This is a genomic window from Mycobacterium sp. PTI7 (genome assembly GCF_056679845.1).
Genome location: NZ_CM155252.1, coordinates 342,107 through 399,334, shown reverse-complemented (window position 1 = coordinate 399,334; position 57,228 = coordinate 342,107). Strand labels below are relative to the sequence as shown.

General features: G+C 66.5%; 54 protein-coding genes (1 of these 54 running past the window's edge). 26 read left to right on the top strand and 28 right to left on the bottom strand.

The features are described 5' to 3' along the window. Positions 1–59: 59 nt before the first annotated feature. The 10 genes from AC1MEY_RS01900 to AC1MEY_RS01855 form a co-directional block, all read right to left on the bottom strand. Positions 60–794: a Crp/Fnr family transcriptional regulator gene (locus AC1MEY_RS01900; RefSeq protein ID WP_480229062.1), complete on the bottom strand. Its 735-nt coding sequence runs from the start codon at positions 792–794 to the stop codon at positions 60–62. A 145-nt stretch (positions 795–939) separates the two neighbouring features. Beyond that, entirely contained in the window at positions 940–1,800 is an 861-nt protein-coding gene (locus AC1MEY_RS01895; protein WP_480229061.1) for a MaoC/PaaZ C-terminal domain-containing protein, read from the bottom strand. A gap of 62 nt (positions 1,801–1,862) precedes the next feature. After that, positions 1,863–2,924, bottom strand: a complete 1,062-nt coding sequence (dmpG, locus tag AC1MEY_RS01890) for a 4-hydroxy-2-oxovalerate aldolase (protein WP_480229060.1) — start codon at positions 2,922–2,924, stop codon at positions 1,863–1,865. Beyond that, the gene (locus AC1MEY_RS01885) at positions 2,921–3,838 is read right to left on the bottom strand and encodes an acetaldehyde dehydrogenase (acetylating) (RefSeq protein ID WP_480229059.1); all 918 of its coding nucleotides are present in this window, start codon (positions 3,836–3,838) and stop codon (positions 2,921–2,923) included. The genes dmpG and AC1MEY_RS01885 overlap by 4 nt, the downstream gene beginning before the upstream one ends. A 21-nt stretch (positions 3,839–3,859) precedes the next feature. Next, the gene (locus tag AC1MEY_RS01880; protein WP_480229058.1) at positions 3,860–4,645 is read right to left on the bottom strand and encodes a 2-keto-4-pentenoate hydratase; all 786 of its coding nucleotides are present in this window, start codon (positions 4,643–4,645) and stop codon (positions 3,860–3,862) included. A gap of 55 nt (positions 4,646–4,700) precedes the next feature. Then, on the bottom strand, positions 4,701–5,492 hold the full coding sequence (locus tag AC1MEY_RS01875) for an enoyl-CoA hydratase (RefSeq protein ID WP_480231256.1): 792 nt from the start codon (positions 5,490–5,492) through the stop codon (positions 4,701–4,703). A gap of 197 nt (positions 5,493–5,689) precedes the next feature. Then, complete coding sequence (locus AC1MEY_RS01870; protein WP_480229057.1) at positions 5,690–6,337, bottom strand: twin-arginine translocation pathway signal; 648 nt, start codon at positions 6,335–6,337, stop codon at positions 5,690–5,692. Continuing rightward, positions 6,334–7,104: a hypothetical protein gene (locus tag AC1MEY_RS01865; protein WP_480229056.1), complete on the bottom strand. Its 771-nt coding sequence runs from the start codon at positions 7,102–7,104 to the stop codon at positions 6,334–6,336. The genes AC1MEY_RS01870 and AC1MEY_RS01865 overlap by 4 nt, the downstream gene beginning before the upstream one ends. Positions 7,105–7,240: 136 nt before the next feature. Further along, positions 7,241–7,630, bottom strand: coding sequence for a hypothetical protein (locus AC1MEY_RS01860; protein WP_480229055.1), 390 nt, complete (start codon positions 7,628–7,630; stop codon positions 7,241–7,243). Positions 7,631–7,688: 58 nt separating this feature from the next. Beyond that, on the bottom strand, positions 7,689–8,066 hold the full coding sequence (locus AC1MEY_RS01855) for a hypothetical protein (protein WP_480229054.1): 378 nt from the start codon (positions 8,064–8,066) through the stop codon (positions 7,689–7,691). A 162-nt stretch (positions 8,067–8,228) separates the two neighbouring features. Between AC1MEY_RS01855 and AC1MEY_RS01850 the strand changes: the two genes are divergently transcribed. Beyond that, positions 8,229–8,741 (top strand): Rv2253/PknI dimerization domain-containing protein, encoded by a 513-nt coding sequence (locus AC1MEY_RS01850; protein ID WP_480229053.1) that lies wholly within the window; start codon positions 8,229–8,231, stop codon positions 8,739–8,741. Between the two features lie 80 nt (positions 8,742–8,821). Here the strand turns inward: AC1MEY_RS01850 and AC1MEY_RS01845 are convergent, their stop codons facing one another. From AC1MEY_RS01845 to AC1MEY_RS01810, 8 genes are read right to left on the bottom strand one after another with little or no spacing between them, the layout of a single operon-like run. After that, positions 8,822–10,429 carry an MCE family protein gene (locus tag AC1MEY_RS01845; protein ID WP_480229052.1) on the bottom strand — a complete coding sequence of 536 codons (1,608 nt, stop codon included), beginning with the start codon at positions 10,427–10,429 and terminating at the stop codon, positions 8,822–8,824. Next, positions 10,430–11,791, bottom strand: coding sequence for an MCE family protein (locus tag AC1MEY_RS01840; protein WP_480229051.1), 1,362 nt, complete (start codon positions 11,789–11,791; stop codon positions 10,430–10,432). It abuts the gene before it with no gap. Then, positions 11,788–13,290: an MCE family protein gene (locus AC1MEY_RS01835; protein ID WP_480229050.1), complete on the bottom strand. Its 1,503-nt coding sequence runs from the start codon at positions 13,288–13,290 to the stop codon at positions 11,788–11,790. Before AC1MEY_RS01835 ends, AC1MEY_RS01840 begins: the two co-directional genes overlap by 4 nt. Beyond that, positions 13,287–14,369, bottom strand: coding sequence for an MCE family protein (locus AC1MEY_RS01830; RefSeq protein WP_480231255.1), 1,083 nt, complete (start codon positions 14,367–14,369; stop codon positions 13,287–13,289). Before AC1MEY_RS01830 ends, AC1MEY_RS01835 begins: the two co-directional genes overlap by 4 nt. After that, the gene (locus tag AC1MEY_RS01825) at positions 14,369–15,400 is read right to left on the bottom strand and encodes an MCE family protein (protein ID WP_480229049.1); all 1,032 of its coding nucleotides are present in this window, start codon (positions 15,398–15,400) and stop codon (positions 14,369–14,371) included. The genes AC1MEY_RS01830 and AC1MEY_RS01825 overlap by 1 nt, the downstream gene beginning before the upstream one ends. Beyond that, positions 15,397–16,584, bottom strand: a complete 1,188-nt coding sequence (locus AC1MEY_RS01820) for an MCE family protein (protein ID WP_480229048.1) — start codon at positions 16,582–16,584, stop codon at positions 15,397–15,399. Before AC1MEY_RS01820 ends, AC1MEY_RS01825 begins: the two co-directional genes overlap by 4 nt. Before the next feature lie 13 nt (positions 16,585–16,597). Beyond that, entirely contained in the window at positions 16,598–17,455 is an 858-nt protein-coding gene (locus AC1MEY_RS01815) for an MlaE family ABC transporter permease (RefSeq protein WP_480229047.1), read from the bottom strand. Further along, positions 17,452–18,195, bottom strand: coding sequence for an MlaE family ABC transporter permease (locus AC1MEY_RS01810; protein ID WP_480229046.1), 744 nt, complete (start codon positions 18,193–18,195; stop codon positions 17,452–17,454). Before AC1MEY_RS01810 ends, AC1MEY_RS01815 begins: the two co-directional genes overlap by 4 nt. Before the next feature lie 255 nt (positions 18,196–18,450). Here AC1MEY_RS01810 and AC1MEY_RS01805 point away from each other — a divergent pair, with 255 nt between their 5' ends. Next, complete coding sequence (locus AC1MEY_RS01805) at positions 18,451–19,326, top strand: alpha/beta fold hydrolase (RefSeq protein WP_480229045.1); 876 nt, start codon at positions 18,451–18,453, stop codon at positions 19,324–19,326. Here the strand turns inward: AC1MEY_RS01805 and AC1MEY_RS01800 are convergent. Further along, entirely contained in the window at positions 19,323–20,177 is an 855-nt protein-coding gene (locus AC1MEY_RS01800; protein ID WP_480229044.1) for an SDR family oxidoreductase, read from the bottom strand. The genes AC1MEY_RS01805 and AC1MEY_RS01800 overlap by 4 nt on opposite strands. A gap of 2 nt (positions 20,178–20,179) precedes the next feature. Further along, on the bottom strand, positions 20,180–21,793 hold the full coding sequence (locus AC1MEY_RS01795) for a flavin-containing monooxygenase (protein ID WP_480229043.1): 1,614 nt from the start codon (positions 21,791–21,793) through the stop codon (positions 20,180–20,182). A 131-nt stretch (positions 21,794–21,924) separates the two neighbouring features. Here AC1MEY_RS01795 and AC1MEY_RS01790 point away from each other — a divergent pair, with 131 nt between their 5' ends. From AC1MEY_RS01790 to AC1MEY_RS01765, 6 genes are all read left to right on the top strand, one after another. Further along, a complete protein-coding gene (locus AC1MEY_RS01790; protein WP_480229042.1) occupies positions 21,925–23,007 on the top strand; it encodes a 2Fe-2S iron-sulfur cluster-binding protein in 1,083 nt (360 codons plus the stop codon). A gap of 106 nt (positions 23,008–23,113) precedes the next feature. Further along, complete coding sequence (locus AC1MEY_RS01785) at positions 23,114–24,295, top strand: acyl-CoA dehydrogenase family protein (protein ID WP_480229041.1); 1,182 nt, start codon at positions 23,114–23,116, stop codon at positions 24,293–24,295. Between the two features lie 11 nt (positions 24,296–24,306). Beyond that, a complete protein-coding gene (gene bphC, locus AC1MEY_RS01780; protein ID WP_480229040.1) occupies positions 24,307–25,215 on the top strand; it encodes a biphenyl-2,3-diol 1,2-dioxygenase in 909 nt (302 codons plus the stop codon). Further along, positions 25,212–26,678, top strand: coding sequence for an FAD-dependent oxidoreductase (locus AC1MEY_RS01775; protein WP_480229039.1), 1,467 nt, complete (start codon positions 25,212–25,214; stop codon positions 26,676–26,678). The genes bphC and AC1MEY_RS01775 overlap by 4 nt, the downstream gene beginning before the upstream one ends. Positions 26,679–26,829: 151 nt before the next feature. Then, on the top strand, positions 26,830–27,651 hold the full coding sequence (locus AC1MEY_RS01770) for an IclR family transcriptional regulator (RefSeq protein WP_480229038.1): 822 nt from the start codon (positions 26,830–26,832) through the stop codon (positions 27,649–27,651). Beyond that, complete coding sequence (locus tag AC1MEY_RS01765) at positions 27,648–28,586, top strand: alpha/beta hydrolase (protein ID WP_480229037.1); 939 nt, start codon at positions 27,648–27,650, stop codon at positions 28,584–28,586. The genes AC1MEY_RS01770 and AC1MEY_RS01765 overlap by 4 nt, the downstream gene beginning before the upstream one ends. On the opposite strand, the gene AC1MEY_RS01760 is transcribed toward AC1MEY_RS01765, so the two are convergent. Next, positions 28,540–29,781: an NADH:flavin oxidoreductase gene (locus tag AC1MEY_RS01760; protein WP_480229036.1), complete on the bottom strand. Its 1,242-nt coding sequence runs from the start codon at positions 29,779–29,781 to the stop codon at positions 28,540–28,542. The genes AC1MEY_RS01765 and AC1MEY_RS01760 overlap by 47 nt on opposite strands. A 99-nt stretch (positions 29,782–29,880) precedes the next feature. On the opposite strand from AC1MEY_RS01760, the gene AC1MEY_RS01755 reads away from it, so the two are divergent. Together AC1MEY_RS01755 and AC1MEY_RS01750 are read left to right on the top strand one after the other, a co-directional pair. Then, positions 29,881–30,225 (top strand): hypothetical protein, encoded by a 345-nt coding sequence (locus AC1MEY_RS01755; protein ID WP_480229035.1) that lies wholly within the window; start codon positions 29,881–29,883, stop codon positions 30,223–30,225. Further along, the gene (locus AC1MEY_RS01750; protein WP_480229034.1) at positions 30,218–30,817 is read left to right on the top strand and encodes a Dabb family protein; all 600 of its coding nucleotides are present in this window, start codon (positions 30,218–30,220) and stop codon (positions 30,815–30,817) included. Before AC1MEY_RS01755 ends, AC1MEY_RS01750 begins: the two co-directional genes overlap by 8 nt. A 75-nt stretch (positions 30,818–30,892) precedes the next feature. Here the strand turns inward: AC1MEY_RS01750 and AC1MEY_RS01745 are convergent, their stop codons facing one another. Both AC1MEY_RS01745 and AC1MEY_RS01740 read right to left on the bottom strand, forming a co-directional pair. Further along, positions 30,893–31,780, bottom strand: a complete 888-nt coding sequence (locus tag AC1MEY_RS01745) for an SDR family NAD(P)-dependent oxidoreductase (protein ID WP_480229033.1) — start codon at positions 31,778–31,780, stop codon at positions 30,893–30,895. Further along, entirely contained in the window at positions 31,777–33,699 is a 1,923-nt protein-coding gene (locus AC1MEY_RS01740) for a flavin-containing monooxygenase (protein WP_480229032.1), read from the bottom strand. The genes AC1MEY_RS01745 and AC1MEY_RS01740 overlap by 4 nt, the downstream gene beginning before the upstream one ends. Positions 33,700–33,799: 100 nt before the next feature. Between AC1MEY_RS01740 and AC1MEY_RS01735 the strand changes: the two genes are divergently transcribed. From AC1MEY_RS01735 to AC1MEY_RS01695, 9 genes are all read left to right on the top strand, one after another. Next, positions 33,800–34,972: an acyl-CoA dehydrogenase family protein gene (locus AC1MEY_RS01735; protein WP_480229031.1), complete on the top strand. Its 1,173-nt coding sequence runs from the start codon at positions 33,800–33,802 to the stop codon at positions 34,970–34,972. A 14-nt stretch (positions 34,973–34,986) separates the two neighbouring features. Next, positions 34,987–36,540, top strand: a complete 1,554-nt coding sequence (locus AC1MEY_RS01730; protein ID WP_480231254.1) for a fatty acyl-CoA synthetase — start codon at positions 34,987–34,989, stop codon at positions 36,538–36,540. A gap of 95 nt (positions 36,541–36,635) precedes the next feature. Next, positions 36,636–37,121: a nuclear transport factor 2 family protein gene (locus AC1MEY_RS01725; RefSeq protein ID WP_480229030.1), complete on the top strand. Its 486-nt coding sequence runs from the start codon at positions 36,636–36,638 to the stop codon at positions 37,119–37,121. Between the two features lie 2 nt (positions 37,122–37,123). After that, complete coding sequence (locus AC1MEY_RS01720) at positions 37,124–37,990, top strand: SDR family oxidoreductase (RefSeq protein ID WP_480229029.1); 867 nt, start codon at positions 37,124–37,126, stop codon at positions 37,988–37,990. Positions 37,991–37,992: 2 nt separating this feature from the next. Next, positions 37,993–38,946, top strand: a complete 954-nt coding sequence (locus AC1MEY_RS01715; RefSeq protein ID WP_480229028.1) for an alpha/beta hydrolase — start codon at positions 37,993–37,995, stop codon at positions 38,944–38,946. A gap of 96 nt (positions 38,947–39,042) precedes the next feature. Beyond that, positions 39,043–40,119, top strand: a complete 1,077-nt coding sequence (locus AC1MEY_RS01710) for a hypothetical protein (protein ID WP_480229027.1) — start codon at positions 39,043–39,045, stop codon at positions 40,117–40,119. A 17-nt stretch (positions 40,120–40,136) separates the two neighbouring features. Continuing rightward, entirely contained in the window at positions 40,137–40,919 is a 783-nt protein-coding gene (locus AC1MEY_RS01705) for an SDR family NAD(P)-dependent oxidoreductase (RefSeq protein ID WP_480229026.1), read from the top strand. Between the two features lie 114 nt (positions 40,920–41,033). Beyond that, positions 41,034–41,825 carry an SDR family NAD(P)-dependent oxidoreductase gene (locus tag AC1MEY_RS01700; RefSeq protein ID WP_480229025.1) on the top strand — a complete coding sequence of 264 codons (792 nt, stop codon included), beginning with the start codon at positions 41,034–41,036 and terminating at the stop codon, positions 41,823–41,825. 56 nt (positions 41,826–41,881) lie between these two features. Further along, a complete protein-coding gene (locus AC1MEY_RS01695) occupies positions 41,882–43,507 on the top strand; it encodes an FAD-binding protein (RefSeq protein WP_480229024.1) in 1,626 nt (541 codons plus the stop codon). A gap of 413 nt (positions 43,508–43,920) precedes the next feature. Here the strand turns inward: AC1MEY_RS01695 and AC1MEY_RS01690 are convergent, their stop codons facing one another. After that, entirely contained in the window at positions 43,921–44,691 is a 771-nt protein-coding gene (locus tag AC1MEY_RS01690; protein ID WP_480229023.1) for a hypothetical protein, read from the bottom strand. Between AC1MEY_RS01690 and AC1MEY_RS01685 the strand changes: the two genes are divergently transcribed. Next, positions 44,657–45,583 carry an Ig-like domain-containing protein gene (locus tag AC1MEY_RS01685; protein WP_480229022.1) on the top strand — a complete coding sequence of 309 codons (927 nt, stop codon included), beginning with the start codon at positions 44,657–44,659 and terminating at the stop codon, positions 45,581–45,583. The two genes, AC1MEY_RS01690 and AC1MEY_RS01685, sit on opposite strands and share 35 nt — an antisense overlap. Before the next feature lie 147 nt (positions 45,584–45,730). On the opposite strand, the gene AC1MEY_RS01680 is transcribed toward AC1MEY_RS01685, so the two are convergent. Together AC1MEY_RS01680 and AC1MEY_RS01675 are read right to left on the bottom strand one after the other, a co-directional pair. Beyond that, a complete protein-coding gene (locus tag AC1MEY_RS01680) occupies positions 45,731–46,339 on the bottom strand; it encodes a PaaI family thioesterase (protein WP_480229021.1) in 609 nt (202 codons plus the stop codon). Next, positions 46,332–46,793, bottom strand: a complete 462-nt coding sequence (locus tag AC1MEY_RS01675) for a flavin reductase family protein (protein WP_480229020.1) — start codon at positions 46,791–46,793, stop codon at positions 46,332–46,334. The genes AC1MEY_RS01680 and AC1MEY_RS01675 overlap by 8 nt, the downstream gene beginning before the upstream one ends. A gap of 187 nt (positions 46,794–46,980) precedes the next feature. Between AC1MEY_RS01675 and AC1MEY_RS01670 the strand changes: the two genes are divergently transcribed. Continuing rightward, entirely contained in the window at positions 46,981–47,646 is a 666-nt protein-coding gene (locus AC1MEY_RS01670; protein WP_480229019.1) for a PadR family transcriptional regulator, read from the top strand. Here AC1MEY_RS01670 and AC1MEY_RS01665 read toward each other — a convergent pair. Then, positions 47,643–49,295: a 3-ketosteroid-delta-1-dehydrogenase gene (locus AC1MEY_RS01665; RefSeq protein ID WP_480229018.1), complete on the bottom strand. Its 1,653-nt coding sequence runs from the start codon at positions 49,293–49,295 to the stop codon at positions 47,643–47,645. The two genes, AC1MEY_RS01670 and AC1MEY_RS01665, sit on opposite strands and share 4 nt — an antisense overlap. A 187-nt stretch (positions 49,296–49,482) precedes the next feature. Between AC1MEY_RS01665 and AC1MEY_RS01660 the strand changes: the two genes are divergently transcribed. Further along, positions 49,483–50,628, top strand: coding sequence for a 3-ketosteroid-9-alpha-monooxygenase, oxygenase component (locus AC1MEY_RS01660; protein WP_480229017.1), 1,146 nt, complete (start codon positions 49,483–49,485; stop codon positions 50,626–50,628). A gap of 8 nt (positions 50,629–50,636) precedes the next feature. On the opposite strand, the gene AC1MEY_RS01655 is transcribed toward AC1MEY_RS01660, so the two are convergent. Beyond that, complete coding sequence (locus AC1MEY_RS01655; protein WP_480229016.1) at positions 50,637–50,870, bottom strand: hypothetical protein; 234 nt, start codon at positions 50,868–50,870, stop codon at positions 50,637–50,639. 139 nt (positions 50,871–51,009) lie between these two features. Between AC1MEY_RS01655 and AC1MEY_RS01650 the strand changes: the two genes are divergently transcribed. From AC1MEY_RS01650 to AC1MEY_RS01635, 4 genes are all read left to right on the top strand, one after another. Further along, complete coding sequence (locus tag AC1MEY_RS01650; protein ID WP_480229015.1) at positions 51,010–51,663, top strand: TetR/AcrR family transcriptional regulator; 654 nt, start codon at positions 51,010–51,012, stop codon at positions 51,661–51,663. A 48-nt stretch (positions 51,664–51,711) separates the two neighbouring features. After that, the gene (locus tag AC1MEY_RS01645; RefSeq protein ID WP_480229014.1) at positions 51,712–56,226 is read left to right on the top strand and encodes an ATP-dependent helicase; all 4,515 of its coding nucleotides are present in this window, start codon (positions 51,712–51,714) and stop codon (positions 56,224–56,226) included. An 85-nt stretch (positions 56,227–56,311) separates the two neighbouring features. Then, a complete protein-coding gene (locus AC1MEY_RS01640; RefSeq protein ID WP_480229013.1) occupies positions 56,312–56,803 on the top strand; it encodes a DUF2834 domain-containing protein in 492 nt (163 codons plus the stop codon). 22 nt (positions 56,804–56,825) lie between these two features. Then, positions 56,826–57,228, top strand: the beginning of a protein-coding gene (locus AC1MEY_RS01635) for an NAD(P)H-dependent flavin oxidoreductase (protein WP_480229012.1). 560 nt of this gene lie beyond the right edge of the window; only the first 403 of its 963 coding nucleotides appear in the window; it begins with the start codon at positions 56,826–56,828; its stop codon lies beyond the right edge, outside the window.

Below are 57,228 nucleotides of genomic sequence, written 5' to 3'. Positions count from 1 at the left end.
TGCCTCCAAAGCGTCTGACTGTGAAATGACGGCGCGCATCCTTCAATCACCACGGGAGTTCAGCGACGAGCGCGCTGCGCGAGCCGTTCGGGATCCAAGATGATGACGGCTTTGCCATCGAGGCGAATCCATCGACGACTGACGAAGTCGGACAACGCTTTGTTGACGGTTTCGCGAGATGCCCCGACGAGTTGCGCGATCTCCTCCTGAGTCAGATCGTGGGTGAGGTGGAGAACGTCGTCTTCCTGGGTACCGAACCGTCGCGCGAGATGCATGAGTTGCTTGGCGACACGGCCGGGAACATCGGTGAAGATGAGGTCGGCGAGGTCGTTGTTCGTCCTTCTCAATCGATGCGCTAGGACGCGCAGCAGCTGCTCGGTGATCTGCGGTCGCTCGGCGACCCATCCTTTGAGGGCCCTGCGATCCATGGACGCGACGCGAACATCCGTAATGGTCGTGGCGCTCGATGTTCGCGGGCCCGGATCGAATATCGACAACTCACCGAACATGTCTGAAGGGCCCATGATCGTGAGCAGATTCTCGCGGCCGTCCGGGGAACGACGGCCAATCTTCACCTTGCCTTCGACGATGATGTACAACCGGTCGCCGGGCGCACCCTCGGCAAAGATTTCGTGTCCGCGGGGAAATTCGATGGGTTGCAGTTCCGCCATCAACGCCGTGACTGCGCTGCGGTCGACGCCTTGGAAGATGCCCGAGTTGGCCACGATGGCGTCCCGGGGATCGAGCAGACTGGCGGGCGTCAGAGGCTCACCTTCGACAGCGACGATCGACATTGCACGAGCGTATTGCGGCGACGACTAGCTGGGGCTTGGTCTCCCACTAGCCGGGCAGGGTGAAGCAAGCAGCACACGAGTCCGGCGGTGCGTCCTGCCGAGCCCAGTGTTGCGTGCGGCCACAGCCTGTCTTCCGAAGCAGACTTCAGGTGGTGCACAGCTGCACGTTGGCGAGGACGTTCCCGTGATCGCGCTGCGGGGCGACGACACTCGCGATTACTCGTCCTGGCGCGCGCCACATATTCACCTGGAGCGTCTCACCGGGATACACGACACCGGCGAATTGAGCACCAAAGGAGTCGACGGCGGCACAATTTCCATCGAGCAGTGCGTCGGTGATCGCCTTGCACGTCATCCCATAGGTACACAGCCCGTGCAGGATGGGCTTCGAAAAGCCTGCAGCGGAGGCGAAGTCAGGATCTGAATGCAGGGGGTTGCGATCCCCGCACATTCTGTAGAGCAAGGCCTGTTGCGGCATCACCGAGATGTTCGCCTGGACGTCGGGCTCGCGATCGGGAGTGAGGCGGTTGCTCGACGGGCCTCGGTCACCACCGAACCCACCCTCGCCGCGGGCGAAGATAGAGCGCTTCTGGGTCCACAACGGCCGACCCGCGGGTGTGGTGACCGTGGTCTCCGACCAGATGACGGCTGCGCTGCCCTTGTCCCAGAGGTCGGTGAATCGGGTGACGGCGACGCCCGAGCCGGACGCAGGAATCGGCCCAGCCACCGAGATGGCCTCGCTGGCGTGCAGCACCTTAGACAGCTCGATGTCGATCCCAGGAAAACGAACTCTTGGTGAGTCGGTGTCGTGGAAGGTCTGTGCCACGTTCCCGAAGGTGGGCAACACCTGCGGATGCCGGTCGCGCAGATACCGTAGTTCGCGCGGGTCCAGGGGATCTCGGCCGGCACCGAGTGCCAGGTGGTACAGCTGGACATCGTTGCCCGTCCACGAGAATTCGATGGGCGGCAGCTCAGCACCAAGCGCGGTGTCGAGGTCTATCGGCACGGCGTGTCTCCGGGTTGTCGATCGTGGCTGTGCGGGCGTTGGTGGACCGCTATGGGTGCCCGTCAGCCGGTGGTTGCCGAGGCGTCCTGTTCGCGCTTGATTTCGAGGGCGATGTCGATGAGTTGATCTTCCTGGCCGCCGATCAACTTGCGCTGTCCGGCCCGGTGGAGCAGCTGGTGGGCGGGCACGCCGTAGCGTTCGGACTGGTGGATGGCATGCTTGAGGAAGCTGGAGTACACCCCGGAGTAGCCCATGACCAGGGCATTTCGATCCAGGAGGCATTCGGCGGGCATCGCGGGGCGCACGACGTCCTCGGCGGCGTCGGCGATCTCGAAGAAGTCGATGCCGGTCTTGACGCCGATCTTGTCGAACACCCCGATCATCGCCTCGACCGGCGCGTTGCCCGCACCCGCGCCGAAGCGCCGGGTGCTGCCGTCGATCTGTTTGGCGCCCGCACGGACCGCCTCCACCGAGTTCGCCACACCCAGGCCAAGGTTCTCGTGACCGTGGAACCCGACCTGGGCATCGTCGCCCAACTCCGCGACCAGCGCCGCGACCCGATCGGCGACGCCCTCGAGCACCAACGCCCCCGCCGAATCCACGACGTAGACGCACTGACAACCTGCGTCGGCCATGATGCGGGCCTGGGCGGCGAGCTTCTCCGGCGGGATCGTGTGGGCCATCATCAGGAACCCGACGGTCTCCAGGCCGCGGTCGCGGGCGAACCCGAAGTGCTGGACCGACACGTCGGCCTCGGTGCAGTGCGTGGCGACCCGGCAGATCGACCCGCCGTTCTGCTGCGCCTCGGCGATGTCGTCCTTCGTGCCCAGACCCGGCAGCATCAGGAACGCGATCTTCGATTCGGTGGCCGTCTCGGCCGCGAGCTTGATCAGCTCCTGCTCCGGGGTCTTGGAGAAGCCGTAGTTGAAGCTCGACCCGCCCAACCCATCGCCGTGGGTGACCTCGATGACCGGCACCCCCGCAGCGTCGAGGGCCGCGACGATCGACCGCACCTCGTCGGCGGTGAACTGATGACGCTTGTGATGGGACCCGTCGCGCAGCGACGTGTCGGTCATCCGCACGTCCCAGCTGGCGTCGAAGTAGATGTCCTCGCTGATGCTCATGCGTGTCCCCCCGTGGTCGCAGCCAGAACTTCCTTGGCGATCTCCTCGCCCACCTTGGTGGCCGCGGCGGTCATGATGTCGAGGTTCCCCGCATACGGCGGCAGGTAATCACCGGCACCCTCCACCTCCACGAAGACCGTCACCAACGCCTGTCCACCCGAGTGCATCGAGGGCGGGTCGAACTGCGGCTCGTTGAGCAACCGGTACCCCGGCACGTAGGTCTGCACCTGCGCCGCGACGTCGGTGATCGACGCCGTGATCGCATCCTGATCGGCGTCCTCGGGGATCGCGCAGAAGATGGTGTCGCGCATGATCATCGGCGGCTCGGCCGGATTGAGGATGATGATCGCCTTGCCCCGGGTGGCGCCGCCGATGACCTCGATGCCCCGGCTGGTGGTCTTGGTGAACTCGTCGATGTTGGCCCGCGTCCCCGGCCCCGCCGACGCCGAGGACACCGACGCCACGATCTCCGCGTAGGGCACGTCCACGACACGGGACACCGCGTAGACCATCGGGATGGTGGCCTGCCCACCGCAGGTGACCATGTTGACGTTCGGACTGTCGAGGTGCTCGCGCAGGTTCGCCGGCGGAATCACCCCGGGCCCCACCGCCGCCGGGGTCAGGTCGATCGCCCGGATGCCCGCCTCTGCGTAGCGCGGAGCGGCGTCGCGGTGCACGTAGGCACTGGTCGCCTCGAACACCAGATCGGGGCGCTCGTCGCGCGCGAGAAGCCAGTCCACACCCTCGTGGCTGGTCTCCAACCCGAGCTTGCGCGCACGCGCCAGGCCTTCGCTGTCGGGGTCGATGCCGATCATCCACCGCGGCTCCAGCCAGTCCGAACCCAGCAGCTTGTAGAGCAGGTCGGTACTGATGTTGCCGGACCCGACGATCGCGACGGTTGCCTTGTCAGGCATGACTTCTCCTCATTGACACGGTCATTCGAAAGAGAGACGAACCGAACCTAGTCCGTCGAACGTGGCTACGAAATCGTCACCGGGACGAGCATCTATCGCACGCGTGCACGACCCCGGCAGGACGACGTCGCCGGCCTTCAATCGCACGCCGAACTGATCGACCTTGCGCGCCAGCCACGCCACCGCGGTCACCGGATTGCCCAGCACCGCATCACTGCGCCCCTGCGCCACGACCTCGCCGTTGCAGGTCAACACCGCGTCGATGTTCTTGACGTCGACGTCCTTGGGCGACACCCGCTCACTGCCGAGCACCCACCCCGCCGACGACGCGTTGTCCGCGATCGTGTCGCACAACGTGATCTTCCAGTCGGTGATCCGGGTGTCGATCAACTCGATCGACGGCGCGAACGCCGCCGTCGCGGCCAGCACGTCGTCCTCGGTGCACCCCTCACCGGGCAGGTCGTCGGCCAGGATGAATCCCACCTCGACCTCCACCCGCGGATAGAGGAACGTGCCCGCCGGGACCGCGACGTCCTCGAACACCTCCATCTCGGCCAGCAGGTGCCCGTAGTCGGGCTCGTCGACGCCCATCATCTTCTGCATGGCCTCCGACGACAGCCCCACCTTGTGCCCGATCACCCGAGACCCCGACGCCACCCGCGAACGGATGTTGATCAGCTGGATCTCGTAGGCATCGACCACGTCGATGCCCGGATTCGCGTCGGTCAGCGGCCGGATCGGCACCCGGTCACGCTCGGCTCGGGCCAGATCGGCCGCCAACTGCTCACGCACAGTTGGGCTCAGCATGACGGTGCCGTCGTCCGGCGGCGTGCACGGTGTGCCGAGTGATCGCCGACCGACGTCATGCGCGGCTCTTCATGGCGTCAAGGTCGATTCCACCGAGTGATCCCGTACCCATCTCGGCGTTGTGCGCGTGGGCGAAGTGGTGCAGCCCGAACGCCGCGTCCATTCCGTTGCGCAGGCCCATCTGGTCCTCGCACTGGTTGACGGCCTTCTTGGCCAATGCGAGGCCGAACATGGGCATGCCAACCATCCGGGCCGCCAACGCCATCGTGTGATCCTCGAGTTGCTCGCGCGGGACCACATGGTTCACCATGCCCAGCTCGTAGGCCCGCTGCGCGGTGAACCGGCCCCCGGTGTAGAGCATCTCCTTGGCGAATCGGGTGCCGACGACCCACGGGTGCGCGAAGTACTCGACTCCTGGAATGCCCATCAGCAACACGGGGTCTGCAAAGAATGCGTCGTCGGCCGCCACGATCAGATCGCACACCCAGGCGAGCATCAGACCTCCTGCGATGCAGGCGCCCTGCACCATGGCGATGACGGGTTTCGGTATCTCGCGCCACCGACGGCACATGCCCAGATAGACCTCTGATTCACGGGCGAAGCGGTGGTCTCCCGCGTGCTTGCCGAGGTGGTCCCACCACAGCACGGCGCGATTGTCATAGTGAGTGTCGTGGTCGCGTTCGGGGGTGCCGATGTCGTGGCCCGCGCTGAAGTGCTCGCCGTTACCGGACAAGACGATGACGTGTACGTCGTCGTCATCGACGGCGCGGGCGAACGCGGCGTCCAGGGCGTAGGTCATGGCCGAGTTCTGCGCATTGCGATATCTGGGTCGATTCATGGTGACCATGGCGATGCCATCGATCACGCGGTAGGTCACCACGTCGTTGCTGCTCGGCACTCGACTAACCCTTCGGTCCGGCGGTGTTCAGGTGTGCCGATATCGTGGCCCGCCGCCGGGTCGACGTGGTGCAGGTTGCCCACTGACCGGACGTCGCCTACCTCACACTCGGTCGCACGTTCCGCAGTGACTTTCGTGAACGCGCTTCACAGTGGGTCGAACGACGAAATGAGCCACTTGCCAGCGACTTCGGCCATTCCCACCATCACACTACTCGCGGTTTGAGCGGGCTCGGGATTGTCCTTGCTGGTGGTGGACTGGTTGAGGAAGATCAGCACCTTCGCGTGGGTACCGTCGACGTCGGCGGTGGCGGCGCGTACGACTGTGGCGGTGGCGTGTACGGCTTTGTCCTTGGCCGCCGGCGCCACGATCTGCTCGGCGAAGTCGCTGTAGTAGGTAAGGAATTCTCCGGTGAGGTGGGACTGCGCGGCAGTCAAGTCAGGTTCCAGCGTGTCGGGAGCGTAGGTCAGCAGCGCGACGGCACCCTCGGATGCCGCAGCCGCGACCGTGGTCTGGGCTGCGGCCTCGGTCTGGTCGCTTCGGTGCGGACCGAGGTAGAGGCCGGCCGCCAGTGCAGCAGAACCGATGAGCGCGGCACCCGCGCCGATCTGCCGCCAGTACCGTAGTGCGCGCCGCAGCCGGTCACGCTTCGGCCGTGAGTTATCCGCCTCGGGACCGGCGTCGGCATCACCGTCGTGATGGTTCTCCCGTGTCAGGGTCCTGTCGTCGAACTCGTCGACCTCGTCGACGATGGGTGCGTCGACACCGACAATGTGCTCGGAAGTCGTTGTCACGGTACGAAGTCCACCTTCGACATCTTGATGTGGCCTGCGTCGTCAATGACGTTGACGCTCAGGCGCCACGTTCGGGGTTGCTCGTTGGCCCCTGCGGAATTGGTGATGGTCGTTGCTGCCGTTACCAGGACCACTGCCGAGTCCTTGGTCATGGTGTCCACCGCGGTGCCGACGACCGTCGCCTTGGTGACCGCCTTTGATTCCTGGGCGACTTCGACGAACTCCTTCGCGCTCTGTTGGAAGTCATCGCGGAACGCGCCGGTGGAGTTGTCGATGATCCGTTGAACGTCGTCCTGGGCGGTACTGCTGTTGATGGACATCAAGGTGACGACGGCTTGTCCAGCGGCGGCGGCGAACTCCGCGCGACGCTGTTGTTCTCGTTCGGCGTTCTGGTGCTGCCAGTAGAGATACCCGCTGACGGCGAGAAGTGTGCAGACGACGAGGAGCGTCACGCCGGTGAGGAGCGTCGACGCACGTGGGCGGTGCCAACGTCGACGACGCGAGGGGTCATTCGGGCCTGCTGCATCGTCGGCGGCAACGATGTCGTCGTCAGCTAGCTCTGACTCGTCAGTGATCTTCGCCGCACGTAGTTCGACGAGGCGTGTGCGCGCTGCGGCAGCGATCGCCTCGGCCTCGACCGCTTCGGCTTCGGCTTGTTCGACCGCGCTGTCGATGTCGTCGATCGGTGCGGCGTCGGCAACGGATGGATCTCCCGCGTCGGGCCTTCCTGGGTCGCGTTGTGTCCGTGATTGGCTGCTTGTCGGCACCCGCAACCTCCTCGTCTCTCTGCGCCGTGTGGTTGGGGTGCGCACCGGCGACTTTGCAGGACGTTAGCCGGGTCCTTCGGCCGCTTCGCTGGGGTGTCCCGCCCACCGGTCTCCGGGGAGGGTGCACAGGCAGAGATCACCAGTTACGCAGGGAACACACGGCTCCGGCGTTCCCTTCGGCGGCAGCGACGGTTTCGCCGTCGACGGCAAGTGTGCATCTGATGGAGCCGCTGCGACTCGTCGAGGTGCGGCTGATCGCGACCATTGCCCACCGGTCGGGATCGATGAGGGTGACCTCGCGCACCCAGGGCTGCCCCGGCGCCAGGCTGGCTTCGGCTTTGGGGCTGAACTGGTAGGGGTTGTGGCTGTACTCCGCCCAGGTGGGTGGGTCGACCTCGCGGTAATACACGTCGACGTCCAGCTGACCGTCGGATGTGACGGTATAGGTGACGCGATGAGCTGGGATGGGCTCATCGGCGTGTACGGGTGCCGCCTGCAGCACGGCCGCCGTTGCCCCCAGGAGCATGGCGATGGCCGCGCGGAGCCCCCCACCGGATGCGCTTCTCGATGAGTCGTGGCGGGCGTTACGCGTCACCGCGCACCCATCGGGTAGCGCCGTCGGAGGCTGCGCAACTCAGGAAGAGCCCGTCGGGGGCCTGAGCGACGTCGTTGAGATGACCGCCGCACTCGCTGTTTTCGTCCTTGATGCCGGCCATCGGCGGCGACCGGAAGTATCGGGGTGCGTAGCGCCGTGGGGAGCCGCAGAACACCAGCCGGCCCCAGGAGGTGGTGCCGAAGACGAAGTAGGCGGTGTCCGGGCACGAAGCTCCCAAACTCACTCCCCCGGTGATGCCGGGAACGCACGCCGGCTCGTCGCAGGCCGCAGGCTGCGCGGCGGCGGTGGCCGGCGGGAACGTAGCGGCGAGCACGAGAGCGGCGAGGACCGCCGGCAGTAAGCGCACTTCGCCACTGTGGCATGGCGAAGACGTTGCGCCATCTAGGCGTCCACCAGGTGGGAGGTTCGGGAACGAACGCGGAGAGACGCCGGACAGTAGGGGTCGGGGCGGACCCCGTCGCCAGGCTGGTCACGTCCGCGATCCAACGGACGACGAAGGAGTATGTGCATGCGTGGGATGACCAGACTGATGCTGAGCGCCGCGCTTGCGGGGGCGGGTATGGCGGGGATCGCCGCACCGGCAGTCGGGGTCCCCGGCAACTGGGGGCTCGACGGCACCTATACCGCCACGTCCAACGGCGAGTGGTCGAAGCGAAACGACGTCTTCCACGACGAACCGAGTGTGCGCAGCGTGTGGACGGTCACGTCCACGTGCAGCTACCCCGGCGAGTGCACGGGCACCGTGCGCAGCGACTGGGGGTGGACCGCGCCGATCTATCAGAAGAGTGGCGTGTGGTTCGTCAAGAGGACCGTCGACAACTGGCAGCCCTGTCCCGACGGCTCTGCGGCCCCGGGGCTGCAGGTGTACCGGTTCTTTTCCGCAACCCCCGATGGCAGCGCCGCAGACCCGTCGTCGACGACGCTGATGGGCGACGACCAGACCACCGGGATCAGCGGCTCCTGCGGTAGCAGCAAAGTGCTGTTCATCAGTATGCCGTTCAAGCTGGTCAAGACCGGCTGACGCCATCGGTCCCCCTGACGATCGGCTCGTAGCCGTGGCGGCGATCCGCTCGGGCCCGTGCCGCGGCGTGACCACTGAGGTCAGGCGGGAAACAGGTCCTTCCAGGACCTCGGGCCGGGATGCGTGGCGAGGTCGGCCTGCCGGAACACCTGCCCGTCGGGAGTGGCGTACTGACCCGTCGTCGGATCGTAGGTGGCGACCGCCACGGACGGTCCCTCAGACCCGTTCTGTTCGAACGCACTTGGCGCGACGGCGGTTCCGCCCTGAGCGGGTGTCGGCTCGCCGGCCGGCGGCGGACCCTGGGGTGCCACCGGCGATGTGGCCGGCGGCGGCGGCGGCAGACCGGGTTGCGCGCCTTCGGGCGCCGGTGCAGGCGACGGTGGCGGTGTGCCGTCGAGGGGACCATAGATGTTCGAGTCGGGACCGGCCCGATCGTCGGGCGGGACTCCCTGGGCGATCAGGTTGGGGTCGATCGGGTAGGGACCGAGGACGTGTTGGCGCATCGCCAGCGGCTCGAAGGGCTTGTCGCTGTTGCAGATCTCAACCGTCGGCGCGCGTTTGCCGGGTTGACCCATGCAGGGATAGTTGCGCGCGCCGCGCACGGCGATCGGGGAGTCCTGGGGCAGCTTGCAGTACAGCCCGTCCGGTGTGTCGATGTCGGTGGTGTCCTCCGGTGACCGCCACATGTTCGGCGGGAGGAACCCGACGGTGCAGGCAGGCGGGTCACCGACGGTGAGGGTGAAGTCGCCCAGTGACATGCCCACCGGGTTGTTCTTCGGTGCGCCATAGGACTGCGTGGAAGCGATCGTCGGGGGCAGCAAGACCAGTAGTTGCTCCAACGACGGCTGATAGGTGACGCCGACCTGGCCCAAGGTGGTGAGATTCGCGAGCAGAACGGGCAGGGTGGGTTTGATCTGGTTGAGCAGTCGCGACGCCTCGTCGGCGGCCCCGGGGCCGCGCGCCAGCAAGGTGCGCACCTGCGGGTCGTTGGTGACGAGCTGATCGGTGATTCCATTGAGGCTTTGCGCCCAGGTTCGGATGGCATCGACGGACTGGGCTTGCCCGTCGAGGAGCGGGCCGCTGTCGTCGATCAAGGCTCGGGACTGGTCGGCGACGGCGTTGACGTCGCCGATCAGCTTCGACGACGAATCCATCAGCGAGCCGAAGTCGTAGCCGGCGTCCTTGAATCCGCGGTAGGTCTCGTCGAGCAGGGGACGGATCCTGTCCTTCGGCACGCTGCCGATGAGTGCGCTGACCTGATCGAGCATGGGGCCCACGGCTTGCGGGATGGAGGTGTTGGCCGCGGGGATGATCGATCCGTCGTGAAGGTAGGGTCCGGCATCGTCGTCGGGTTGAAGGTCGACGTATTGCTCGCCGACTGCCGAGACGCTGAGGACGGCGGCGTGGAGGTCGGCGGGAATCCTCGGTGAGGTGTCCAACGACAGCGTCGCCACCGCTCCCTCGCGGGTGGGCCGCACCTCGGTGACCTTGCCGATCTGCACTCCGCGGTAGGTGACGTTGGAGAACTGGTAAAGCCCCCCGGTGGCCGGTAGTTGCAGCGTGACCGTCATGCGGCCGATGCCCAGGAGGGTCGGCGCTTGCAGGTACACGCCGATCATCACCGCCATGCCGATCACCGAGATGACCGTGAAGATGATCAATTGTGTTCTGACGAATCGTGTGAGCACTTAGGTGCCACCTCCGGTGGGGGGTGTTGGTCCCGCGGGTGACGCCGCAGGAGCAGGCGATTGCGCGGGGCCTGGACCGGGCTCGGCGCCCGCGATGTGGGTCTCGGGCGCTGGTTCTTCCGCACCGACCGGTGGTGCCGGTGCGGCGTCGGCCGGTTGAGACGCCTGATCAACGGCGGCCTCGTTGGATGCCGTCGCGGCGTCTTGGGGCGGATCGACCAGGGGCGGCATGGTGGCGACTGCGGCAGGTGGTGCCGTGATGGGGGTGTTGAGCGGGTCCTTGGTGTAGTTGGCGTAGAACGGATCCCCCGGTGCCGGGACGAGTGGGGCGCCTTCTTGCCCGAATCGAGTGCCAAGAAATAGGCCGCGCTTGAGTCGGGGAATGGTGAAGTCGAAGGTGATGAACTCGTTGAGGTAGTCGCCGCGGATGGCGCGGTCGATGAAGTTCTGCGGATAGGGATAGGTCGGAACGTAGGCCAAGACGGTGCCCAGGGGCGGTCCGACGTCGGCCAGTGCGCGGATCGTGGGTTCGAGATTCTTCAGGTTCGCGACGAGGTCGGCTTGGCTGGCGTTGATGAGATTGGTCGCGGTGTTGCTGAAGATGCGGAACTTCTCGAGGGCGGTGGTGATGCGTGGCCGTTCGCGGTTGAGCACGTCCAGGGCCGGCGGTATGCGTTGTAGCGCTTGGGTGATCACGTCGCTCTGGCCGGCCAGTGTCCCGGCGAGTCGGTTCAGCGCGGCGATGGAGGCGTTGATGTCGTCGCGTTGCCGGTCGAGTACGCCCACGAAGTCGTCGAGGCGGGTGAGGAGGTCGCGGATGCGGTCTTCGCGGCCGCTGAGCGCAGCGTTGAACTCCGTCACGATGTCACCGATCTTGCCCAGCCCGCCACCATTGATCACGACTGACAACGACGAGAGGGTTTGTTCGGTGGAGGGGTAGGTCGAGGAGCGGTCGAGACCGATGGTGGTGCCGGAGGGCAGGTCGCCGGAGGGCGACTGGCCCAACGGTGGGTTGAGTGCGAGGTGCATCGAGCCCAACAGACTGGTTTGACCGACGGTGGCGGTCACGTTCGCGGGAACGTCGACGTCGGGTTTGATGGAGATCTCGACGTCGGCGTGCCAGTTGCGGACCGTCATCTTGCTGACGCTTCCCACGACGACGTCACTGATCAGCACCGGGGAGTTGGGTTCCAGCGTGCCGATGTTGGTCAGTTCGACGTGGTAGGTCTTCGCGTCGGCGCCGCGGCCCACCGTTCCTGGGAGCGGCAGTGAATTGAGGCCGTTGAACGTGCATCCGGTGGCGGCGAGGACGATGCATGACGTGATCGTCGCGACCGCACGCGTGGAACGCCGCCTCGTCATGGTGTTCCTTCCGCCGCCGGTAGCGGTGCTGTGGCGGGTGCCGCTTCCGCGGGTAGCAGCATGTCCTGCAGGTTGGTTGGCCCAGGAGCCGGTGGCGGCGGTGCGGGCGGGTCGGGCACGCCAGGTGGGATCGGGGCACCCGGGAACAGGGCCGGTGAGGGATTGGCCGGCAATCCGTTGGGCGCGAACGCTCCTGGCGAGCGGGGCGGCGCGTTGTAGCCCGGTGGTGGTGCGACGTCACCGGCCCCCGTGTACGCCGACACCGCGGGCGGGTTCACCGGCATGTCTGGAGTTCCGCCGGTGCCACCGGGGGAGAGATTCGGGTCGGTGTAGACCAGGTTGTCCGGGCTCGGCGCCTTCCGCAGGTAGGCGTTGAACGGTACGGGCAGGTAGTTGAAGTTGATGAGCCGCAGGGCCGGGCCGAGGTACTGGGCGCAGAGTTTCGAGGTTTCGGCTGCGGTGGCATTCTTCACCGCGGCGATCGCCGAGCACACCACCGACACGGGGTCGGCGAAGTTGGACAGTGCGAAGGCGCCCACCGCGGTACCGCTGTCGGGGTTGTAGATGTTGTAGCCGTTGGCGATCGCGTTGGGGGCGACGTGGAGAACATTCTCCAGAGCGGTGCGATTGTCGACGAGGTTTTGGGTGACATTGGTCAGCCGCTGCAATTGTTCGGCGGTTTGGTCGCGGCTGCCGGCGATGAATCGTTGCACGTCGGTAACGGCGGATCCTAGGTTGGTCAGGGCGGCGTCGAGGTCGGAGCGGCCTCCGTCGATCACACTGGTGACGCTCGCGAGGCGGTCCTGGAATGCCACGATCTGAGCGTTGCTGTCCCGCAGAGCGGTGACGAAGGTCTGCAGGCTGGTGATGATCTGCGCGATGTCGCCGCTGCCGCCGGCGAGGATGCGGGCCGCGCCCGAGAGTTGGCTGAGCGCTTGGCGCAGCTTGTCCCCGTTGCCGTTCATGGCGTTGGCGGCACTGTCGATGAAACGGCTCAGCGACGTTCCCGAGGCGTCGGCTACTGGTCCCAGGTCGGTCGCCAGCCGGGTTAGTTGATCTTTGACCTGGTCCCATTCGACGGGGACGGCGGTGCGGTCGACACCGATCTGCGCACCGTCGGTCATGACGGGTCCGGAGTCCTCGAAGGCCGGGGCGAGCTGCACGTAGCGTGCCGCTACCAAGTTCTGCGCCATGATGATTGCCTTGGCGTCAGCCGGAATCGGGACGCCGTGATCGACGGACATGGTCAGCTTGGCTTGTGCGCCCTGCGGTTCGATGGCAGTGATCGTTCCGACCTTGACCCCCGAGACCCGCACTTCGTCGCCGGGATAGATCGAGGTCGCGGAGGTGAAATAGGCCGTGATCGTGGTGGGACGGTTGACGGTGCGGATGGCGACGAGCGCGGTGCCGGCGACCAGCAGACCGATCAACGTGATCAGCAGCGGCTTGGCCAACGTCCTGCTCACTGTGCCGGACGGCGTCTTGCGGTGGATGGTCATCGACTCCCCCCGGGAATGCCGTTTCGCGGAAATGGGAACTCGGCACGGGGGCCGGCGTTGTCAGGAGGTTGCCCCGCGTTGACACCGCGGCGGAATCCGAAGGCGTAGTCCAAGAAGGGTTGCAGGGTCTGCGATGGGATGAGGTTCCCCACGAAGGCGTTGTAGTAGAAGCCGTTGCTGACCGACTCGCCCTGGGTGACCTGGTACTTGGCGAGACCCTTGAGGGCTTGGGCGATGTTGTCGCGGTTCTTCTCCAGCATGGCGGTCACCGAATTCAACTTCTCCAGGGTCGGCGCCAGCTCTTCCTCGTTGTCGGCAACCAACCCGGACAGCTGTTGAGACAGCGCCGAGGTGTTGGCCAGCAGAGTGACGATGGCATAACGCCGTTGATCCAGGACTCCCAGCAGATCGTTGGCGTTGAGCAACAGCGCGTTCACCTGGGCGCTGCGCTCCGACAGGATGCCGGTGACGTCGGCGGCGCTCTTGAGCAGACCGGCGAGTGATTCGTTGCGGCCGTTGAGGGTTTGCGATACACGGGTCAGTCCGTCGAACGTCGGCCCGAGCTGGGGGGCCATGCGGTCGATGGTGTCCGACAGGGTGTCCAAGGACTGGGTCAGGGTGGCGGTGTCGGTTCCCGCGGTGTTGGTCGTGAAGTCGGTGACGGCGTTGGTCAGCGAGTAGGGCGACGAAGTCTGTGACAGGGGGATCGTGTCGGACGTCCGCATCGGTTGCCCGCCAGCGGGTTCCAGGGTGAGCATGCGGGCGCCCAGTACGGTTCCGGTCCTGATGTGTGCGGTGGTGTCGGTACCCAGCCGCACGGAGCTGTTCAGACTGAAGTCGACCAGAGCCTTGCCGCGATCGAGTCTCACTCCGGTGACCGTGCCCATCGTGACGCCGGAGACCTTGACGTCGTTACCGGGGGTCAGTCCGCCGGCTTCGGCGAACAGTGCCTGGTGGTGCCGCGACGTCGCCCAGGAGATGAGCTGCTGCGGCTGCAGACCGACTGCGATGATCAGGGCGATCAGCACGACGCCGATGAATCCGGAGCGAGCCAGCCGGGGGCCCGCGTACTTGAGCATCAGGGTTCCCCGCATCGGCCGGTGTTTTGCATGATCCATGGGAAGTACGCGGTGCGGCCCTGCAGGTCGGTGACGCGCACGTTCATCCCGCACAGGTACTGATTGATGAACGCCCCGTAGGAGCCCAGCCGCACCAGCTTGCGGTAGTTGCCGGGGGCCTTCTGCAAGGCGAGGTCCAGCCGCGCCTTGTCGTCGTCGTTGGCCAGCAGCGGAGCCATCCGGGTGAGCTGGTCTACCGTGCCCGCCAGCGGTGGCCGTGCCTGGGTGAGCAGGTCGGCAATCGACGCCGTGCCGGTGTCCAGGGCGGTGATCGCTTCCCCGATCGGATCGCGCTCGCGGGAAAGGCCGGTGATGAGCTGTTCGAGGCGGTCGACGGCGCCGGCGAACTGGTCGCCGTCCTTGGCGACGGTGGCCATGACCTGCTGCAGGTTGTCGATCATCTGCTGCACCGTTTGTCCGTTGTCTGCCAGCGCGTTGGTGAACGACGAGGTCTGCGTCAGAAGTGATTCGACGGTTCCGCCCTGGCCCTGCAGGATCTGAATCAGCGAATTGGTCAGCGCGTTGACGTTCTGCGGGTTGAGTCCCTGTAGGACCGGCTTGAGGCCGCCCAGCAGCAGGTCCAGGTCGAGGGCGGGTTCGGTGCGTTCGATGGGAATCCACGATCCGGCTGGCTGCAGGCGGGTCGAGCCGGGCGCGTCGAGAAGATCGAGGTACCGGTTGCCGACGAGGTCGAGATAGCGAACGGCGACCTTGGTGGAGGTGGTCAACACGACGTCGCGGTCGGCGTCGAACGCCACCTCCACCGAGTTGTCCGGTTGCAGCGCCACGTCCTGCACGGTGCCGACGCGGATGCCCGCGATACGCACGGAATCGCCGGATTTCAGGCTCGAGGCGTCGGTGAATACGGCGGTGTAGGTATTGGTCGATCCGGTCCGGTACTGGCCGAGGATGACGAACAGCATCGCCGTCAGCAGAACCATGATGATGCCGAACACCGCGAACTTCAGGGCAGTGACCCGTGATGACGTCATCCGGGCTGACCGATCTGCGGGGTGTTGCGCGCCGGACCGTCCAACGGTCCGAACAGAGCTTCCTTGAGGGCGTTCGAGTTGAGCAGGATGCCCTGATTGCCGTACTGCGCCGGGTTGGCATCGATGTCGGTCACGACGAACGGGGGCCGCTGGCCGAATCCCACGTTCGGCATGTCCATGCACTGGGGGCCGCCCTTGGCGGCAACCTTGGGCAGGTTTCCGGGGTAGCGGTAGCGTTCGGTGCCCAGCAGGAATGAGTCCAGGAGCATGACCCCGGGTAGCGGTTGGGGTGGGCCGGTGGCCAACGGCTCGAGGCCGGCCAGCGCGCAGTTCAGGGCCGGACTGTATTGGTTGGTCAGCGCCGTCGAGGGCAGCAAGAGGTGCAGGGCGTCGGTGAGGGGTGCACTGTTGGTCGACAGCACGTCGTTGCCGACGTCGGCAAGCCCGATCGCGCTGACCAGCAGCCGGTCCAGGTCGTCCCCGCGTTCTGCGACGGTGTCACTGACCCGGGTTGCGTTCGCGGCCAGACCCATCAGGTCAGGCGCCGCGTCGGCGTAGGCGTCGATCACCGTCGGTGCGACGGCGATGTCGTGGCTGAGGTTGGGCAGACTGGGATCGAGCTTCGCCAGGAGCGCGTCCAGGTCGACCAGGGTCTGCCCGAACTTCTGCCCGCGCCCGTCCAGTGATTGGCTCAGTGCGCCAAGGGTTTCGTTGAGCTTGTCGGGTTCGATCTGCGACAGCACCGACACCAATTGCTGAAACAGTGTGTTGACCTCGACGGTGACGTTCTTGGCGTCGAGTACCTGTCCTGGGTGCATCGGCTGCGGCGAGGGGTTCTCAGGTGGCACGAGTTGCACGAACTTGGACCCGAAAACCGTCGTGGAGGCAATGTCGACCAGCGCGTTGGCCGGGATGAGCGACAGAGCCGAGGGGTCCATCGCCAGATGAATGGCGGCCTGCCCGTCGGGGAGCCAGTCGATGCGGTCGACCTTCCCCACCTGGGCACCGTGCAGTTTGACCTTCGCATCGGCCCCCATGACCAGACCCGCACGTGACGAAAGCACGGTCAGAGGGACGGTTTTCGTCGCGTCACCCCGGAACAGAACGACGGCGCCCGCGACGATCGCAAGGATCACCACGACGGTGGTCAAGCCCACCAGGGGGCGTACGGCGTCACGCGGCATCGTAGGTACTCCCCTAGCCCGACAGGTTGAAGTTGCCGTTGGCGCCGTACACGGCCAGCGAGATCAGCAGCGTCACCGACACCACGACGATCAGTGACGTGCGCACCGCGGTGCCGACGGCCACGCCCACGCCCGACGGGCCGCCAGTGGCGAAGTATCCGTAGTAGGTGTGAATGAACAGGATCGCCAACGCCATCAAGACGGCCTGCAGGAATGACCACAGCAGGTCGATGGGGTTGAGGAAGGTGGAGAAGTAGTGGTTGTACAACCCTCCGGATTGCCCCAGCAGCACCACCGTCGTGAATCGACTGGCCAGAAACGACAGGATCACCGCTATCGAGTACAACGGGGTGATCGCAATCATCCCCGCCACGATGCGAGTGCTCACCAGGTACTCGATCGGGTGGATGCCCATCGACTCCAGGGCATCGATCTCCTCGTTGATCCGCATCGCACCCAGTTGCGCGGTGACGCCGGCGCCGAAGGTCGCCGCCAAGCCGATGCCGGCGACGATCGGCGCCGAGATCCGGACGTTGATGAAGGCGGCGAGGAATCCGGTCAACGCCTCGATGCCTATGTCACCCAGCGAGCTATACCCCTGCACGGCCAACACGCCGCCGGTGGCCAGGGTCAGGAAACCGACGATCACCACGGTGCCGCCGATCATCGCCAACGTGCCTGCGCCCATCGATATCTCGGCGATGAGGCGGACGACCTCGCGGCGGTAACGGCGAGCGGCGAACGGAGTGGCTGCCAGTGACCGGCCATAGAACACGATGTGATCGCCCAAGGAGCCCAGCGCCGACACGGGCCGCCGGGCTGCCCTCGCCAATCGGGGGTACGTCGATCGCAACGTCGTCGTCGCGGTCATTTGGACGTCATCTGAATGCCGATGGCTGTGACGACGACGTTGACGACGAACAGTGCCATGAACGCGAAGACCACGGTCTCGTTGACGGCGTTGCCGACGGCCTTGGCGCCGCCTCCGGTGATCGTCAGGCCGCGGTAGCAGGCGACCAGCCCGGCGATCAGCCCGAACAATGTGGCCTTGACACAGGAGATGATCAGTTCGGGCACCCCGGTGAGCAGCGTGATCCCGGCGGCGAACGCGCCGGGATTCACGTCTTGAACCAGCACCGAGAAGAAGAATCCGCCCATGATGCCGATGATGCAGACGAGACCGTTCAGCAGAAAGGCGACCAGGCCCGAGGCAAGCATTCGTGGCGTCACCAGGCGCTGAATCGGGTTGATCCCCAAGACCTCCATCGCATCGATCTCCTCGCGGATGGTGCGCGAACCGAGGTCGGCGCACATCGCCGTCGCGCCGGCGCCGGCCACGATGAGCACCGTCACCAGCGGACCGACCTGGGTGACCGCGCCGAATGCCGCGCCGGCACCGGAGAGATCGGCCGCACCGAGTTCGCGGAGCAAGATGTTGAGGGTGAAGCTGACCAGGACGGTGAAGGGGATCGCCACCAAGAGGGTGGGTGCCAGCGACACCCGTGCCACGAACCAGGACTGGTCCAGCAGTTCGCGCCATTGAAATGGTCGCACGACGACGAACTTCGCGGCGTCCACCGACATCGCGAAGAGTCCACCGACTGCCCTCATCGGAGCGTCGACGGCCCTGCGAATGATCACCACGTTCCTTCCCGGCCGGCCTGCAGTGCACGCTCGGCGCGTGTCTCGGACGGAACACTGACATCGCAGTGAGCTAGGGCACAGGCGTCGTCCCGCTTACCGGGAGACTGTGCGGTGGGCGGCAGGATCACACCGTTCGTGGGTCCGCTCATCGGGACCCGACGTGGCGGCCGAGCGCGGGTAGGGCAACCTGAGACCGCCCGCGTCCCCGTTCACGGAGGTTCCATGTCCTACGCTTCCCAGCAGCCAATTCCCGGCACCGTCGACGCGGATCTTCGTGAGATCGACACGGCCGCCGGGGTATTGCGGTACTACGACGTTGGCGACGGGCCGCCGGTGCTGTTCCTGCACGGGTCGGGGCCTGGTGTCACGGGATGGCGGAATTTTCGCGGCATCCTTCCCGCGTTCGCCGGGCGTTTCCGATGCGTGATCCTCGAGTTCCCCGGCTTCGGTGTCAGCGACGACGTCGGAGGGCACCCGATGGTGACTGCGCAAGGCGTCGTGGCGCCCTTCTTGGACGCCCTTGGCATCGAGCGGGTCGACATCGTCGGCAACTCGATGGGCGGGGGGGTCGGCATCAACACCGCTATCCATCACCGTCACCGGGTAGGTCGGCTCGTCACGATCGGTGGCATCGGCACCAACGTGTTCAGCCCCGGGCCCAGCGAGGGCATCCGGCTGTTACAGGAGTTCACCGAGGACCCCACCCGTCAGCGGCTCGTCGACTGGCTTCGCTCGATGGTCTTCGACGAGGCACTGGTCACCCCCGAACTCATCGAGGAGCGGTGGGAGCTGGCGACCGATCCAGACACGTTGGCGGCTGCTCGCCGGATGTACGGCAAGGCGGCGTTCGCGGCGATGATGGACATGATGAAGGCCGCGGACATGCCGATGCCGTGGGCTCAGATGCACCGGGTGCATGCACCGACCCTGCTGACCTGGGGTCGCGACGACCGGGTCAGCCCGTTGGACATGGCACTGATTCCCATGCGCACCATCGCCAATGCCGAGTTGCACGTCTTTCCCAATTGCGGACACTGGGCGATGATCGAAGCCAAGGACGCCTTCGAGCGAACGGTGATGGCGTTCTTGAACCGCTAATCGACTGTTCGGAATCGTCTGTTGCGCAGCAGGTAACGTGGCAAACCCACGATCGTCAGCGGTGACGGCCAGTGGTCGGCGCGGAAGTAGGCGTCGGACCCTCCGTCGAGGAACACCACGCTGCCGCACATGAAGTCTGCGGCGTCCGACAGCATGAACACCATCCAGTCGGCCACTTGTCCGGAATCACCGAATCCCCCGATCGGGACCGGGAATCGGCGGATCGCCTCGGCCTCATCGGGGGTGGACAGCTGGCGCTGGAGCAGCGGGGTCATGATCGCGCCCGGTGCGAGCGCATTGAGTCGGATGCCGCACCCGGCCCACTGCTCGGTGACTGCATGGCGGCGCACCCACTGGGTGAGGGCCAGTTTCGATGCGGCGTACGCCATCGCCGGTGCCGCACCGCGAAAGGTCCTCGTCGCCCGGAGCGCCCGCTCGAGGTCACCTGCCAGTACTGCCCGCACCGCCCGGCGAGGCACCATCGGGATTGTCGTGGTCGAGTTACTCGACACGACGACCACTTTGGCGTCATCGGCAGCGGCGAGGGCGGGCTGCCAAGCGGTCAGGAGGTCTACGACGCCGCGGTAGTTGGTTTCCAGGATGAGCCGGGGGCGGTCGGGGCCCGGCGTGGGTCCGACACCGGCGGCGAATACCGCTCCGTCGAGGCGGTTGCGCGCGGCGGCCAACACCGCCGTCGAAGCAGCAGAACGGCCGCGGTCGGTCGACAGGTCAGCGATGACGTCGGCGCCGCGCAGATCGACTCCGATCACGGTGTGCCCGGCACTGCGCAACCGTTCGGCGACCGCCAGGCCCATTCCCGAGGCCGAACCGGTGACGGCGTACGTGCCCATCCCTATGGCACCTCGTGCAGGTCGAATCCCTTGTACCCGGCGGCGGCCACGTCGCGGCAGATGTCGAGATACACCCCGAAGCCGCCGATGAACAGCATGAACGTCCGGGGCTTGCCCGGGACGTTGGCTCCCATGTACCAGGAGTTCGCCTTGGTGAACAACGTCGCGTCGGCGCGTTGAGCGCATTCGGCGATCCATGCGTCCACCGCGTCGGGAGTCGGCTCCATCGCCTCGTACCCCTGGTGGTCGAGGTACCCGATGGCCTCGGCGATCCAGTTCACGTGCGCTTCGGCGTGTAGCACCATGTTGGCCAGCACCGCTGGTGCTCCCGGTCCGGAGACCAGGAAGAGGTTGGGGAAGCCGTCGGTGCACAGGCCCAAGTAGGTGCGTGGTCCGTCGGCCCAGTCGTCGACGAGCCGCTCCCCACCGCGGCCCACGATGTCGATCTTGGCCAATGTGCCCGTCATCGCGTCGAAGCCGGTGGCCAGGACCAGCGCGTCGACGTCGTAGTGAGCATCAGAGGTGGTGATGCCGGTTTCGTCGATCGATTCGATGGGCGTTCTGCGGACGCTGACCAGCGTGACGTTGGGCCGGTTGAATGTCTCGAAGTAGTTGGTGTCGGTGCAGATTCGCTTGGTGCCGATGGGATGATCGTCGGGAATCAGCAGGTCGGCGACGTCTGGGTCGTGTATGACCGCGCGAATCTTCTGCTCGTAGAATCGGCGAGCTTCGTCGTTGGCTGGCATCGAGATCATCTGATCGCGGAAGGTCTTGGAGAAGAGGACTCCACCCAGTTCCCATCGCTTCTGGAATGCCGCTCGACGCTCGTCGGGGGAGGCCTCCAAGGTCAGCTTGGGGTGAGCGACGTGCGGGGACCCACCGCCACTGCGCCAGGACATGTGACGCCGCTGCGGGTAGGTGGCCTTGATGTCGGCGACCTCGTCGGCGGTCAGGGGCCTGTTGCCGGCGGGCACGCTGTAGTTCGGGGTGCGTTGGAAGACGTAGAGCTGCTCGGCCTGGGCGGCGATGATCGGTATCGACTGGATGCCCGAGGAGCCGGTGCCGATGACGGCGACGCGCTTGCCGGTGAAGTCGACGTGCTCGTGCGGCCAGTGGGCGGTGTGATACACCTCCCCGCCGAAGGTGTTCAAGCCCGGGAAGTCCGGGGTCATGGCAGCAGACAACGGACCGGTGGCCATGACGACATAGCGGGCCAGAACGCTGTCTCCGGCGTCGGTCGTGATAGCCCACTTCATGTTTGGCTCATCGAGGATGGCGCTGGTCACCCGGGTGTTGAAGGTGATGGCGCCGCGGAGGTCGAGTTCGTCGGCGACCCAATTGATGTAACGGAGGATTTCGCCTTGCGTCGCGTACTTCTCCGACCAGGTCCATCGCTGCTGCAGTTCCTCGGAGAACGAGTAGCAGTAGTCGACGCTTTCTACGTCGCACCGTGCACCGGGGTATCTGTTGTAGTACCAGGTGCCGCCGACGTCGGGTGCGGCCTCGAAGACGCGCACCGACAGTCCCTCCGACCGGAACTTGTGCACGGCATAGAGACCGGCGAATCCGGCCCCCACCACCACGACGTCCACATGGGTCTTCGAAGAGCTGCTCACCCGCCGTACGGTAAGTCGTCTCGGATGGATCGCTTGCACCGCTTCCCGGTGACCGGACGCTGCGGCTGGGCGTCCCGGCCATCGGACGGGCGGGGTTGGCGCCGCGCTGCTCGCCCGTCAGACTCCTGCGCATGACCGACGTCGACGGCCACCATCAAATGGTCGACACGGGGCGCGGGGTTCTGCTGACGGTGGCCGAGGTCATCGAGGAGGGCCCCGATGCCCGTTCGCTGGTGTTCACCGTTCCCGACGACCTCAAGGATCGCTTCTCCTACCGGCCTGGGCAGTTCCTGACCGTCCGAGTGCCCAGCGAGAAGACGGGAGCGGTCGCGCGCTGCTACTCGCTGGCCAGCTCGCCGCACATCGACCCCGCTCCGAAGGTCACGGTCAAACGCACCGCGGGCGGCTATGGATCGAACTGGCTGTGTGACAACATTTCTCAGGGCGATCAGGTCGAAGTGCTGCCGCCGGCAGGACTGTTCACCCCCGCCCATCTCGATGCCGACTTCCTGCTCTGGGCAGCCGGCAGCGGCATCACTCCGGTGATGTCGATCCTCAAGTCGGTGCTCGCCGCAGGGACCGGCAGAGTGGTGTTGTGTTATGCGAATCGGGACGAAGCCTCGGTCATCTTCGCCGCCGAGTTGCGGGACCTCGCCGCGCGTTTCGCCGGCCGCCTCACCGTGCTGCACTGGCTGGAGTCGGTGCAGGGTCTCCCCACACGCGCACAGATGGCCGGGTTCGTGCCCACCGTGTTCGCCGGATCGGATCGCTTCGAGTCCTTCGTGTGCGGGCCGGCGCCGTTCATGGCCGTCATCAAGGACACCCTCCTCGAGGCGGGTGTCCCCCGAGAGCGAATCCACCTGGAGGTGTTCGCGTCGTTGACCGGTGACCCATTCACCGAGGACTCGATGGACGCGACAGCCGCCGATGCGAACACCGGTGACGCGGCGACCGTTCGGGTGGACCTCGACGGTGCCACTCATCAGCTGCGCTGGCCGCGCGCGGCGACGCTGGTCGACGTGATGATCGGCGCGGGCATCGACGTTCCCTACTCGTGTCGGGAAGGACAGTGCGGATCGTGCGCGGCCACCGTCATCCGCGGCGAAGTAGCCATGGCGCACTGCGAAATCCTCGAACCCGACGACCTCGCCGACGGCCTCGTCCTGGCGTGCCAGGCCACGCCCGTCACCGACGATCTGCACGTGGAGTTCTGACCGGCGCATTACGCGTGGCCCAGATTTCCGCTGACCGGGAATGGCCGACGCCAACGAGCCCGCGGCGGGCCACCATCAACGAAGCCACCGACGACAGGAGCACATCATGACCGAGCGGGTAATGGACCGGTTGCACGAGGTCGCCGACCAGATGCGCATCCAGGCCGTCGAGTCGGAGAAGATCGGTCAGCTGACCGACGAAACCGTCAAATTGATGAAGTCCGCGGGGAACATCCGCCTGCTGCAGTCCACCGAGCATGGCGGCCTGCAGGTTCACCCCCGCGAATTCGCCGAGACCGTGATGGCCACCGCTGCCCTGGATCCCGCTGCCGGCTGGGTCAACGGCGTGGTGGGCGTGCATCCCTATCAGCTGGCGTATGCCGATCCTCGGGTCGCCACCGAGATCTGGGCCGACGACGTCGACACGTGGGTCGCATCGCCCTACGCGCCGCAGGGGGTCGCCACCCCCGTCGACGGGGGTTACGTCTTCAACGGACGGTGGCAGTTCAGCTCGGGCACCGATCACTGCGACTGGATCTTCCTGGGGGCGATGATCGGCGGGCCGGACGGAAAGCCCTTGATGCCGCCGCAGATGCTGCACATGATCCTGCCGCGCAAGGACTACGAAATCGTCGAGGACACGTGGAACGTCGTCGGATTGCGTGGCACCGGCTCCAAGGACGTCATCGTCTCCGACGCGTTCGTACCGTCGTATCGCACGATGGACGCGATGAAGGTGATGGACGGCACCGCCCAGCGCGACGCCGGCATGACCGACACGCTGTACCTGATGCCGTGGTCCACGATGTTCCCTCTGGGCATCAGCTCGGCGACGATCGGCATCGCCGAGGGTGCGCTGGCCGCTGCGCTGGACTACCAGCGTCAACGAGTGAACTCCAGCGGCGTCGCCATCAAGGACGACCCCTACGTCATGTACGCAATCGGCGAAGCCGCCGCCGACATCAATGCCGCCCGCCAAGAACTGTTGACCAACGCCGACCGCATCTACGACATGGTCGACGCCGGCAAGGAGGTGTCCTTCGAAGACCGCGCCGCCGGGCGACGGACACAGGTGCGCGCGGTGTGGCGTGCGGTATCGGCCGTCGACGAGATCTTCGCACGCTGCGGCGGCAACGCCGCCCGGATGGACAAGCCGCTGCAGCGGTATTGGCGAGACGTGCACGTCGGTCAAGCCCACGCCATCCACGTGCCCGGCACCGTGTACCACGCCTCGGCCCTCAGCTCCCTGGGCGTCGATCCGCAGGGCCCGCTGCGAGCGATGATCTGACGGACACGATCATGAGTCTCATCAAGGGTTTGGGCTACGTCACCATCGCCGCCTCCGACCTCCCCCAATGGCGCCACTTCGCCTTCGCCGTCCTCGGATTCGCCGAGGGCTCGGGGCCCGATCCCGACGCGCTGTATCTGCGGATGGACGAGCGGGCAGCCCGCATCGTCATCGTGCCCGGCGACGTCGACAAGATCGTCACCGTCGGATGGGAGGTCCGCGACCACGCTGACCTAGAACGGGTCAAGGCGGCCCTGGATTCGGCCGGCGTACCGTTCAAGCAACTGTCCCTCGAGGAAGCCGACGCGCGGCGCGTCGAAGCGGTCATCGCCTTCGAAGACCCCGCCGGCACGTCACTGGAGGTGTTCCACGGCGCGGTGCTCGACCACAGCCCCGTCGTGACGCCGTTCGGCGCAAGGTTCCTCACCGGGGAGCAGGGCTTGGGACACGTCGTGCTCCCCGCCTTGGACGTCGACGGACTCTTCGAGTTCTACACCGAGGTCCTGCGTTTCCGGTCCCGCGGCGCATTCCGAGTGCCGGTTCCCCCGGAGTTCGGTCCGGTGCGGGTGCGGTTCATGGGCGTCAACCAACGTCACCACAGCCTGGCGATCTGCCCGTCGCAGAACCTTCGCGATCCCGGCCTGATCCACCTCATGGTGGAAGTCGACACCCTCGACGCGGTGGGTCAAGCCCTCGACCGCGTCAACGCCGAGGGCTTTCAACTCTCCTCGACACTGGGACGGCACACCAACGACAAGATGGTGTCGTTCTACGTGCGGGCCCCCGGAGACTGGGACATCGAGTTCGGGACCGAGGGCAAGCGCGTCGACGAAACCCACTACAGCGCTGAAGAGATCACCGCCGACAGCTACTGGGGTCACCAGTGGGTGTCCGATCTCCCGGCCGCCATGCGCCCGTGAACGACCCCGGCGACGTCGCACCGATCGACGCGGCCACCATCACCGCCTGGGATGAGGAGGCCGACGTCGTCATCGCCGGCTACGGCGTCGCCGGCGCCGCCGCCGCGGTCGAAGCCGCTCGGGCCGGCGCCGAGGTCCTAGTCCTGGAACGCAGCGGCTCGTGGGGCGGCGCGGCGTCCATGGCCGGCGGCTTCATCTACCTCGGCGCCGGCACAGCGCTTCAAACCGCCTGCGGTTTCGACGATTCCGTTGACGACATGGCGGCGTTCCTCACCGCCGCGATGGGCCCGGGCGCCGACGAGGAGCGCATCGCCGACTACTGCGCGGGCAGCGTCGCGCACTTCGACTGGCTGGTCGACTGCGGGGTTCCCTTCAAGCCCGAGTTCTTCGACGAACCCGGCTATGAGCCCATGGGCGACCAAGGACTGATGTACAGCGGCGGGGAGAACTCCTACCCGTTCAACACCGTCGCCCGTCCAGCCCCGCGGGGCCACGTGCCGCAGATGCAGAACAAGAAGCAGGGCGAATCGAGCGCCGGGTTCATCCTCATGAAGGGCCTGGTCGAGACCGCAACCGCCGCCGGGGCCCGCGCGCTCTACGACGTGCGGGTGCACACGCTCATCGTCGAGTCCACTGGTCGGGTGGTGGGCATCCGGTGCCGACGCTTCGGTGTCACCGTCGACGTCCGGGCGCGCCGCGGCGTCGTGCTCGCCACTGGCAGCTTCGCCTACAACGACGCGATGGTCGCCCGCTACGCGCCACGCATCGCCGGCCGGCCGGCCGCGTCGATCGAGCAACACGACGGTCAAGCCATCCGGATGGCTCAGGCCCTGGGGGCGGACCTCGCGCACATGGACGCCACCGAGGTCGCCCTGTTCATCGACCCTCAACAACTTGCCCGCGGCGTGCTGGTCAACGAACGCGGACAACGCTTCGTCGCCGAGGACACCTACCCGGGACGCGCCGGGCAACTGACCCTCTATCACCAGAACAACGTTGCCTACCTCATCCTCGACGAGGACGCGCAGCAGCAGGCCATGGCGGCACCGTCGCCGCAGCTCATGATGCGCCCACCGACCTGGGTCTGCGAGACGGTCGGCGACCTGGAAGCCGAGATCGGCATGCCCACGGGGTCCCTGCAAGCGACCATCGCTGCCTACAACGACGGCGCCGCCCACGGCCAAGACCCGTTGCTGCACAAGAAGAAACGCTGGCTGCGGCCGCTCACGTCACCGGTGGCAGCCATCGACCTGCGGGAGTCGACGGGTGGCTTCACCCTGGGCGGATTGCACACCACCCTGCGCGCCGAGGTCCTCCACGTCAGCGGTCACCCGATCCCCGGCTTGTTCGCAGCGGGCCGGTGCACCGCAGGGCTGGCCGCATGGGGATACGCCAGCGGGGTGTCGCTGGGAGATGGCAGCTTCTACGGCCGCCGCGCCGGAGGTTCCGCTGCCCTGGCCTGATCCCGACCCGTCCCGTCGAGCCGCCTGACACCACCTCGGTGTCGGGCGGCTCTTTTCATTCGGCAACGTGACAGCGACCACACTCCTATGCTACAAACAGTCATATACCTACTAGGTACATGTAGCTCATGTCACAGCCCCAGGAGGACTCATGCCGTCACCGTCGCCCGTCGCCGACTCGAGCACACCCAGCGCCGTCATCGACCGGGTGTCGTTGGTGCTCGACGCGTTCGACGGGCCAGGACGCCTGACTCTGGCCCAGGTGGTTCGCAGGACCGGCCTGCCCCGAAGTTCGGCGCACCGCATGCTCGACCGGCTCGTTCAGCTGCGCTGGCTGCGACGCAACGGCCGCGACTACGAACTGGGCATGCGGCTCGTCGAGTTGGGATCGCTGGCGGTGCACCAGGACCGGCTGCACAAGGCGGCCGCTCCCCTCCTGGCCGACCTGCAGCAGAGCACCGGACTGGTCGTGCACCTGGCCATCCTGGATGGGACCGATGTGGTGTACCTCGACAAGGTCGGTGACCGGATGGCCGCGGCGATCCCCACGCGCGTGGGCAGTCGCCAACCGGCCCACTGCGCCGCCGTCGGCAAGGCGATCCTGGCCTACGGCCAGACACCCGACGACGTGGACCTGACCGCCCGCAAGACGCGCTACTCCATCGCGTCGCGTGCCCAGTGGGTCACCGAACTGGCGAAGGTCCGCGGACACGGCGTCGCCTTCGACCGCGAGGAGTCGCTGGCCGGATTCGGCTGCGTCGCCGCGCCGATAGGCGGACCCGGCGAGGCCGTCGCAGCACTGTCGGTGTGTGGCCCCATGAGCCGGATGGCGTTCGACCAGCGTCTGGCCGCACCGGTGCGGATGACGGCCATGGCGATCTGGCGCAACGTCGAAGGCGGCCCCCAGTGCGTGGTGCCGACCCTGCAGCAGAAGCGCATGCTCCGTCCGGTGGCGGTCGCCCAGTACGCATGAATCTCGACCCGCAGATCGCCGAACTGATCACCACCCTCGACGCCGGCTTCCCTCCGGTGCACACGATGACCGGGGCTCAGGCGCGTGCCACCATCCGGTCGCGATTCGCGCCGGCGGCCGACCCGGAACCGGTGGGCGCCGTCACCGAGGCATCGGTCCCCGGCCCGGGCGGTGAGATCGCAGTACGCATCTACCGTCCGTTGAGCGCACCCGCCATGGCACCGGCGCTGGTCTACGCCCACGGCGGCGGGTTCGTCTTCTGTGACCTCGACAGCCACGACGGTCTCTGCCGCAACATCGCCAACCGCACTCAGGCCGTCGTCGTGTCGGTGGACTACCGCCTCGCACCGGAGCATCGGTGGCCGGCCGCCGCCGAGGACATCTACGCCGCCGTGGCATGGACGGCAGGCCATGCCGAATCGCTCGGCGTGGACCCGGGACGGATGGCGGTTGGCGGTGACAGCGCCGGAGGAAATCTGGCGGCGGTGGCGGCACTGATGGCCCGGGACCGTGGTGGGCCAATGCTGGCGGCCCAATTGCTGATCTATCCCGTCATCGCCGCGGACTTCGACACCGCGTCTCATCTGGCCTTCGGGGAGGGTTACTACAACCCGAGGGCCGCACTGCAATGGTACTGGGATCAATACGTTCCCCACGCCGCTGACCGTCGCCACCCGCATGCCTCACCCTTGTTCGCCGACCTGAGAGGTCTGCCACCTACGGTGGTCGTCCTCGCCGGGCACGATCCGCTGCACGACGAGGGATCGGCCTATGCGAGCGCCTTGGAAGCTGCGGGCGTGGGCGTGACCCGGTTGCCGTATCCCGGTGGCGTGCACGGCTTCGTGACGATGCCGATGCTGGACCTGGCGCAGCGGGCGCGTGCCGACCTCAGCCGTGAAGTGGCACGACTGCTGGCAGATCCTGTCTGCGGCTGACCGCCCCGTACCGCTGCTCGGGATCCAGCACGCAGTGCGTGCGCCCGAATACCGTCACCATGCACTTGTTGTTGTGAGTACACCGACTTCGTACCGAGCCATCGGCGCGCATCGCGTTCACCAACCCCGGCTCGCGCAGCAACGCCCGACCCATCGCCAGGAAGTCGAACCCCTCGGCGACACCGGTGTCGAGGTGATCGCGATTCGTGATGCCGCCGAGCAACACGAGCTTCGTGTTCCGCATGACGGGCACGAACTGCCGTGCCGCGGGCAGCATGTACAGATCCTCATACGGGTAACTACCCATCGCCCACTTGCCCACCAGCCGCAACGGCAGCTTCATGGCCGGCGGCATCACCGTGGCGAACTCCTTCACGGGTACGTCGCCGCGGAACAGGTACATCGGCTTGAACACCGAGGAACCTTGGGTTAGTTCCAACGCGTCCAACGTGTTGTCGGCATCGAGCAATTGCGCGGTGCGCAGCGACTCGTCAATCCAGATGCTGCCCGGCAGACCGTCGTCCATGTCGAGTTTGGCGATGATCGCACTGCGCCCGGCGACCACCTCGTGGACCCGCGCGGCGATCTCCCGGACGAACCGAGATCGGTTGTCGATGTCACCGCCGTACTCGTCCTTGCGGCGGTTGACCAGCGGACTCAGGAACGACGACGGCAAGTACAGATGGCCGAAATGCAATTCAACCGCATCGAACCCGGCGTCGACGGCCACCTGAGCGGCATGACCGAAATCATCGATGACTGAGGTGATCTCGGTTCGGGTGATCTCCCGGCAGTACGCCATGGACGCCGGGTTGACGAACCTGCTGGGTGCCACCGGCGTCACGCCGGTGAGGCGCTTGTGCGCTACGACCCCTGCGTGACCGAGCTGCGCCGAGATCGCGGCACCCGCGGCGTGCACCTCATCGGTCAGACGCCGTAACCCGGGGAGCGCCGCTGCACTCATCACGATCTGCCCCGGCGCGCTGGCCGCCTCGGCAGACACGCAGCAGTACGCCACCGTGGTCATGCCGACACCGCCCAGCGCAAAGCTTCGGTGGAAGTCGATCAAGCCGTCCGTGACCAAGCCGTCCGGGGACCGTCCCTCCGACGTCGCAGCCTTGATCACCCTGTTGCGCAACGTCACCGGTCCGAGTCGCGCGGGTACCAGCGGATCAGGTAGGGCTGCGGCACACATGCTCTCACTGTGGTGCACGGCAATCCGGGCTCATCAGTGCCGTCCCGGTGGGCGGGAGCGCACCGACCTCAGCCTGCATCGACTCCTAATGTCTGCACCATGTCTGGCGAGGTGTACGTCATCGATCACGTGACCACCCGACCCGGGTGCGCCAAGGTCTTCATCGAGAACTATCTCGCCGAATACGCCCCCGGTGCCCGGGAACGCGGGATGACGCTGCGCGACGTGCTGGTCAGCCCGCCCATCTGGTTCGACGATCAGGCCAACACCGTCATGATCACCTGGTCTCTCCCCAGCCCTCGCGCCTGGTGGGAGATGACGTGGCAAGGCCGACCCGATCCGACGTTGGGCCCGTGGTGGAACGGCGTCGCTTCGCTCATCGCCGAGCGCACCCGCACCGTGGCCGCCGCCGCGGACGACGTCGACGGCATGTGCGATGTATAACGTCACCGCGCTCATTCACACCAAGGATCGGGCCGGCGTTCTCGGGTCACTGCAGGACGCTGTAGATGGCATACCAGGCGCTCTGCTGGCGCCGACACTGCCCGGCGTCCGCAACGGTGGCGACGTCCTGCTGCACCTGCCGATGGCTGACGACGCCCACTGGCGAACCCTGCAGGGCGACGTCGAGTCCGCACTAGCAGCACCGTCGATCCATCACGTCGACAGCGTGCACTACCGAGGCGACCTGCTCAGCACAGGCTCGAGCCACGGCAACGTTTTTCGCGTGCTCTTACTACGCGTGCATCCCGACAGCACCGCCGACATGATCCAACGGTTCGAAGCCGACCTACGAATGATGCCGCGCTACGTCTCCACCATCACCGCATGGCAACTGAGCCCCGTCGAGCAGGCCACCGGCGCATCGCCATGGACTCACGTGTACGCGCAACGCTTCACCGACGTCGATGGAATCTCTGGCCCGTATCTCATGCATCCAATCCATTGGGCCTACGTCGACCGTTGGTTCGACCCGGAATGCCCGGAGTACATCGTGCGCGATCGCGTTTGCCACAGTTTCTGCGCCATCACCTAAGCCCTGTCGGTTTCCGGACGGCTTCGCCAGGTGTTCTCAACTCCCACTTAGGTCACGACGTGCAGTGTCGGGACGCTACATTCCCGACGAGATGATGTTGGGGTTCGCCGTCGCCGGCGGCCGCAGCGTCGGCAGGACCTCTCGCCCGTCGAGGGTGTGCACCGGTAAGTGCTGCGACCACGGGAAGTGCAGGCTGAAGGCCACCAGGCCGGTGCGCTCGGCGGCGGGCAGATGGCACATCGCCAGCACTGTCTCGGCGAGATACTCCACCGGCTCGGTGGGGAATGTCTCCGGAATCAGCTGTGCCGCACCGGGAGTGCGTATCGCCGATGACGGGCCGACGCAGTTCACGGCAATGTTGTCGTCGAGGACCTCGGCCGCGACCCCCTGGGTGAAGCGGTGCAGCGCGGCCTTGGCCGAGGCGTACACGACGTCGCCGGAGGACTTGTTGTAGTCGCGGTAAGGCCGTACCGGCGCCAATCCGGTAACCGATCCGACGTTGACGATCCATCCGGCCCCAAGGGTCCTCATGTGCGGGATGGCCGCGCGGGTCAGGACGAACGGCGTCCGCAGGTAGTGCTCCAGCGTCCGCCCGAACGTCTCGTCGGTCATGCGATCGATCGTCGAATAATCTGCGAATCCGGCGTTGTTGACCAGAATGTCCAGCCGGCCCGTGCGATCGAGAACCTCGGGGATGAGGCGTTCGCGTTGCTCGCGGTCTTCGAGGTCGGCAGGCACGCTGAGCGCCGTGCCTCCGGACGCCTCGATGAGCGCCACCGTCTCACCGATCGTGCCCGGCAATGCGGCACTGTCGCCACCCCGCACCGATGGTGAAGGTGTGCGCGCACGGGCGGTGACCACGACGGTGGCACCCTCGGCGGCGAGCCGCTGCGCGACGGCGCGGCCGATGCCGCGGCTGCTGCCGGTGACCAAAGCTGTCTTTCCCGTGAGCCGCCCGGTCATCGGAGCACGAAGTCCGCTTCGACCGGTGCTCGGTGCTGGTGCCAGAGATCGACTAGACGGAACGGTGTGGCGACCACCACGCGACCCGAATCCGACCGGTAATACGTGTGCGCCTTGGGGGTGTGGCACCACACGGTGCGACTCATCGCCTCATCGATCGAGGTTACGTAGTCCTCGTACGCCGTTCGGGTGACCTCCATGGTGCTGGCGCCGCGCAACGCCATCAACTGCAGACATTCGACGATGTAGTGCGACAAGACCTCCATGGAAAAGTTCGCGCCGGCGCCGTGCCCGGGGCTGTAATTGGGAGCCGAGGTGATGAACAGGTTCGGGAACCCCGGCACCGTGCCGCCCCGGTACGCACGCGGGCTGTCACCCCATTCCTCGGACAACGTCCGCCCCTCGCGGCCACGTATGTCGATCGTGGAGAGGAAGTCGAGGTGATATCCGGTGGCGTAGACGATGACGTCGAGATCAACGTGCCGGCCATCCTGGGTGACGATGCCCGTCGCATCGACGGCGGCGGGCTCACTCGCCTCGACCTCGACGTGCTCGCGGGCAAGCGCAGCGTAGTAACCGCCCGGGTCGCGAATGATCCGCTTGCCGTACGGCGCGAAGTCCGGTGTCACCTTCTTCGCCAAGTCGCTGCCCGCGCCGAACGTGTCATCGATGTACTGCACGCACATTTGGAGCAGTACGTCGTTGGCCGGAGATATGGACAGGTGCGATCGTGACCACTCCGGATCCTGCAGGATGACCGGATAGTTGTTGTCCGCGGTTGCCCAATAGGACTTCACACGGTGCCAGTTGGCGTAGAAGGGCAGGTGGCGGCCAAGGTAGCGGCGGTGGTCGGGGACCTCGTCGCTGAGTCGCTTGCGTGGCGCCACCCAGTGCGGCTGCCGCTGGAAAACGGTGAGGTGATCGACCTGATCGACGCACGCGTCGACTATCTGGACAGCCGTACAACCCGCGCCGATGATGGCGACGCGCTTCCCGTTCAGGTCGAGATCGGGGTCCCACAACGCAGAATGCACGCTGACTCCGTCGAAGGTGTCACGGCCCGGTAGATCCGGCCAGCGAGGACGATTGAGGTAACCCGCAGCGGTGACGACGACGCGCGCATGACTGACGCCGCGCATCCCGTCGGCAGTTGTCCAATGAATCTGCCAGTGCTGCTCGTCTTCGTCCCACCACAGCGCGTGCACTTCGGTGTTGAAACGAGTGTGCCGGCGTAGCTGGTGCTTGTCGGCCAGCGTCACCAGATATGCCTGGTACTCCGGCCCTTGCGGGTAGTAGTTGCTCCACTCAGGGTTCAGTTCGCGTGAGAGGGAGTAGTACGCCGAGGGCGTGTCGACGCCGATGCCGGGATATCGAGTCGTCAGCCAAGTCCCGCCGACCTCGGGATTGCGGTCGAACATCTCATAGGTCACGCCTTCCTCGGCCGCCGCCAACGCGGCGTTGATGCCCGCCAGGCCGGCACCGATGATCGCCACCGTCAACGTCTTCGGGATCGGAACGCTCCGGTCCAGCGTGGGCTGTGATGGCGCGAACCCGCTCTGCTCCCATAACAGGGGTATGTGCTCGGCCTCGACAGCGCTGCCCAGCACGACGGGTAGCGATCGGGTGAACAGGTCCAGGCCGTGGGGAACGAACCCGTCTGGCCGAGAGGCTGCCGACAGCGCACCGAGGACTGCCTCGACCAACGCGGCCGTGGTCTCGGAGTCCGTGACGCCGGCGCGCTCGGGAGGATCGGGAACGTGTGAGATCCGGGGACCGAACCGCTCCAGGTTCGAAGCGTCCCCCGTCAGTTGAGCCAGCACGGCCGCGAGCACACCTGGGTCTGCCAGAAGCAGATTGGCTCGAAGCTCGTCTGGATCGAGGTCGGCACGTGACGCGGCCAAGGACGGTGCGGTGCTCATGACAGCGAGTATCGGAGCCCAGAGACCGCCGGAGTATCGCATTGTCTACTCAGCGGGACGCGACTCCGCCGGCAACGACGAAGCGCCTAACCTTCGGCCGATGCAACGCCTCCACTACGACGACGATCACCTCGCCTTCGGGGACTTGGCCGGCGACTTCGCCGCGAAGGAAGTCGCTCCTCACATCGATGCATGGGAGGACGCCGGCCTTGCACCGCGGGAGATCTTCGCGGCCGCAGGTTCACTCGGCCTGCTCGGCTTCGCAGCACCGGAGGAGTTCGGTGGACTCGGAGCGAAGGACTTCCGCTACAACCAGATCATGATCGAGCGTTTCATGTCCGCACACGCCGGCAACGTGGGGCTCAGTTTCGCCGTGCACAACGACATCTGCCTGCCGTATCTCGCGGAGGTGGGCACCACGGACCAACGCGCGCGCTGGCTAACCGGATTCGTCGCGGGAGAATTGATCGCCGCGATCGGCATGACCGAACCTGGCGCGGGATCCGACGTCGCCGCCATCCGCACCAGCGGTGTCGATGCCGGCGACCACTTCGTCGTCAACGGCGCCAAGACCTTCATCACCAACGGGCAGAACGCCGATCTGCTCATCACCGCGGTGCGCACCTCGCCGGACCGCCACCACGGTTTGACGCTGATGGTGCTCGAGCGTGGAATGGCCGGTTTCGACCGCGGTCGCAACCTCGACAAACTCGGCCTGCACTGTCAGGACACGTCGGAGTTGTCGTTCACCGATGTCGTGGTGCCGAAGGCCAACGTCCTCGGCGAAGTCGGAGGCGGTTTCGAGTACCTGATGCGCAACCTTCCCCAAGAGCGCATGCAGATCGCCGTCGGCAGTCTGGGACGGGCACGCGCCGCGCTCGACTGGACCGTGGACTACGTCCGCCAGCGCGTCGCGTTCGGCAAACCCATTGGAGCGCTCCAGAACACGCGGTTCGCGCTGGCCGACATCGCCACGGAGATCGCCGTGACGGAAGCGTTCGTCGACCGATGCGTCATTCAGCTCAACCACGGCCGGCTCACCGCTGCCGACGCCGCCAAGGCAAAGCTCTGGGCCACCGAGATGGAGTTCCGCGTACTCGACGGCTGCCAGCAGTTGTTCGGCGGTTACGGATACATGCGGGAATACCCGATAGCTCGGGCAGCCATCGATGCGCGCGTCACGCGGGTATACGGCGGGACCTCGGAGATCATGCGGGAGATCATCGGCCGGGACATGGCCCTCGACCCGACGAAGGCCGAGCGCTCCGCGTGAACGCCGACGAAGCGATGACCCTTGCCCGCAGTCACACCTTGGGTGACATCCCGCGCCGCACCGCCCGCCGCCACCCCGACAAGGTGGCCATCATCGACGGGGACGTGCACCTCACCTTCGCCGAGTTCGATCGGCTGGTGGATCGCGCAGCGGCCGCCCTCGACGACCTGGGTCTCGGCCCCGGCGAGCGGATCGCCCTACTGGCTCACAACTGCTGGCAGTATGCCGTCCTCGCGTTCGCAACCGCCCGGGCAGCAGTGGTTCTGGTACCGCTGAACTTCATGCTCACCGGCGAGGAGATCGCTTACATCCTGGAACACTGCCGGGCCGCCGGATTGGTGGTGGGACCGGGGCTGATCCCCGTGGCAGAGGATGCGATGCGACGGGGCGGATACGTCACCACGCGAATAGCCCTCGACGCGTCGGCTTCGAGTGCACCGCAGGGATGGGCTGACTTCGCCGAACTATTGACCACCACGTCGCCTACCCCCAACCCGGCCATCGCCGACGATCAGTTGATAAGGCTGATGTACACCAGCGGAACCGAATCTCGGCCCAAGGGGGTCATGCACACGAGTCGGAGTCTGATGTGGCAGTACGTCAGCTCGATCACTGCCGGCTCGATGAGCCACGACGACGTCGAGATTCACTCGCTGCCTCTCTATCACTGCGCGCAACTCGACAATTTCTTGGCGACCGACGTCTACCTCGGAGCCACCAGCATCATTCTTCCCCGCCCCGATCCCGAGGCGGTGCTGAGGGCGATCGAGCGTTACGGGGTCACCAACTACTTCGCTCCGCCCACCGTGTGGATCAGCCTGCTGCGGAGCCCCGTCTTCGATCAGGTCGACCTGTCGTCCTTGCAGAAGGGCTATTACGGAGCATCGGCGATGCCCACCGAGATCTTGCAGGAATTGCGTCGTAGGCTCCCTCACCTACGACTGTGGAATTTCTACGGACAGACCGAGATTGCGCCCCTGGCCTGTGCGCTCGGGCCTGATGACCAGGACACTCGTGCGGGTGCCGCCGGACGTCCGGTACTCAACGTCGAGACCACGGTCCTCGATGAGGACGACGTCCCCGTGCCTGCCGGCACCGTCGGCGAAATCGCGCACCGCAGTCCGCATCTGATGCTCGGCTACCTCGACGACCCCACCAAGACTGCTGAGGTGTTCCGGGGCGGCTGGTTCCACTCGGGCGATCTGGGCGTGTACGACGACCTCGGTTTCCTTCATGTCGTGGACCGGAAGAAGGACATGATCAAGACCGGCGGCGAGAACGTCGCGAGCAGAGAAGTCGAGGAAGTCCTGTACCTGCACGCCGGCATCGAGGAAGCCGCCGTATTCGGGTTGACCCACCCCACCTGGGTGGAGGCCGTGGTCGCCGCGGTAGTCCCGCGCGCCGGCGTCACCTTGACGGAGGACGAAGTCCTCGCTCACTGTCGGCAGCACTTGGCCGGCTTCAAGACCCCCAAACACGTGTTCTTCGTCGAGTCCTTGCCGAAGAACCCGAGCGGGAAACTGCTCAAGCGGACGCTGCGAGAGACTTTCACTCTCACCGGCGGCTGATTGAATCGATGACCCGCACGGGCAGTCAGTTCAGTTGTTCCACTCATCGGGCACCGTCGATGTCACCGGTGATGCAGTCGAGTTGACTCGCGGGCATGAGCAACGAGATCACGTTATCCGAGGCCCAGCAGTTCATCGCCGAATTCTGGTACCACTACGACCAGGGTCACTTCGCCCAACTGGCCATCCGGATCGCCGACGACATGACCTACCTCAGCCGCTCCGACTCCGGCAACTGCCCATTCGAACACCTGCTGGCCGCCGAACTTCACGGCGGTGCCGAGACCCTGGCGTGGCTGACGGAGCACCGCAACGAAAACCCCTACCCGCTGCGTCATCACTGCACCAACCTCTTTCGCACCGGCATCCAAGGTGACGCCATCACCGTCCGCTTCTACTTGTACGTCAACCAGATCACCAACAACGTGCCCTTCGACGTATCCAGCGGTGTCGTCGATGCCGGCATCCGCCGAGGCGCCGACGGATTGACCTTCACGTCGCTCACGGTCATTCTCGACGCCGAAGACTCGGTCCCGTTCGCCGAGTACGGCGCCGGCCGTAACGCGGCCGCGACGCACTGAAGATGTCTGCGTCAGACCTGTTCGGCGGCGGCGTCGCCGTCATCACCGGCGCGGCCGCCGGCATCGGCGCGGGGATGGCCCGCTACGCATCACAGTTGGACATGACGGTGGTCATCGCCGACGTCGACGCCGACGCCGCCGCACGCCTCTGTGACGAAATATCCGCGGCCGGAGGGTCGGCCGTTGCGCACCGATGTGACGTCCGAGACGCCGATGCCGTCATGGACCTCGCCGCGCGCACCTACCGCGACGTCGGACCGGTGCGCCTGCTGGTCAACAACGCCGGCGTCGAGCAGTTCGGATATCTCTGGGACACCCCCGTCGCGAACTGGAACCGGGTGATGGACGTCAACGTCACCGGCGTCTTCCACGGCGTGCGTGCGTTCCTGCCGCGCATGCTGGACGACCCCGCAACGAGTTGGGTGTGGAACCTGTCCTCGATCGGTGGCGTTGCCGTCGTGCCACTGCAGGCGCCCTACATCGTCAGCAAGCACGCCGTGCTGGCGATGACCGAATGCCTGGCCCTGGAGGTGCAGTTGGCGGGCCACGCCCACCACGTGCACGTGCAGGCCGTCCTGCCGGGGGCAGTCGTGTCGAACATCTTCGAATCGGCTGGGGGCGTCAGCGCCGGGGACGTCGCGGCCGCCGAAGCTCAGCGAGCCGCCATGCTCGACATCAAGGCCGAGGCCATGGATCCCATCGCTGCAGCCGAGGTGGTCTTCGACCAGGCCGCAGATGGCCGGTTCTACCTCCTGACCCAGCCAGAGTACGTCGGCTCGGCGATGACCGAGCGCGGCAACGTCCTCACCGAGCAACGCGGACCGGTCTTGCGCACCGGACGCCGGTTCGATCCCGTCGAGCAGCACTGAGTATGGGGCCGTATCGGCTCGACCTGGATGCAGCGCAACGGGTTGCGGTCCTCGGCGACCTCCCCCCGATGCGTCACCGAGGTCTTCAGGCAGTTCGCGACAGTCTAGAGTCTGCTCCACTGCCCCAGGGGCTACCGGCGATGGACTCGATCGAGGACCGTTTCATCCCCGGGCCTGCCGGGGTCATTCCCCTTCGCATCTATCGTCCGCTGGCACACGACCGAGGGCCCGTCGTGGTCTACTTCCACGGCGGCGGCATGGTGCTGGGTTCGAATCATTCGTTCGAACCGCTGGCCCGGATGCTCGCCGCCGCCAGCGATGCCACGGTGGTATCGGTGGAGTATCGGCTCGCCCCCGAACACCCAGCGCCAGCGCAGTTCGACGACGCCTTCTCCGCCACCACCTGGATCGCCGAGCATGGTGTCGAGATGGGTGTGGACCCTTCGCGGTTGGCCGTCGCCGGCGACAGTGCGGGCGGAACCCTCGCCGCCGCAGTGACCTTGGCGGCCCGCGATCATCACGGGCCGGCGCTCGCCGCTCAGGTCCTCATGTACCCGGGGCTCGACCGCGACATGGGCGCAAGGTCTGTCGTCGCCATGCCCGACGCTCCGATGCTCACGCGCGAAGACATCGACTACATGCACGAACTCGCCGACCGCGGCGCCGGTGCACCGCACGATCCCTACCGAGTGCCCGCGTACGCCGCCGACCTGTCGGGGCTGCCTCCCGCCATCGTCGTGACGGCCGACTGCGATCCGATCCGGGACTGGGGCGAACGCTACGCCGCGCGCCTGCGCGACTCCGGCGTACAGACCACCGTCACGCGCTATCCCGGTGTGTATCACGGTTTTCTCATGCGCGCGGATACCACGGCCCGCGGACGGCTGGCCATCGCCGAGGTCGGCGCCCTACTGCGGGCGAAGTTCAGCCACCCCATGCTCGTGGACACCCAATGACATTCCGGGTGTCCCGATCACCGGACGGCGGCCCGCCGCGGGAGACCTACCGCGTTCACACTTGGCCCACCAAGAACGACGACGAGGAGACCTTCGATGCTGACCGATGAACGCCGCAGCGCGCTGTCCGACGTGCTGCGTCCGGCAGCCCCGCCCCGTGAGATCGAGGGCGTGTACAGCGACGACGAACGCGACCGCCTTCTCGACGTGGTGCGTACCAAGGGGCCGTGGAACTTGATCATCGCCCAACACTTCGCCTCCGCCGACGAGCTGATGGCCACGATGAGCGGGTCCTTTCCCGAGGGTTTCACCCCCTCACTGGACTTGTTCTTGACGCCCACGTTTCGTGGCTACCTCGCCAACTACGGCACGGTTCTGTATCCGGAGTTGCACGACGTGTTCTACAACGCGCGCTTCCTCGACATGGCGAAGTCCTACTGGCACGCCGAGTACGCCAAGCCAGAACTCATGCTGTTCAACATCAACGGGCCCTGCGCCAACCGCGATCCTGGACACCTCGACTCCCCCAGCTTCCGCGGCGTGCGCCACGAGAACGCGCCCACCTGGTTGTGCAGCGTGATGGGCAAGTCTGGGTTGTTCACCGACTACCTCATCAAGATGGCTCAGGTCATCACCTGGTTCTCTCATGACGCCAGCAGCGGCTTCACCTACTGGCCCGACGGACCGCTCAAGGCTCCGCAGCGACTGCTTCCACCGGTCTACAACCGCGGCGTCGTCGTCCAGAACGAAATGATGGTGCACCGCGGCGAAGCGAACGGTCCCATGGAACAGCAGGTTCCGAGCGGTCTGGCCTTCGACACGGTATTCACGGGTGACCCTGCCGACCGCGATAGTTGGTTGCTGAAGAACGGCGAGGACGTGATCGCCCGTCACCACACCGACGACTTGCGCTTCCTGGTGCACTGGTCTGCTGAAGTGTTCTCCGACTATGACGAGCTGAAGAAGAACATGGACGGCACCGATGACCTCACCATCGACAAGGCCATCGACATGCTCGTCGACAACCTCGCCAGTACCGGAATCACACTCGACATTCCGACTGCACCCCTGCACGACCCGGCGTTCATCGGTGCACTCAACGCCGCTTATGACATCGGGCAGCCCGCCATCTACCCCGAGGCCGCCCCGCTGAGCGCCTTCCAGATGGCCTGAGAGACCAGGTGATCAGGGTGGAACGACTGACGGATCGGCGCGTGCTCGTCACAGGCGCAGGCTCGGGAATCGGTGCGGCGACTGTGGCGCGCCTGCTCGACGAGCACGCGAGCGTGGTCGCCTACGACGTCTCGGCCGACGGACTGGCCGCCACGGCGGCGGCCGCCGACGAAGCATGCACCGGAAAACGGTTGACCACTGCGGTGCTAGACGTGTCGTCGGAGCAGCATGTTGCCATCGCGGTCGACGCAGCCGTCGCGGACCTCGGCGGCCTCGACGTGCTCGTCAACGCCGCGGCGATCCAGCGCTGCGCCCACACCCACGAGCACACGCTCGACGACTGGAATGCCACCCTGGCGGTGAATCTGACCGGAACGTTCCTGATGACTCGACGGGCCTTGCCGGCGCTACTCGACTCCGGCCGCGGCGTAGTCGTCAACTTCACCTCCACTGCAGCGTCATTCGCCCATCCGTACATGGCGGCATACGCTGCCAGCAAGGGCGGAATACTCGCGTTCACCCACTGCCTGGCATTGGAATACGCCAAGCAGGGATTGCGCGCGGTCAACGTACAGCCCGGTGGTGTCTCGACGGCACTGGCCTTGAGCACGCTCGACAAGATGCCCGACGGGTACGACCTCGGCCTGTGGGCGAAGCAGACGCCGCTGTTGACCGGCCCCGACGGCAGCGTCCTCGGTGAGCCAAGCGCTGTGGCTGCGGTGATCGCCATGCTCGCCTCGGACGACGGTCGCTTCATCACCGGCACCGAGATTCGCATCGACGGGGGCGCGCACGCCTGATCGGCCACGGGTGCTACTACACGGGTTCGACGCACAGGAATTGCTCGATGAGACGAAGCACCCGACGTGCACTACACCAGGAATCCTTGCCGACATGATGGAGTACAAGCGGTTTTGCAGATCTTCGAGAAGGTCTTCGTCGTCACCGGCGCGGGCAATGGAATGGGCCGCTTGGTCGCCGTCGGGTTGGCACAGCGGGGCGCGCGAGTAGCCGCGGTCGACCTCGACGAGACCGGTTTGATCGAGACGCAAGAACTCGCCAGTGGCACGACCGGTTCCGTGTCGCGACACGTGGTGAACGTCGCCGACCGAGCTGCGGTTGCGGCGCTGGCCGACATCGTTCCGCAGTTGCACGGGCACGTCGACGGCGTGGTCAACATCGCTGGAATCATCCACCGGTTCGCACCTTTCACCGAGTTGACGACCGACGAGGCCGACCGCGTGATGGACGTCAACTTCCACGGCACGGTCAACATGTGCCGTGCTTTCCTGCCGCTCCTTCGAGAGCGACCCGCGGCAAACCTGACGAACATGTCCAGCCTGTCAGCCCTCATCCCGTTCGCAAGCCAGACCATGTACGGCGCTAGCAAGGGCGCGGTCAAGCAATTCAGCGAAGGTCTCTATGCCGAGCTTCTCGATACGAACGTCCGAGTGGTCACCTTGTTTCCAGGCAACATCAGCACGAACCTCACGGGAAACTCTGGTGTGACGATGATCGACGCCGGCGGTCGGAAAGTCCGCGCCACCACTCCGGACGCCGCCGCACGCAAGATCATCGACGGCATCGTCCACGACCGCTTCCGCGTGGTCGTCGGCACAGACGCACGCGTGCTCGGCACGCTTGCTCGGATTTCGGCGATGAGAGCGACCGGATTCGTCGCCCGCCAGATGAAGTCGGTCCTCTAGCAACAGTGCCTCACGACTTCGCTAGTCCGCTCACTCCCGCACACGAAGGTGAATGAATGCACTCGATAGCCGATTACGACGTCATCATCGTGGGTTTCGGAGCCGCGGGCGCGGCTGCTGCCATCGAGGCCGCAGACAGCGGCGCCCGGGTGCTGGTGTTGGACCGCGGCTACGGCGGCGGCGCCACCGCGCTATCCGGCGGCATCATCTACGCAGGCGGCGGCACCCAAGAGCAAGCCGACGGTGAGCATGGCGACACGGTCGACAACCTGAAGGCATACCTGAGACGAGAAGTCGGAGACGCGGTGTCGCAAGACACACTCGATCGCTTCTGCGAAGAAAGTCCCGGCCTCATCACGTGGCTCAAGGCGCAAAACGTCGACTTTCGAGGCGGCCCAGTGTCGACCTATAAGACCAGCTACCCCACCGACGACTTCTACCTCTATTACTCCGGCAACGAGAAGGCCCACCCCTTCGTCGACCACGCTAGACCTGAGCCACGCGGACACCGCGTCGTCGCGCCGGGCATGAGTTCTGGCAGAGTGCTCTTCGAGCGTCTGCGCACATCGGCGATGGCGAAGGGAGTGCACTTCATCCCGCTGGCCCGGGTCGTGGATCTCGTCCGGGACGGCGATCGAGTCGTCGGAGTTCGCTACCGAGTGATGGATTCTGACCACCGAAACGCGCGACCGCACCGATTACTGACCAGGGCCACCGGCAAGGTGGGAACCTGGATGCCGCAAGTGGTCAGCCCGATAGTGAAGGCAACCGAACGACTCTGGGAGCGCGGCGCATCGGAACGTCGAGCGCATGCGCCAGCCGTGATCCTCGCAGCCGGTGGCTTCATCTACAACCGCGAATGGGTGAGTGCTCACGCGCCCGCCTTCACCGCCATCTCACCGCTGGGCACCGCGGGTGACGATGGGGCAGGCATCGCCCTCGGCCTGACCGCCGGCGGAACCACCGCCAAGATGGGCAACGTCGCCGCGTGGCGTTTCCTGGCTCCCCCGAGCGCCCTACTCGAAGGGCTCACCGTCGGTACCGACGGACGGCGTATAGCCAACGAGGACCTCTACGGCGCAACCCACAGCAACGTGATGATGCGCGAGTTCGGCGGTGCGGGGTGGGCAATCTACGACGCGCACACGTGGAAGAAGATGCGTGAACAGATCGCTGCTCAAACTCAAGTGTTCCAGCGATTGCAACTGATCTATCTGCTGACCATCGGCCACGAGAAGGCTCGTTCGATCGAAGAGTTGGCACTGCGGAACGGGATCGAACCAGTCGGTCTACGACGCACGGTCGACACCTACAACGACTCCCTGGCAGCTGGCACCGGCGATCCCGCCCATAAGGATCCAGATCTGTGTCCACGAATGGAAACTAGGCCGTTCTACTCCATCAACATCTCAGCCGCCTCTTCGATGTTCTACCCGGTCCCAGGCCTCACACTGGGTGGGTTGAAGGTCGATGAGGGCACGGGCGAGGTGGCCCACCGCAACGGCGGCGTCGTCTCCGGGTTGTACGCCGCGGGCCGAAATGCCGTGGGCATCTGCTCCAATAGTTACGTCAGCGGACTGTCGTTGTCCGACTGCATATTCAGCGGTCGACGCGCAGGGCGTCACGCAGCGGCCCAGGCGCAGAACGCGCGTGGCGTAGCCGCAGAGATCGACGCAGAGTAGCGGTTTTCGTCGTCCCCGTGGTCGGGTCAGCGTTCATGGGGCACCAGCGGCGTCGCCACCGGGTTGCGCGCGTCGATCCCGCCCACGCTTGAAGTTCCCCTTCGGCTCCCGCATGACGACCGGACGACGACGACGTCGGGAGTCGGCGAGGCGTGATTGCGACGCCACGACCACGAAAGTCCGGATGAACGTCCACTGATCGGAACGTCCATGCCCGGTGGCTACACCGACACCGCACTGTGATGCACGTCATCCTCGATTAAGGAACATCACATGCAGGCAGCGCCATCGACTCAGTCGGCCGCCGACATCGGCCATTCCGTCTCACGTCACGGACGTCGCAAACAAGACAAAACGGTGCGCGCGGGTCAGCGGCGCCGGCGTCGCTCCAGCGCAGCGGCACGAACCGGTCGTTACGGCGGACTGGCAGTGTCTACCTGGCTGATCGTCGCAGTGGCCACCGGGCACGGAGTAGCCGCGGCTGACGACGCGACCTCGTCCTCGTCGCCCAGTGAGCCGTCCTCCGCGGCGACAGCTAGCTCGCCTGAGTCGGTATCGAACACGTTGCAGAGCAGCCACTCTGATGTCACTACGCCGACATTGGTCGGCGTGACCGGCCCCACGTCGAGTCGAGGCGCGGGGGCCGAGCCGACTGCGTCACCAGCCGGCATGGCGGCCGCGGCGGGAGCGACCTCGTCGACGGTCGAGGTGGCACCGGGGGTGACCATCAGCAGTAGCGGAGGGTCGCAGAAGGCGTCGACCGAGGCCGCCCTCGCCGAGGTCACCGAACCGTCCGTCCCGGTGACTCCGCCCGACCCCTCGGTGGCGCCCGCGAGCGACGACCCTGCGTTTCCGACTGCGTCGACCATCGAAACCGGAACCCCGTCGACATCGCCATCGCCGGAGGATTCGCCGTCCTCGTCGCCGAGGGCGGCTACAACCGGAGCCGCTGGGCATTCGTCCACTGCCACTGCCCAGCAGACCGATGCCAAGTCCACCGCAGAGTCCTTTCCCGCTCCGGGGCGTGCGTCGCTGATTGCGATCGAGACGGCGTCGCCCGATCCGTCGACATCACCCGCGTTGACCCAAACCTCGGGCAAGAACTCGTCTCTGACAACGGTGCCGACGCTCGTGCCCTCGGTGCCCGCGGTGCCGTCGACGCCGTTCGCGATCGTCACCACCATCGTGACCGGCTTGGTCAATGCGATCCTGAGTCCGTTCATCGGTACGGCGCCAGTGGCTCCCCCTGGCCAGTTGCCGTTCCTCTGGGCCGTCGTTGCGTTCGTGCGGCAAAACTTCTTCAACCAGTCGCCGACCGTCACGTCCGTCGACGTGGCCACCCAGCAGAACTCCGCGGGCGTCATCACGGGAAACATCGATGCGGTCGATCCGGACGAACTCGGTAAGGCGGTCCAGATACGAGCCAGTGTGTATGCCGGTGCAGCGGTGCCCACCGACTGCACGTGCGCGCCGGAGCCCGGCCTCATCGGGTTGGCCTTCACCAATCCGGCGGTGCTGGGCGAGTCCCCGGGCGACAATTGGCACGCGCCTGCGGCCGTGGACAACACGTGCGCCTATCTCCGGCCCGAGGACTTCAGCGTGGCCTTCTACCGAGGGACTGAAACGGGCGAGGTGACGATCGACGGACTAGGGACGGGCAATGTGGTCCTCGATTTCGAGGGGACCCTCCTCGAAGGCGGTTCGAGCGAACAGTCCTTCGCCACTCTGGTGTCAGAGCGCGGCACGGGCGACCTCAAGGGTGTCACTGGCACCGTCACCAGTGTCAGTACTTTCAACGCGGATGGCTCGTTGAACGGCGTGCTCACGGGAACGGTGGTGCGGCCGGACATTCGCTACGTCGTGGTCGGGAACCCCACCCACGGAACGGTACAACTCGACGATCTGACCGGTGAGTTCACCTACACACCCAATGCCGCGTTCGCCTCCGCAGGGGGTGCCGACTCGTTCCAGGTGCTCGTCACCGACCACCGATTCAATCTGTTCCAGATCTTCCAGCCCTACAACGGAGACACCGTGAGGACGGTCAACCTCCACGTCGTCAGCACCCTCCTGTGACATCGCGGTAACGCCTCGGTCGCAGACGGTCCCGGTAGGGCGCGCGCCGCGCGTCCTACCGGGTCGCGCCCATGCACGCCTTCTGACTCGTCGACCCACCGTCTACGAATGTCGAGAAGCAAGCAGAATCTCCGTGTCGTACTCGAATCATGTTCTCCCGGCTGTGTTCCGTTGCTTCTTGGGATGAATGAAGATGCCCTCGGCGCGGACCGTCACTCCGTGGGCATCGGCGATCTCCCCCACGGCAAACGTCTTGGCGCCTTCGACGCGCTGCACCCAGGCGCGGGCCCGCAACGCACCCAGGGGGGTGCCGCGCTCGTATCGCAGAGTGAGCGTGCCCGTGTACGCCGGGCGCCCCGGCTGATGCGCAGTCGCGCCGAGCACGTGGTCGAGCACCAGCGCGCACACACCCCCGTGTACATGCCCGGCCGGACCTTCGTACGCCGCACCGAGATTGAACTCCGTCCACACTTCGCCATCGGGCTCGTGGTGCACCACCAGCGGCGGCGCCACCGGATTGCGGATACCGATCGCGACGTTGCCCCACGCGCTGCCCTGCCCGTCGCCGACCCCACGCAGACCGAACGACGAGGGCATCACGTCCACACCGAGAAGTTCACGCGCCGCGTCGACCAGTCGCGTTGCCTTCGACACGGTCGCCGCGTCTGCCTCGGTGCGGATGGTCACATCGATGAGCGCGCGCACAGCGCTGGTCAATGGTTCGTACAGCTGTGCCAAGCTACGAGGCTCAGGCATGAAGGGTGATGCCGCCGTATCCGCCGCGGTAGAACAGCAGCGGATTTCTGCCCTCGTGCGCGTGCAGGCCGGTGACCCTCGCGACGACGATCGTGTGATCGCCGGCGGTGTGTTCGAACTCGACGCTCGCCTCGATCGATGCGAGCGTGCCGTCGAGGACCGGGGCGCCGTTGGCGCCCACCGACCAGGACACGCCTGCGAACTTGTCGACGCCGGATGTCGCGAAGGTGGCGCACACGGCGCGCTGTGCGTCGGACAAGACGTTGATGCACAGCGAGCCGACCGTGCGTATACGCGGCCAGCTCGACGACGTGCTCGCCGGGCAGAAGGACACGAAGGGAGGCTCCAACGACACCGATGTCACCGACTGGCACGCAAAGCCGTGAGGGCGGTTGCCATCGTGCCCGGTGATCACCGCGATCCCAGTGCAGAAGTGGCCCAGGACCGCCCGCATAGTCCGAGCATCCGGCGCGCTGAGCGCACCGTCGTCGAACTGATGTGTCTGAACATGGCTCATGAATCTCCGTCTCGATCGGTGGTGTTTGCAGCGTCGCCGACCGAGGCGCGGGCCCGCAACACACCGTCCCGACCACCGGTCGGCGTCCGTCTCGAGTGACCACCCCAATTGTTAAGCTGCGGCAATGGACGCCGACGAGCCCTCCACGAACGCGGCACTCGCCGCGACTAGCTGGGCCATCCTGGCGATCCTGTCGTACGAGGACGAGTTGTCCGGGTACGACGTCAAGAAGGTGACCGAATGGAGCACCCGGTACTTCTACTGGAGCCCGTCGTTCAGCCAGATCTACACCGAACTGAAAAAACTCGAGAAGCTCGGCCTGCTCACCTCTCGGCTCGATCACGACAACGGCGCGCGCAGCCGCCGCCTGTACAAGATCACCGCTGCCGGACTCGAGGCCGTGACGCGGTGGGCGAACGATACTCCCGCCGAACCCCCGGTGCTGAAGCACGGCGTTCTGCTGCGGGTGGCCTTCGGGCACTTGGCCGGCGCCGACAAACTCAAGGCGCTACTCAACGAGCACGTCGCCTTCGCCGAGAAGATGCAACGACAGGCGGCTTCCGATGCCCATGGCGCCGAGTCGCTCGACGCGTGGGCGTACCCGAGACTGGCACTGCAATGGTCGATGCGGTACTACGCCAACGAGCGTGACCTGGCGCAGCAAATGATCGACGATCTCGACGCGGCCGCGGAGGCCTACGAACGCTCCGGTGGCGCCGCCGGGGTTGGCCCGCGCTTCTGGAATGAAATCGAGCAGCAGATACTCGCGGAACAAGACGGACAGACCTAACCCCCGGCGGCATCCTTTGCGGCGATGTACCCGAAGACCAGGCCCTGCGCGATGGTCGCCCCCGCACCGGGATAGGTGGCCCCGAAGGCGTTGGCCGCCGAGTTGCCCAGCGCGTACAGGCCCTCGATGGGACTGCCGTCCTCGCGCAACACGCGGGCTCGATCGTCGGCGCGCAACCCGCCGCACGTCCCCAAGTCGCTCAGCACCATCTTGACCGCGTAGAAGGGCCCGTGGAGCAACGGACGCAAGTTGGGGTTCGGGGTGACGGTGGGGTCGCCGTAATAGCGGTCGTAGGCGCTTTGACCGCGGCGGAAGTCGGGGTCGTCTCCAGCGAACGCGCCGTCATTGAAGCGAGCGACCGTGTCGAGGAACGCGTCCTTCGGCAATCCGGCTGCGGCCGCCAGCTCGCCCAGGCCGTCGGACTTGACGGCGATGCCCGCGTCGTACCAGGTCTGAGGAATCGGCATGCGCGGGAACAGTTCCGCGGCGAAAACGTAGCTGTTTCGGTACTGCTGGTCGAAGACGATCCACATCGTCTCCACCGGGTTGCCGTTGCGCTCTCGTTCCAGGACGCGCTGCCCGAACGACATGTAGTCGGCGGACTCGTTGGTGAAGCGGGTACCGGACTGGTCGACGATGATCGATCCTGGCAGTGAGCGCTCCGCCAGCATGACCGCCGGCGCCGCGCCGGGTAGGGCCGCTACTGCGGGAAACCACCAGGACTGCTCCATCGAGTCGATCGCGGCGCCGATGTCCTGGCCGATGCGAATGGCGTCACCAGTGTTGCCGTCGGCGCCCAAACTGGCGTGCGACGTCAGCGCCTCAGACTGAAATTTCCACCTCATCTCCATGTTGTGGTCGAATCCACCGGCCGCCAGGACCACACCACGTGCCGCGGTGACGGCGTACTCCCGTCCATTCCGTTCCACCATCGCGCCCGTGACCTTGCCGCCCTCGGTCACCAACCGAACCAGGCTGGTGTCGAGCCACACCGGGATTCCGGCGCGCAGCACTCCGGAGAACAACGCCGCCGCCAAGGCCTGTCCGCCGGCGGCGTAGCGCCGCCCCAGCAGCAATCCGCCGATACCTTGCGCCAGACGCTTCGCGACGACCGGCAATCCCTTCCGCGGAACCCGTGCCATGAGGTTCAGCCAGCGGTAGTCGGCGCCTGTGGTCGGCATGGGGACCGGAGCCTCCATGACACCTGGGCGCAACCGCGCTCGATACTCACCGAGTATCGAGGTGTTCAGCGGCCGGCACTCACACGTGCGTCCCGCTGCCGATCCGCCGGGCGTCTCGGGGTGATAGTCCGAGTAGTCCTTGGCCCAGAACAGGCGCATCGGCGTCGTACGCCGCAACATGTCCACCGTCGGGGCGAGCTGATCGAGGAATGCGCGGGCCCGAGATGCTGGCGCCGTCCCCCCGACGACGGACTCCAAGTACGTCCGGGCGCGGGCGTCGGTGTCACCGGCGCCCGCCTCTGTCAGCACGGGGCTGGCCGGCAACCACAGCGCCCCGCCTGACCGGGCCGTCGATCCCCCCACCACTGAGGACTTTTCGACGATCAGCACCGACAATCCCCGTTCGTGTGCTGCCAACGCGGCGGCCATGCCGGTGCCGGCACCGACCACGAGCATGTCCACGGTCATATCGCTGACGGGCAACCCGTTGGGAATCGTCGAAGAATGCGCAGTCGTCACACACGAAAACGTAGGGCAGCTCCGGAGCTACGTGACGTCGATGTCCTGTTGAGCGGAACACCGCACCCACAACACTTCTCGCGGGCGGTTGAATCCATGGGAGCCGACCCCACAGCCAATTCCAAAGGACGGTCCGATGAGTTCGGGACACTTGCAGGACGACGTGCGCTTGATCGAATCCGACGGTGCACCTCGACGCTTCGCCCGCGGTTGGCACTGCCTCGGGCTGACCAAGCACTTCAGCGACGGGTCTCCGCATCAGGTCAACGCATTCGGTCAGAAGTTGGTTGTCTTCCGCAGCGGGGACGGCACACTGAACGTCCTCGATGGCTACTGCCGACACATGGGCGGCGACCTGTCTCAGGGCACCATCAAGGGCAACGAGATCGCGTGTCCGTTCCACGATTGGCGGTGGGGCGGTGACGGCAGATGCAAGGCAGTCCCATATAGCCGCCGCGCCCCCCGCCTGGCTCGCACCGCCAGCTGGCCCACCCTGGAACAAGACGGCATGCTCTTCGTATGGAACGATTCCGAGCGCAAGCCACCGCCGCCGGAAGTCACCATCCCGCGGATCGAGGGCGCGACGAGCGACGACTGGACCGACTGGCACTGGTACACCACCGTGGTCGAGACGAACTGTCGTGAAGTCATCGACAACGTCGTCGACATGGCGCACTTCTTCTACATTCACGGGTCACTGCCCACCCACTTCAAGAACATCTTCGAAGGTCACATCGCCACCCAGTACATGAGAAGCGGTGCACGTCCCGACCTCGAGGATCCCGAAGGGGTCAAGATGCTTGGAACGACGTCGCTGGCCTCGTACCACGGTCCCTCGTTCATGATCGACGACCTCACGTACCACTACGAAGGCATGGACCAGCGCACCGTCTTGATCAACTGCCACTATCCCATCGACGCCAACTCCTTCGTCCTGCAGTACGGCATCGTCGTCGAGAAGTCGGAATTCCTTCCCGAAGACCTCGCCATCCAGACGGCCGTCGCACTGGGCGATTTCGTCAAGATGGGTTTCGAACAGGACGTCGAGATCTGGCGCAACAAGACACGCATCGACAATCCACTGCTCGTCGAGGAAGACGGACCGGTGTATCAGTTGCGTCGTTGGTACGAGCAGTTCTACGTCGACGCCGACGCAGTCACCCCGGACATGGTGGACCGCTTCGAGTTCGAGTTGGACACCACTCGCCCGAGCGAGGCGTGGATGAAGCAGATCACCGACGACATGGCAGCCAGAAGCGGCTCGTCGCAACCAGTGGGATGACCGTCCGCTCAGACAATCGGCTCGCCGAGATTCCGATGAGACCGGTGCAGTGCCGGCGGTGCACCGCCGATGTCCTCGTCCGAAAGAGCAGCTGGAACCAAACCAGCGTCCAATGGGACCGCGCGTCGATGGCTGTTTGCGCTGAGCGCGCTGACTGCCAGCACCTCGGCGCGAGCGGGGATCGACCACTCTTCATCACGTGTTCGGCGCTTCAGGATTCGATCGGCGATGCCGTCCGCCACGGACAGATCCCCGTGGTCGGGGAATCGGTCGAGAGTGACCCGCCAGGTCGCTAGTTCGGTCCCAACGACACGGCGCCTCCCCGGACAAGCATCGACCTCCCCCGCTTCTTGCACACGTGCCCATCAATAGGATCGGGTCATGGCTGAACCGGCTCGCAGGCGGCTGTCCCCCGGTGACCGCCGCAACGAACTCCTCAACCTCGGCGTCGAGGTGTTCGGCAAGCGTCCCTACGACGAGGTCCGCATCGACGAGATCGCGGAACGCGCCGGGGTGTCGCGGGCGCTGATGTACCACTACTTCCCCGACAAGCGGGCGTTCTTCGCCGCCGTCGTGCGTGCCGAGGGCGAGCGGCTCTTCGAGGCGACGAACACTCCCCCGCGGCCCGGCGACAGCCTCTTCGACCAGTTGCGCGCCGGCGTGCTCGCCTACGTCCACTACGACGAGGCGCATCCGCACGGCGCGTGGGCCGCCTACATGGGCATGGGCCGGTCCGATCCGGTGCTGCGCGGCATCGACGACCTCGACAACGACCGGCAGGCCAACCGGATCACCTCCCGCATCACCGAGGCGGTCGGCGCCGACATGGACGACACACTGCAGCGCGACCTGCGGGTCGTCATCTACGGCTGGCTGGCCTACACGTTCGAGCTGTGCCGGCAGCGGGTCATGGATCCGACCATCGACGGCGATCGCGTCGCGGACTCCTGCGCGCACGCCCTGCTCGACGCGATCTCGCGCATGCCCGACATCCCCGCCGCACTGGCCGCCGCGGTCTCTCCCGACGTCCGCTGACACACGTCCCGCCGACCCCGTGTCGGTGGGGCCAGGCACCATGGACAGATGGCCACCACGACCGATCCCCTGGCGCAGTTCAGCGCGCTGACCAGGGACTGGTTCGCGGGCACCTTCGTGGAGCCCACGGCAGCTCAGGCGCAGGCCTGGGCAGCCATCGCCGGCGGCGACAACACGCTGGTCATCGCCCCCACCGGGTCGGGCAAGACGCTGGCCGCGTTCCTCTGGGCGATCGACCGCCTCGCCGCCGCCGAGCCCCCCGCGGCGGGTGAGGATGCCCCCGGCACGCGGGTGCTGTACGTGTCGCCGCTCAAGGCGCTGGCGGTCGACGTCGAGCGCAACCTCTCCACCCCGCTCACCGGCATCACGCGTGTCGCCGAGCGGCTGGGATTCCCCGTGCCGAGGATCACGGTCGGCGTCCGCTCCGGCGACACCTCGCCGGCCCAGCGGCGCGAACTGATCCGCAAGCCGCCGGACATCCTGATCACCACGCCGGAGTCGTTGTTCCTGATGCTGACGTCGGCGGCACGGGAGTCGCTGACCGACGTCACCACCGTGATCGTCGACGAGGTGCACGCCGTCGCGGGCACCAAGCGCGGCGCACACCTCGCGCTGTCGCTGGAGCGGCTCGACCAGCTGCTCGACGCGCCCGCCCAGCGCATCGGACTGTCGGCCACCGTCCGTCCACCCGAGGACGTCGCACGGTTCCTGTCCGGCGCTGCGCCCACGTCGATCGTCGCCCCGGCATCCGGCAAGTCCTGGGACCTCTCGGTCCAGGTGCCGGTGCCCGACATGGCGAACCTGGAGAACAACACGATCTGGCCGGACGTCGAGGAACGCATCGTCGACCTCATCGAGTCGCACCGCAGCTCGATCGTGTTCACCAACTCCCGCCGCCTCGCCGAGCGGCTGACCTCCCGCATCAACGAGATCTACGCCGAACGCACCGGCGCCGAACCGTCCCTGGAGAAGAACCCGAAGGTCGCCGGCGGCGCGCCCGCCCACGTGATGGCCAGCGGGCAGGCCTCGGGTGCCGAACCGCTGCTGGCCAAGGCGCACCACGGGTCGGTCAGCAAGGAGCAGCGCGCGATCGTCGAGGACGACCTCAAGTCGGGCCGGCTGCGCGCCGTCGTCGCGACGTCGAGTCTCGAACTCGGCATCGACATGGGCTCGGTGGACCTGGTCATCCAGGTGGAGGCCCCACCGTCGGTGGCGAGCGGCCTGCAGCGCGTCGGGCGGGCGGGCCATCAGGTCGGCGAGGTGTCGCGCGGCGTGCTGTTCCCGAAGCACCGCACCGATCTGATCGACTGCGCAGTGACGGTGCAGCGCATGCTCACCGGTGAGATCGAGACCATGCGGGTGCCCGCCAACCCACTCGACATCCTCGCCCAGCACACCATCGCGGCGGCATCCCTGGAGCCCATCGACGCCGACCGCTGGTTCGAGGTCGTCCGTCGCAGCGCGCCGTTCGCGACGCTGCCGCGCAGCGCCTTCGAGGCGACGCTCGACCTGTTGAGCGGCAAATACCCGTCCACCGAGTTCGCCGAACTGCGGCCACGACTGGTCTACGACCGCGACGCGGGAACGCTGACCGCACGCCCCGGCGCGCAGCGCCTCGCCGTCACCTCCGGCGGCGCCATCCCCGACCGCGGTCTGTTCACGGTCTACCTCGCCACCAACGCCGACACCGAGAAGCCCTCCCGCGTCGGCGAACTCGACGAGGAGATGGTCTACGAGTCCCGCCCCGGCGACGTCATCTCCCTCGGCGCCACCAGCTGGCGCATCACCGAGATCACCCATGACCGGGTGCTGGTCGTCCCGGCCCCCGGGCAGCCGGCACGCCTGCCCTACTGGCGCGGCGACGGCGTCGGCCGGCCCGCCGAACTCGGTGCGGCCATCGGCGAGTTCACCGGCCAGCTCGCCGGGTTGAACCGCGAGAAATTCGACGAGCGTTGCGCCACCATGGGTTTCAACGAGTTCGCCACTGACAACCTCTTCCAGCTCCTGAGTGAGCAGCGCGAGGCCACCGGCACCGTGCCCACCGACACCACGTTCCTCGTCGAGCGGTTCCGCGACGAACTCGGCGACTGGCGGGTGATCCTGCACTCCCCCTACGGACTCCGCGTGCACGGTCCGCTCGCCCTGGCGGTCGGCCGGCGCCTGCGGGAGCGCTATGGCATCGACGAGAAGCCCACGGCCTCCGACGACGGCATCATCGTGCGGCTCCCCGACACCGAGGACGCCGCACCCGGCGCCGAGCTGTTCGTGTTCGACTCCGACGAGATCGAACCGATCGTCACCGCCGAGGTGGGCGGCTCGGCACTGTTCGCCTCCCGGTTCCGCGAGTGCGCCGCCCGCGCGCTGCTGCTGCCACGCCGCCACCCCGGCAAGCGCTCCCCGCTGTGGCACCAGCGGCAGCGGGCAGCGCAACTGCTCGACGTGGCCCGCAAGTACCCCGACTTCCCGATCGTCCTCGAGACCGTCCGCGAGTGCCTCCAGGACGTCTACGACGTGCCGACGCTGATCGACCTGATGAACCGGATCAGCTCGCGGCGCATCCGCGTGCTCGAGGTCGAGACGTCCACGCCGTCGCCGTTCGCCGCCTCGCTGCTGTTCGGCTACGTCGGCGCGTTCATGTACGAGGGCGACAGCCCGCTGGCCGAACGCCGCGCCGCCGCCCTCTCACTCGACAGCGTGCTGCTGTCCGAGCTGCTCGGTCGCATCGAACTGCGCGAGCTGCTCGACCCCGCCGTCATAGAGTCGACCCACAGGCAGCTACAGCACCTCGCCGAGGACCGGCAGGCGCGTGACGCGGAGGGCGTCGCGGACCTTCTGCGCCTGCTCGGCCCTCTTACCGAGGCCGAGGTCGTCGAACGCTCCACCGCATCCGACGTCAACGGCTGGCTCGAGGGGCTGCGGGCGGCCCGCCGTGCGCTGACGGTGTCGTTCGCCGGTGAGACGTGGTGGGTGGCCATCGAGGACATGGGCCTCCTGCGCGACGGTGTCGGCATCGGCGTGCCGGTCGGCATACCGCTGAGCTTCACCGAATCCGTCAACGATCCGCTCGGTGAACTCCTCGGCCGCTTCGCGCGCACCCGCGGACCGTTCACCACGGCCGACGCCGCAGCCCGGTTCGGCCTCGGCCTGCGCGTGACCGCCGACGTGCTGGGCCGGATGTCGGTCGACGGCAAGCTCGTCAAGGGCGAGTACACCGACCCCGTCGGCGAGCAGTGGTGCGACGCCGACGTTCTCAAGATCCTGCGGCGCCGGTCGCTGGCGGCGCTGCGCGCGCAGGTCGAGCCCGTCAGCACCGCGGCCTACGCGCGGTTCCTGCCCGCGTGGCAGCAGGTCGGCTCCACTCGCAACTCCGGCGTCGACGGACTGGCCGGGGTCATCGATCAGCTGTCCGGCGTGCCCATCCCCGCGTCGGCCATCGAACCGCTGGTGTTCGCGCCGCGGGTCCGCGACTACCAGCCGGCGATGCTCGACGAGTTGCTCGCGACGGGCGAGGTGACGTGGTCGGGGGCGGGTCCGATCGCCGGGTCGGACGGTTGGATCGCCTTCCACACCGCGGATTCGGCGCCGCTCAGCCTCGCCGCACCCGCCGAGATCGACTTCACCGACACCCACCGCGAGATCATGGCGACGCTCGGCAACGGTGGCGCCTACTTCTTCCGCCAGCTCGGTGCGGCCGACGACGCCGTCAAGAAGGCGCTGTGGGAACTCGTCTGGGCGGGCTGGGTCACCGGCGACACGTTCGCACCGGTACGCGCCGTGCTCACCGGCGGCAGCCGCCGCCGGGGCGGGGGCGCCCACCGGCAGAAGCAGCAGCGGGCGCCGCGGCTCAGCCGCTACAGCGTGGCCCACGCGCAGACCAGGACCACCGACACCACGGTCGCGGGACGGTGGTCGGCACTGCCCGCCGCCGAACCGGACTCCACCATCCGCACGCACTTCCAGGCCGACCTCCTGCTCAGCCGGTACGGCGTGCTCACCAAGGGTGCGGCGGAGGGCGTGCCCGGTGGCTTCGCGATGCTCTACAAGGTGCTGAGCGCATTCGAGGAGGCCGGTCGCTGCCAGCGCGGGTACTTCGTCGAGTCGCTGGGCGGCGCGCAGTTCGCGGTGGCCTCGACCGTCGACCGGTTGCGCACCTACCTCGACGACGTCGACTCGGGCACCCGCGCGTATCAGGCCGTCGTCCTCGCCGCGGCAGACCCGGCCAACCCCTACGGCGCCACGCTCCCGTGGCCCGCCGACGGCACCCACCGGCCCGGCCGCAAGGCGGGCGCACTGGTGGTGCTGGTGGACGGCGAGCTGGTGTGGTTCCTGGAGCGCGGTGGGCGGACGTTGCTGTCCTACTCCGAGGACACCGAGGCCCTCACCGCCGCGGCGACGGCGCTGGTCGGCCTGGTCAGCTCGGGCCGATTGCAGGCGCTGCTCGTCGAGAAGGTCAATGGGCTGCCGGTGCTGGATTCGACGAACGATCCCGCATTGGCACTGGTGGCAGATGCATTGGTGGCGGCAGGCTTTGCGCGAACACCTCGCGGGCTGCGGCTTCGTTGAGCCGCCGCATCCGCGCAGTCGACGACCCCGACGCCGAAACGGCAAAAATGACGAAACCGGATGGTCCTCGTTCCATACTGACCGGGTGATCTCGCTCATCGTCCATCTGGTTCTCGGCATCGCCGTCATCGCCTGGATCGTTCGGGCCAATCCGCAGATCTTCGCCCGGCCGGCGGGCGGACCGGCGCTCTCCGCGATGGAGATCGTGCTGTACGTCGTCGGCGTCGTGTCGATCGGCCTCGGCTACTACTTCAACCACCAGTTCGTCGCCCAGTACGCCGTCGAGGGTGGCAACCCCATCTGGGGACCGGGCAGTTGGCAGCAGTTCATCGTGCTGGGATACGCCAACCCGGCGGCCGCGTCGGCCAGCCAGGACTACACGATCATCAACGTGATCCTGCTGCCGCTGTTCACGATCTGGGACGGGCGCCGACGCGGGATCCGGCGGCCGTGGCTGTTCTTCGTCTCGAGCCTGTTCACCAGTTGCGCGTTCGCGTACGCGTTCTACTTCGCCGTCGTGGAGCGGCAGCACCGTCACGAGAAGGTCGCGCGGGGACTCTCCTCGATCCCCGCCTGAGCGCACTGCCTACAGTGCACCCATGGCCCTGACCACTGCACTGACGACGCTCCTGGGCATCGACCATCCCGTCGTGCTCGCACCCATGGGCGGTGTCGCGGGCGGAGCACTCGCTGCGGCGGTCACCGAGGGAGGCGGCCTCGGCATGATCGGCAGCGGCGATCGCGACTGGCTCGAGCGCGAGTGCGCACTGGCGCGCGCCGGCACCGACAAGGGTTGGGGTGTCGGGCTTCTGGCCTGGGCCGTCGACGCCGAGACCGTCGACTGGGTGATCGCGCAGCGCCCCGCCGCGGTGATGCTCTCCTTCGGCGATCCCACGCCGTTCGCCGACGCCGTCCGCGCCGCAGGCATCCCGCTGCTCGTCCAGGTGACCACCCTCGACGACGCCCGGCGTGCGCTCGACGTCGGTGCCGACGCCGTGGTGG

Coding starts and splice junctions, on each gene's coding strand:
- AC1MEY_RS01900 (WP_480229062.1), bottom strand. CDS start 794: ATGTCGATCGTCGCTGTCGAAGGTGAGCCTCTGACGCCCGCCAGTCTG.
- dmpG (WP_480229060.1), bottom strand. CDS start 2,924: ATGAGCATCAGCGAGGACATCTACTTCGACGCCAGCTGGGACGTGCGG.
- AC1MEY_RS01885 (WP_480229059.1), bottom strand. CDS start 3,838: ATGCCTGACAAGGCAACCGTCGCGATCGTCGGGTCCGGCAACATCAGT.
- AC1MEY_RS01880 (WP_480229058.1), bottom strand. CDS start 4,645: ATGCTGAGCCCAACTGTGCGTGAGCAGTTGGCGGCCGATCTGGCCCGA.
- AC1MEY_RS01875 (WP_480231256.1), bottom strand. CDS start 5,492: ATGGTCACCATGAATCGACCCAGATATCGCAATGCGCAGAACTCGGCC.
- AC1MEY_RS01860 (WP_480229055.1), bottom strand. CDS start 7,630: ATGCTCCTGGGGGCAACGGCGGCCGTGCTGCAGGCGGCACCCGTACAC.
- AC1MEY_RS01850 (WP_480229053.1), top strand. CDS start 8,229: ATGCGTGGGATGACCAGACTGATGCTGAGCGCCGCGCTTGCGGGGGCG.
- AC1MEY_RS01840 (WP_480229051.1), bottom strand. CDS start 11,791: ATGACGAGGCGGCGTTCCACGCGTGCGGTCGCGACGATCACGTCATGC.
- AC1MEY_RS01835 (WP_480229050.1), bottom strand. CDS start 13,290: ATGACCATCCACCGCAAGACGCCGTCCGGCACAGTGAGCAGGACGTTG.
- AC1MEY_RS01830 (WP_480231255.1), bottom strand. CDS start 14,369: ATGCTCAAGTACGCGGGCCCCCGGCTGGCTCGCTCCGGATTCATCGGC.
- AC1MEY_RS01825 (WP_480229049.1), bottom strand. CDS start 15,400: ATGACGTCATCACGGGTCACTGCCCTGAAGTTCGCGGTGTTCGGCATC.
- AC1MEY_RS01820 (WP_480229048.1), bottom strand. CDS start 16,584: ATGCCGCGTGACGCCGTACGCCCCCTGGTGGGCTTGACCACCGTCGTG.
- AC1MEY_RS01815 (WP_480229047.1), bottom strand. CDS start 17,455: ATGACCGCGACGACGACGTTGCGATCGACGTACCCCCGATTGGCGAGG.
- AC1MEY_RS01810 (WP_480229046.1), bottom strand. CDS start 18,195: ATGAGGGCAGTCGGTGGACTCTTCGCGATGTCGGTGGACGCCGCGAAG.
- AC1MEY_RS01805 (WP_480229045.1), top strand. CDS start 18,451: ATGTCCTACGCTTCCCAGCAGCCAATTCCCGGCACCGTCGACGCGGAT.
- AC1MEY_RS01800 (WP_480229044.1), bottom strand. CDS start 20,177: ATGGGCACGTACGCCGTCACCGGTTCGGCCTCGGGAATGGGCCTGGCG.
- AC1MEY_RS01790 (WP_480229042.1), top strand. CDS start 21,925: ATGACCGACGTCGACGGCCACCATCAAATGGTCGACACGGGGCGCGGG.
- AC1MEY_RS01785 (WP_480229041.1), top strand. CDS start 23,114: ATGACCGAGCGGGTAATGGACCGGTTGCACGAGGTCGCCGACCAGATG.
- bphC (WP_480229040.1), top strand. CDS start 24,307: ATGAGTCTCATCAAGGGTTTGGGCTACGTCACCATCGCCGCCTCCGAC.
- AC1MEY_RS01770 (WP_480229038.1), top strand. CDS start 26,830: ATGCCGTCACCGTCGCCCGTCGCCGACTCGAGCACACCCAGCGCCGTC.
- AC1MEY_RS01765 (WP_480229037.1), top strand. CDS start 27,648: ATGAATCTCGACCCGCAGATCGCCGAACTGATCACCACCCTCGACGCC.
- AC1MEY_RS01760 (WP_480229036.1), bottom strand. CDS start 29,781: ATGTGTGCCGCAGCCCTACCTGATCCGCTGGTACCCGCGCGACTCGGA.
- AC1MEY_RS01755 (WP_480229035.1), top strand. CDS start 29,881: ATGTCTGGCGAGGTGTACGTCATCGATCACGTGACCACCCGACCCGGG.
- AC1MEY_RS01750 (WP_480229034.1), top strand. CDS start 30,218: ATGTATAACGTCACCGCGCTCATTCACACCAAGGATCGGGCCGGCGTT.
- AC1MEY_RS01745 (WP_480229033.1), bottom strand. CDS start 31,780: ATGACCGGGCGGCTCACGGGAAAGACAGCTTTGGTCACCGGCAGCAGC.
- AC1MEY_RS01740 (WP_480229032.1), bottom strand. CDS start 33,699: ATGAGCACCGCACCGTCCTTGGCCGCGTCACGTGCCGACCTCGATCCA.
- AC1MEY_RS01735 (WP_480229031.1), top strand. CDS start 33,800: ATGCAACGCCTCCACTACGACGACGATCACCTCGCCTTCGGGGACTTG.
- AC1MEY_RS01730 (WP_480231254.1), top strand. CDS start 34,987: ATGACCCTTGCCCGCAGTCACACCTTGGGTGACATCCCGCGCCGCACC.
- AC1MEY_RS01725 (WP_480229030.1), top strand. CDS start 36,636: ATGAGCAACGAGATCACGTTATCCGAGGCCCAGCAGTTCATCGCCGAA.
- AC1MEY_RS01720 (WP_480229029.1), top strand. CDS start 37,124: ATGTCTGCGTCAGACCTGTTCGGCGGCGGCGTCGCCGTCATCACCGGC.
- AC1MEY_RS01715 (WP_480229028.1), top strand. CDS start 37,993: ATGGGGCCGTATCGGCTCGACCTGGATGCAGCGCAACGGGTTGCGGTC.
- AC1MEY_RS01710 (WP_480229027.1), top strand. CDS start 39,043: ATGCTGACCGATGAACGCCGCAGCGCGCTGTCCGACGTGCTGCGTCCG.
- AC1MEY_RS01695 (WP_480229024.1), top strand. CDS start 41,882: ATGCACTCGATAGCCGATTACGACGTCATCATCGTGGGTTTCGGAGCC.
- AC1MEY_RS01690 (WP_480229023.1), bottom strand. CDS start 44,691: ATGGTGGTGACGATCGCGAACGGCGTCGACGGCACCGCGGGCACCGAG.
- AC1MEY_RS01680 (WP_480229021.1), bottom strand. CDS start 46,339: ATGCCTGAGCCTCGTAGCTTGGCACAGCTGTACGAACCATTGACCAGC.
- AC1MEY_RS01675 (WP_480229020.1), bottom strand. CDS start 46,793: ATGCGGGCGGTCCTGGGCCACTTCTGCACTGGGATCGCGGTGATCACC.
- AC1MEY_RS01670 (WP_480229019.1), top strand. CDS start 46,981: ATGGACGCCGACGAGCCCTCCACGAACGCGGCACTCGCCGCGACTAGC.
- AC1MEY_RS01665 (WP_480229018.1), bottom strand. CDS start 49,295: ATGACCGTGGACATGCTCGTGGTCGGTGCCGGCACCGGCATGGCCGCC.
- AC1MEY_RS01660 (WP_480229017.1), top strand. CDS start 49,483: ATGAGTTCGGGACACTTGCAGGACGACGTGCGCTTGATCGAATCCGAC.
- AC1MEY_RS01650 (WP_480229015.1), top strand. CDS start 51,010: ATGGCTGAACCGGCTCGCAGGCGGCTGTCCCCCGGTGACCGCCGCAAC.
- AC1MEY_RS01645 (WP_480229014.1), top strand. CDS start 51,712: ATGGCCACCACGACCGATCCCCTGGCGCAGTTCAGCGCGCTGACCAGG.